Annotated in this window: 57 protein-coding genes (1 of these 57 running past the window's edge); 32 read left to right on the top strand and 25 right to left on the bottom strand. The window is 72.4% G+C overall.

Annotated features, from left to right (window positions below; genetic code table 11):
- Window positions 1–74: 74 nt before the first annotated feature.
- Together ACZ4UB_RS01890 and ACZ4UB_RS01885 are read right to left on the bottom strand one after the other, a co-directional pair.
- A complete protein-coding gene (locus ACZ4UB_RS01890) occupies window positions 75–1,142 on the bottom strand; it encodes a serine hydrolase domain-containing protein (protein ID WP_468067599.1) in 1,068 nt (355 codons plus the stop codon).
- Between the two features lie 61 nt (window positions 1,143–1,203).
- Entirely contained in the window at window positions 1,204–2,430 is a 1,227-nt protein-coding gene (locus tag ACZ4UB_RS01885) for a Shedu anti-phage system protein SduA domain-containing protein (RefSeq protein ID WP_468067598.1), read from the bottom strand.
- A 159-nt stretch (window positions 2,431–2,589) separates the two neighbouring features.
- Between ACZ4UB_RS01885 and ACZ4UB_RS01880 the strand changes: the two genes are divergently transcribed.
- On the top strand, window positions 2,590–4,119 hold the full coding sequence (locus ACZ4UB_RS01880) for an alkaline phosphatase (RefSeq protein ID WP_468067596.1): 1,530 nt from the start codon (window positions 2,590–2,592) through the stop codon (window positions 4,117–4,119).
- 70 nt (window positions 4,120–4,189) lie between these two features.
- A complete protein-coding gene (locus ACZ4UB_RS01875) occupies window positions 4,190–4,735 on the top strand; it encodes a hypothetical protein (protein ID WP_468067594.1) in 546 nt (181 codons plus the stop codon).
- Here ACZ4UB_RS01875 and ACZ4UB_RS01870 read toward each other — a convergent pair.
- The 5 genes from ACZ4UB_RS01870 to ACZ4UB_RS01850 form a co-directional block, all read right to left on the bottom strand.
- On the bottom strand, window positions 4,725–5,720 hold the full coding sequence (locus ACZ4UB_RS01870; protein ID WP_468067592.1) for a hypothetical protein: 996 nt from the start codon (window positions 5,718–5,720) through the stop codon (window positions 4,725–4,727). The genes ACZ4UB_RS01875 and ACZ4UB_RS01870 overlap by 11 nt on opposite strands.
- A gap of 48 nt (window positions 5,721–5,768) precedes the next feature.
- Window positions 5,769–7,310: an alpha/beta hydrolase gene (locus ACZ4UB_RS01865; RefSeq protein ID WP_468067591.1), complete on the bottom strand. Its 1,542-nt coding sequence runs from the start codon at window positions 7,308–7,310 to the stop codon at window positions 5,769–5,771.
- Between the two features lie 108 nt (window positions 7,311–7,418).
- A complete protein-coding gene (locus tag ACZ4UB_RS01860; protein WP_354383459.1) occupies window positions 7,419–7,874 on the bottom strand; it encodes a tellurite resistance TerB family protein in 456 nt (151 codons plus the stop codon).
- A 117-nt stretch (window positions 7,875–7,991) separates the two neighbouring features.
- Complete coding sequence (locus tag ACZ4UB_RS01855) at window positions 7,992–8,759, bottom strand: anti-sigma factor (RefSeq protein ID WP_468067590.1); 768 nt, start codon at window positions 8,757–8,759, stop codon at window positions 7,992–7,994.
- Window positions 8,756–9,358 carry a sigma-70 family RNA polymerase sigma factor gene (locus ACZ4UB_RS01850; RefSeq protein WP_468067589.1) on the bottom strand — a complete coding sequence of 201 codons (603 nt, stop codon included), beginning with the start codon at window positions 9,356–9,358 and terminating at the stop codon, window positions 8,756–8,758. Before ACZ4UB_RS01850 ends, ACZ4UB_RS01855 begins: the two co-directional genes overlap by 4 nt.
- A gap of 128 nt (window positions 9,359–9,486) precedes the next feature.
- On the opposite strand from ACZ4UB_RS01850, the gene ACZ4UB_RS01845 reads away from it, so the two are divergent.
- From ACZ4UB_RS01845 to ACZ4UB_RS01830, 4 genes are all read left to right on the top strand, one after another.
- Window positions 9,487–11,211 (top strand): molybdopterin-dependent oxidoreductase, encoded by a 1,725-nt coding sequence (locus ACZ4UB_RS01845; protein ID WP_468067588.1) that lies wholly within the window; start codon window positions 9,487–9,489, stop codon window positions 11,209–11,211.
- An 85-nt stretch (window positions 11,212–11,296) separates the two neighbouring features.
- Window positions 11,297–11,944, top strand: a complete 648-nt coding sequence (locus ACZ4UB_RS01840) for a fasciclin domain-containing protein (RefSeq protein ID WP_468067587.1) — start codon at window positions 11,297–11,299, stop codon at window positions 11,942–11,944.
- Window positions 11,945–12,083: 139 nt separating this feature from the next.
- Window positions 12,084–14,237 (top strand): restriction endonuclease, encoded by a 2,154-nt coding sequence (locus ACZ4UB_RS01835; RefSeq protein ID WP_468067586.1) that lies wholly within the window; start codon window positions 12,084–12,086, stop codon window positions 14,235–14,237.
- Between the two features lie 139 nt (window positions 14,238–14,376).
- On the top strand, window positions 14,377–14,964 hold the full coding sequence (locus ACZ4UB_RS01830; RefSeq protein WP_354383465.1) for an NADPH-dependent FMN reductase: 588 nt from the start codon (window positions 14,377–14,379) through the stop codon (window positions 14,962–14,964).
- 66 nt (window positions 14,965–15,030) lie between these two features.
- Here ACZ4UB_RS01830 and kdpC read toward each other — a convergent pair whose 3' ends face one another.
- From kdpC to ACZ4UB_RS01800, 6 genes are all read right to left on the bottom strand, one after another.
- Entirely contained in the window at window positions 15,031–15,663 is a 633-nt protein-coding gene (gene kdpC / locus ACZ4UB_RS01825; protein ID WP_354383466.1) for a potassium-transporting ATPase subunit KdpC, read from the bottom strand.
- Between the two features lie 22 nt (window positions 15,664–15,685).
- Window positions 15,686–17,797, bottom strand: coding sequence for a potassium-transporting ATPase subunit KdpB (gene kdpB / locus ACZ4UB_RS01820; RefSeq protein ID WP_468067584.1), 2,112 nt, complete (start codon window positions 17,795–17,797; stop codon window positions 15,686–15,688).
- On the bottom strand, window positions 17,794–19,458 hold the full coding sequence (gene kdpA, locus ACZ4UB_RS01815) for a potassium-transporting ATPase subunit KdpA (RefSeq protein WP_468067583.1): 1,665 nt from the start codon (window positions 19,456–19,458) through the stop codon (window positions 17,794–17,796). Before kdpA ends, kdpB begins: the two co-directional genes overlap by 4 nt.
- Before the next feature lie 4 nt (window positions 19,459–19,462).
- The gene (gene kdpF / locus ACZ4UB_RS01810) at window positions 19,463–19,552 is read right to left on the bottom strand and encodes a K(+)-transporting ATPase subunit F (protein ID WP_354378716.1); all 90 of its coding nucleotides are present in this window, start codon (window positions 19,550–19,552) and stop codon (window positions 19,463–19,465) included.
- Window positions 19,549–19,671: a hypothetical protein gene (locus ACZ4UB_RS01805; protein ID WP_354378717.1), complete on the bottom strand. Its 123-nt coding sequence runs from the start codon at window positions 19,669–19,671 to the stop codon at window positions 19,549–19,551. Before ACZ4UB_RS01805 ends, kdpF begins: the two co-directional genes overlap by 4 nt.
- Window positions 19,672–19,744: 73 nt before the next feature.
- Window positions 19,745–22,027 (bottom strand): SpoIIE family protein phosphatase, encoded by a 2,283-nt coding sequence (locus ACZ4UB_RS01800; protein WP_468067581.1) that lies wholly within the window; start codon window positions 22,025–22,027, stop codon window positions 19,745–19,747.
- Between the two features lie 205 nt (window positions 22,028–22,232).
- On the opposite strand from ACZ4UB_RS01800, the gene ACZ4UB_RS01795 reads away from it, so the two are divergent.
- Window positions 22,233–23,081: a SigB/SigF/SigG family RNA polymerase sigma factor gene (locus tag ACZ4UB_RS01795; protein WP_468067730.1), complete on the top strand. Its 849-nt coding sequence runs from the start codon at window positions 22,233–22,235 to the stop codon at window positions 23,079–23,081.
- On the opposite strand, the gene ACZ4UB_RS01790 is transcribed toward ACZ4UB_RS01795, so the two are convergent.
- The gene (locus tag ACZ4UB_RS01790; protein WP_468067579.1) at window positions 23,078–23,620 is read right to left on the bottom strand and encodes an ATP-binding protein; all 543 of its coding nucleotides are present in this window, start codon (window positions 23,618–23,620) and stop codon (window positions 23,078–23,080) included. The two genes, ACZ4UB_RS01795 and ACZ4UB_RS01790, sit on opposite strands and share 4 nt — an antisense overlap.
- Entirely contained in the window at window positions 23,613–23,978 is a 366-nt protein-coding gene (locus tag ACZ4UB_RS01785) for an STAS domain-containing protein (protein WP_354378721.1), read from the bottom strand. Before ACZ4UB_RS01785 ends, ACZ4UB_RS01790 begins: the two co-directional genes overlap by 8 nt.
- 182 nt (window positions 23,979–24,160) lie before the next feature.
- Here ACZ4UB_RS01785 and ACZ4UB_RS01780 point away from each other — a divergent pair, with 182 nt between their 5' ends.
- From ACZ4UB_RS01780 to pucL, 3 genes are all read left to right on the top strand, one after another.
- Complete coding sequence (locus ACZ4UB_RS01780; RefSeq protein ID WP_468067577.1) at window positions 24,161–24,901, top strand: SDR family NAD(P)-dependent oxidoreductase; 741 nt, start codon at window positions 24,161–24,163, stop codon at window positions 24,899–24,901.
- A 62-nt stretch (window positions 24,902–24,963) separates the two neighbouring features.
- Window positions 24,964–26,316, top strand: a complete 1,353-nt coding sequence (locus tag ACZ4UB_RS01775; RefSeq protein WP_468067575.1) for an aminotransferase class III-fold pyridoxal phosphate-dependent enzyme — start codon at window positions 24,964–24,966, stop codon at window positions 26,314–26,316.
- 285 nt (window positions 26,317–26,601) lie between these two features.
- On the top strand, window positions 26,602–27,519 hold the full coding sequence (pucL, locus tag ACZ4UB_RS01770; protein ID WP_468067574.1) for a factor-independent urate hydroxylase: 918 nt from the start codon (window positions 26,602–26,604) through the stop codon (window positions 27,517–27,519).
- Here the strand turns inward: pucL and ACZ4UB_RS01765 are convergent.
- The gene (locus tag ACZ4UB_RS01765) at window positions 27,516–27,986 is read right to left on the bottom strand and encodes a histidine phosphatase family protein (protein WP_468067572.1); all 471 of its coding nucleotides are present in this window, start codon (window positions 27,984–27,986) and stop codon (window positions 27,516–27,518) included. The two genes, pucL and ACZ4UB_RS01765, sit on opposite strands and share 4 nt — an antisense overlap.
- 235 nt (window positions 27,987–28,221) lie before the next feature.
- Here ACZ4UB_RS01765 and ACZ4UB_RS01760 point away from each other — a divergent pair, with 235 nt between their 5' ends.
- The 6 genes from ACZ4UB_RS01760 (at window position 28,222) to ACZ4UB_RS01735 (ending at window position 31,085) form a co-directional block, all read left to right on the top strand.
- Complete coding sequence (locus tag ACZ4UB_RS01760) at window positions 28,222–28,437, top strand: CbtB domain-containing protein (protein WP_283450817.1); 216 nt, start codon at window positions 28,222–28,224, stop codon at window positions 28,435–28,437.
- A gap of 29 nt (window positions 28,438–28,466) precedes the next feature.
- Window positions 28,467–29,219: a CbtA family protein gene (locus ACZ4UB_RS01755; RefSeq protein ID WP_354378726.1), complete on the top strand. Its 753-nt coding sequence runs from the start codon at window positions 28,467–28,469 to the stop codon at window positions 29,217–29,219.
- Window positions 29,220–29,258: 39 nt separating this feature from the next.
- Window positions 29,259–29,609: a hypothetical protein gene (locus tag ACZ4UB_RS01750; RefSeq protein ID WP_468067571.1), complete on the top strand. Its 351-nt coding sequence runs from the start codon at window positions 29,259–29,261 to the stop codon at window positions 29,607–29,609.
- 206 nt (window positions 29,610–29,815) lie between these two features.
- Window positions 29,816–30,445: a class F sortase gene (locus ACZ4UB_RS01745; protein ID WP_468067569.1), complete on the top strand. Its 630-nt coding sequence runs from the start codon at window positions 29,816–29,818 to the stop codon at window positions 30,443–30,445.
- A gap of 113 nt (window positions 30,446–30,558) precedes the next feature.
- Window positions 30,559–30,876, top strand: coding sequence for a hypothetical protein (locus ACZ4UB_RS01740; RefSeq protein ID WP_468067567.1), 318 nt, complete (start codon window positions 30,559–30,561; stop codon window positions 30,874–30,876).
- A gap of 56 nt (window positions 30,877–30,932) precedes the next feature.
- Entirely contained in the window at window positions 30,933–31,085 is a 153-nt protein-coding gene (locus ACZ4UB_RS01735; RefSeq protein WP_468067566.1) for a hypothetical protein, read from the top strand.
- Between the two features lie 248 nt (window positions 31,086–31,333).
- On the opposite strand, the gene ACZ4UB_RS01730 is transcribed toward ACZ4UB_RS01735, so the two are convergent.
- Window positions 31,334–31,732: a hypothetical protein gene (locus ACZ4UB_RS01730; RefSeq protein ID WP_354378731.1), complete on the bottom strand. Its 399-nt coding sequence runs from the start codon at window positions 31,730–31,732 to the stop codon at window positions 31,334–31,336.
- 223 nt (window positions 31,733–31,955) lie between these two features.
- Here ACZ4UB_RS01730 and ACZ4UB_RS01725 point away from each other — a divergent pair, with 223 nt between their 5' ends.
- The 5 genes from ACZ4UB_RS01725 (at window position 31,956) to ACZ4UB_RS01705 (ending at window position 38,523) form a co-directional block, all read left to right on the top strand.
- Window positions 31,956–32,783 carry a hypothetical protein gene (locus tag ACZ4UB_RS01725; RefSeq protein WP_468067564.1) on the top strand — a complete coding sequence of 276 codons (828 nt, stop codon included), beginning with the start codon at window positions 31,956–31,958 and terminating at the stop codon, window positions 32,781–32,783.
- Between the two features lie 71 nt (window positions 32,784–32,854).
- Window positions 32,855–34,843 carry an FUSC family protein gene (locus ACZ4UB_RS01720; RefSeq protein ID WP_468067563.1) on the top strand — a complete coding sequence of 663 codons (1,989 nt, stop codon included), beginning with the start codon at window positions 32,855–32,857 and terminating at the stop codon, window positions 34,841–34,843.
- Between the two features lie 66 nt (window positions 34,844–34,909).
- Window positions 34,910–35,620 (top strand): hypothetical protein, encoded by a 711-nt coding sequence (locus ACZ4UB_RS01715; protein WP_468067561.1) that lies wholly within the window; start codon window positions 34,910–34,912, stop codon window positions 35,618–35,620.
- Window positions 35,617–36,900 (top strand): ATP-binding protein, encoded by a 1,284-nt coding sequence (locus tag ACZ4UB_RS01710; protein ID WP_468067560.1) that lies wholly within the window; start codon window positions 35,617–35,619, stop codon window positions 36,898–36,900. Before ACZ4UB_RS01715 ends, ACZ4UB_RS01710 begins: the two co-directional genes overlap by 4 nt.
- A gap of 240 nt (window positions 36,901–37,140) precedes the next feature.
- On the top strand, window positions 37,141–38,523 hold the full coding sequence (locus ACZ4UB_RS01705; protein WP_468067558.1) for a VWA domain-containing protein: 1,383 nt from the start codon (window positions 37,141–37,143) through the stop codon (window positions 38,521–38,523).
- Window positions 38,524–38,611: 88 nt separating this feature from the next.
- Here the strand turns inward: ACZ4UB_RS01705 and aspS are convergent, their stop codons facing one another.
- Complete coding sequence (aspS, locus tag ACZ4UB_RS01700) at window positions 38,612–40,423, bottom strand: aspartate--tRNA ligase (RefSeq protein ID WP_468067556.1); 1,812 nt, start codon at window positions 40,421–40,423, stop codon at window positions 38,612–38,614.
- Window positions 40,424–40,548: 125 nt separating this feature from the next.
- Here aspS and ACZ4UB_RS01695 point away from each other — a divergent pair, with 125 nt between their 5' ends.
- Window positions 40,549–42,720 (top strand): SpoIIE family protein phosphatase, encoded by a 2,172-nt coding sequence (locus ACZ4UB_RS01695; protein WP_468067555.1) that lies wholly within the window; start codon window positions 40,549–40,551, stop codon window positions 42,718–42,720.
- 8 nt (window positions 42,721–42,728) lie between these two features.
- On the top strand, window positions 42,729–43,805 hold the full coding sequence (locus tag ACZ4UB_RS01690; RefSeq protein ID WP_468067728.1) for an AI-2E family transporter: 1,077 nt from the start codon (window positions 42,729–42,731) through the stop codon (window positions 43,803–43,805).
- A 19-nt stretch (window positions 43,806–43,824) separates the two neighbouring features.
- Here ACZ4UB_RS01690 and ACZ4UB_RS01685 read toward each other — a convergent pair whose 3' ends face one another.
- A complete protein-coding gene (locus ACZ4UB_RS01685) occupies window positions 43,825–44,820 on the bottom strand; it encodes a pirin family protein (RefSeq protein ID WP_468067554.1) in 996 nt (331 codons plus the stop codon).
- 144 nt (window positions 44,821–44,964) lie between these two features.
- Window positions 44,965–46,425, bottom strand: a complete 1,461-nt coding sequence (locus ACZ4UB_RS01680; RefSeq protein ID WP_468067553.1) for a hypothetical protein — start codon at window positions 46,423–46,425, stop codon at window positions 44,965–44,967.
- A 118-nt stretch (window positions 46,426–46,543) separates the two neighbouring features.
- On the opposite strand from ACZ4UB_RS01680, the gene ACZ4UB_RS01675 reads away from it, so the two are divergent.
- A complete protein-coding gene (locus tag ACZ4UB_RS01675; RefSeq protein WP_468067552.1) occupies window positions 46,544–46,741 on the top strand; it encodes a hypothetical protein in 198 nt (65 codons plus the stop codon).
- Window positions 46,742–46,779: 38 nt separating this feature from the next.
- Here ACZ4UB_RS01675 and ACZ4UB_RS01670 read toward each other — a convergent pair whose 3' ends face one another.
- From ACZ4UB_RS01670 to ACZ4UB_RS01650, 5 genes are all read right to left on the bottom strand, one after another.
- On the bottom strand, window positions 46,780–47,181 hold the full coding sequence (locus ACZ4UB_RS01670) for a hypothetical protein (RefSeq protein ID WP_468067551.1): 402 nt from the start codon (window positions 47,179–47,181) through the stop codon (window positions 46,780–46,782).
- Window positions 47,182–47,291: 110 nt separating this feature from the next.
- A complete protein-coding gene (locus tag ACZ4UB_RS01665) occupies window positions 47,292–48,260 on the bottom strand; it encodes an ArsR/SmtB family transcription factor (RefSeq protein WP_468067549.1) in 969 nt (322 codons plus the stop codon).
- Between the two features lie 21 nt (window positions 48,261–48,281).
- Window positions 48,282–48,743 carry an SseB family protein gene (locus ACZ4UB_RS01660; RefSeq protein WP_354378742.1) on the bottom strand — a complete coding sequence of 154 codons (462 nt, stop codon included), beginning with the start codon at window positions 48,741–48,743 and terminating at the stop codon, window positions 48,282–48,284.
- 48 nt (window positions 48,744–48,791) lie between these two features.
- Window positions 48,792–48,974 carry a DUF397 domain-containing protein gene (locus ACZ4UB_RS01655; RefSeq protein WP_468067548.1) on the bottom strand — a complete coding sequence of 61 codons (183 nt, stop codon included), beginning with the start codon at window positions 48,972–48,974 and terminating at the stop codon, window positions 48,792–48,794.
- A 1-nt stretch (window position 48,975) separates the two neighbouring features.
- Complete coding sequence (locus ACZ4UB_RS01650; RefSeq protein ID WP_468067547.1) at window positions 48,976–49,827, bottom strand: helix-turn-helix domain-containing protein; 852 nt, start codon at window positions 49,825–49,827, stop codon at window positions 48,976–48,978.
- Between the two features lie 116 nt (window positions 49,828–49,943).
- Here ACZ4UB_RS01650 and ACZ4UB_RS01645 point away from each other — a divergent pair, with 116 nt between their 5' ends.
- From ACZ4UB_RS01645 to ACZ4UB_RS01610, 8 genes are all read left to right on the top strand, one after another.
- Window positions 49,944–50,177, top strand: a complete 234-nt coding sequence (locus ACZ4UB_RS01645; RefSeq protein ID WP_468067546.1) for a hypothetical protein — start codon at window positions 49,944–49,946, stop codon at window positions 50,175–50,177.
- Window positions 50,178–50,307: 130 nt separating this feature from the next.
- Complete coding sequence (locus ACZ4UB_RS01640; RefSeq protein ID WP_468067545.1) at window positions 50,308–50,685, top strand: hypothetical protein; 378 nt, start codon at window positions 50,308–50,310, stop codon at window positions 50,683–50,685.
- A gap of 6 nt (window positions 50,686–50,691) precedes the next feature.
- Window positions 50,692–52,464 (top strand): alpha/beta hydrolase, encoded by a 1,773-nt coding sequence (locus tag ACZ4UB_RS01635; protein ID WP_468067544.1) that lies wholly within the window; start codon window positions 50,692–50,694, stop codon window positions 52,462–52,464.
- A 292-nt stretch (window positions 52,465–52,756) separates the two neighbouring features.
- The gene (locus tag ACZ4UB_RS01630) at window positions 52,757–52,960 is read left to right on the top strand and encodes a hypothetical protein (RefSeq protein WP_468067542.1); all 204 of its coding nucleotides are present in this window, start codon (window positions 52,757–52,759) and stop codon (window positions 52,958–52,960) included.
- The gene (locus ACZ4UB_RS01625) at window positions 52,957–53,466 is read left to right on the top strand and encodes a hypothetical protein (protein ID WP_468067540.1); all 510 of its coding nucleotides are present in this window, start codon (window positions 52,957–52,959) and stop codon (window positions 53,464–53,466) included. The genes ACZ4UB_RS01630 and ACZ4UB_RS01625 overlap by 4 nt, the downstream gene beginning before the upstream one ends.
- 30 nt (window positions 53,467–53,496) lie before the next feature.
- The gene (locus tag ACZ4UB_RS01620; protein WP_468067538.1) at window positions 53,497–54,009 is read left to right on the top strand and encodes a hypothetical protein; all 513 of its coding nucleotides are present in this window, start codon (window positions 53,497–53,499) and stop codon (window positions 54,007–54,009) included.
- A gap of 95 nt (window positions 54,010–54,104) precedes the next feature.
- Window positions 54,105–54,548: a hypothetical protein gene (locus ACZ4UB_RS01615; protein ID WP_468067536.1), complete on the top strand. Its 444-nt coding sequence runs from the start codon at window positions 54,105–54,107 to the stop codon at window positions 54,546–54,548.
- Window positions 54,548–54,744 carry the beginning of a hypothetical protein gene (locus ACZ4UB_RS01610; protein ID WP_468067534.1) on the top strand. The gene runs 1,867 nt beyond the window's last position, so only the first 197 of its 2,064 coding nucleotides appear in the window; it begins with the start codon at window positions 54,548–54,550; its stop codon lies beyond the right edge, outside the window. Before ACZ4UB_RS01615 ends, ACZ4UB_RS01610 begins: the two co-directional genes overlap by 1 nt.

Below are 54,744 nucleotides of genomic sequence, written 5' to 3'. Positions count from 1 at the left end.
GAGCCCGTGCACCCCCAGGCCATTGACCTGGGGGTGCACGGTTTTGAGCCGCCCGGCGGCGTGGAGCGCGGCTTTCACACCGTTTCGAGGGCGCGTTCGCGCAGCGGGGTGATTCGGGTGCGGGCGGTGGGGCCGTCGTGGATCGCGTTGGTGGTGATGACGACGTACCGGCCGGTGGTGGGGGCGAGGAACAGGCTGGTGCCGGTGAATCCGTGGTGGTGGGCCACGGCGCCGTCGGCGGTCACGATCCAGCCGAGGCCCCGGTGGCGCCCGGGGTCGATCTCCGCCACGGGCGCCATGCTCTCCCGCAGCCAGCCGCCGAGCACGTCGTCCGGGGCCGCCGACAGCAGGTGTTCGGCGTAGGTCGCCAGGTCCGCGGCCGGGGCGAACACCCCGGCGTGGCCGGCGACATCGCCCATCGCGGCCGCGTTCTCGTCGTGCACCGCGCCCCACAGCCGGTCGTGGGCGTCGCGGCGTTCGGTCGGCGCGACCCGCTCGGACTGCGGCAGCGGCCCGTAGGCGGTGTCCCCCATGCCCAGCTCCGCCCAGAAGGCCGCGGCGAGCCGGTCCAGCGGCTCGCCGTGGACGTGGGCCAGGGCCAGGCCGAGCAGGACGTAGCCCCGGTTGATGTACCGGTGCGTGCCCGGCAGGCTCTCCAAGGGCTCCGCGCAGATCAGCTCGTGCAGCGGGCGCGAGGTCAGGTCGTACAGGTCGAAGCGGGTGGCCGCCCGCAGCCCGGAGGTGTGCGACAGCAGGCGGCGCACGCTCACCGCGGCGCCGGGCAGGTGTCCCTCCATCGGCGGCAGGACGTCCCGTACGGGCGCGTCCAGTTCCATCAGCCCGCTCGCCACGGCGCGGCCGACGAGCGGCCAGGTCGCGGTGACCTTCGTGAGGGACGCGACGTCGTAGACGGTGTGCGCGTCGGGGCACTTCTGGTGCGTGAAGGGGGAGACCATCCCGGCCGACACCACCGCGCGGTCCCCCGCGGCGGTGCCGCAGACGACGACCCCGCCCGGGGTCGCGCCGTCGGCGACGACCTCCTCCAGCGCCTCCCGCAGCCCGTCGACCTCGGCGGTCGTGAAGGGCACGGGCACGGGCACGGGTGCGCGTACGGATGCGGGTACGGGTGCGGCCTCGGTCATCTGCGCCTCCGGTGCGGTGGGTGGCCCAGGTCCCGTCGGCCTGGGCCACCCACCCTGGCCATCATCGGGACCGGGAGCCGGCAGCCGCGCCGAGCGAACGCTCCGCGTTGTCGATCAGTTCCTTGTAGGTGAGCACCTCGACCCGGGTCACGTGCGCGTTGAAGGTCCGCAGGGCTTCGTTGACCTCGCGCTCCGGGACCTCCGGCTGCGCCGCGGGATGGCCGATCAGGACGAGCGCGCTCGCCCGGCGGGTCTCGATGCCGAAGTCGGCGCGCAGCCGCTCGCGGTTCTCGTCCAACCCGACCAGGTAGTTCACCGCCTGCCCCACGGCGTCGTGCACCTCGGCGGCCGGCACCCACGCCCCGCGGTGGCGTTTCACCAGCGGCCCGGCGAGGCTCATCGACCGCTTCAGCTCGACCACGTGGAGCGAGCCGTCGCCGCGGATCAGCGGGATGTCCACCTCGTCCCCGACGACGAGCCGCCGCTGGACGGCCTCCCCCACGTACCGGCCGCCGAAGATCCAGTGCTGGCCCTCCAGCGCCCGCTGGAGGTCGGCCTCGCGCGCGCCGCGGTCCTCGGCCACGACGCGCAGGGCGGCCAGCTGGCGCCCGCGCCGTTGGAGCTCGGCGGCGCGCAGGGCGAGCCGGCCGTCCCGGTCGGAGGCGAGGAGGGAGAGCGCCTCGGGCGAGGCGGCGATCCGGCGGGCCTCGGCCTCGGGGTCCGCCACCTCGATCCGCTCGCGCCGCAGCAGCCGCTCGATCCACAGCGCCATCTCGGCGCGCCCCCGGGGTATGCGGTAGCCCCCGGGCCGGTCCGCCGGAGCCTCGACGAACCGGCCGTCCTCGCCCAGCGACCGCAGGTGCTCCAGCAGCTCCGGCGCCGTGGCGGCGGGACGCTCGTCGAGGAACTCCTTCCCCTTCAACGCCATGACCTGACCGCCCACCCACAGGGTCGTGCCCACGTAGTCCCGCAGGATGTCGCTGCGCTCGGCGCCGTCCTGGAACAGCCGGTAGCGCTCCTCGAACTCCGGTTTCAGGATCCGCCCCTCGGCGTAGTCCACGGAGTCCTGGAGCAGTCGTACGACCTGCCACTCCCCCGCGCCGGCCGCCCGGGCGCGGGCTTCGCCGAGCAGGTCGAGGAGCGCCCGACCGCCCCTGCGCCCCCGGCCGCGCCCGCCGTTCATGTGGCCGGTCACGGTGTCGACGGCCGCGCGCACGCCGTCGTCGACCGCCTCCTTCCGGACGACGTCCAACTGCAGTTCCAAGGCCCAATCAGCGCGGATGTCCATGTCCCGCAGGATGACGCACGGGTCTGACATCGCACACAAGGGCGATGTCGGCCGGGCGCTGTTCGACTCCACGTCACCCGGGGAGAGCGCCTTGTTCATGTCCCGCTCTTAGCGTCGGTCCGCCCGCGCCATTCATTTCCGAGGGGGACCCCCCGCATCATGCGACGCAGACCTGCCAAGACGCTGACCGTACTGGCCCTGACCGGCGCCCTGGCGGCCTCGGCCGCCACCACCGCCAACTCGGCTCCCCAGCACGGCGGTCAGGGAGAGATCCGCAACGTCATCTACCTGCTCGGTGACGGAATGGGCCGCACCCACGTCACGGCCGCCCGCGACCGGTTCTACGGCGCCTCCGGCAAGCTGAACATGGAGACCCTGCCCTTCACCGGCGCGGTCGCCACCTACGCCGTCGAGAAGGGCAGCGACAAGCCCGCGCTCGTCACCGACTCCGCCAGCTCGGCCACCGCCTGGGCGACCGGCGTCAAGACCTACAACGCCGCGCTGAGCGTCGACTCGTACGAGAAGCGCGTCGTCACGCTGATGGAGCAGGCCAAGAAGGCCGGCTTCGCCACGGGCAACGTCTCCACCGCCGAGATCACCGACGCCACCCCGGCCGCCCAGTTCAGCCACGCGCTGCTGCGCGGCTGCCAGGGCCCGACGTACTCGGACGCCGCCTGCCTCCCCAAGAAGGACGACGGCACCTACGAGAGCGCGCCCGCGGACAAGACGCTGGTCACGCCGATCGCCGAGCAGATCGCGCGCAACGGCACCGCCGACGTCATCCTCGGCGGCGGCCTCGCCCGCTTCGAGCCGGAGGACCAGAAGGCCCTCCAGGCGCAGGGCTACCAGGTCCTCGGCAACTTCGGTGACCCCAAGCTCCCGGCCCAGACGGCCGCCAGCCAGAAGGTCGCCACCAAGACCGACCTGAGCCACGCCAACGGCAAGAAGGTCATCGGCCTCTTCAACCGCGGCAACCTCACCGTCGAGCAGGCCAAGGCCGGCCTCCCCGCGGACGCCGTGCAGAAGCAGGAACCGACCCTCGCCGACATGACCCGCAAGTCGATCCAGCTGCTCGGCGAGCGCGGCGGGTACGACAAGAACCGCAAGGGCTTCCTCCTCCAGGTCGAGGGCGCCCAGATCGACAAGCGCTCGCACGCCAACGACGCCGCCCAGGCCCTGGGCGAGATCAAGGCCTTCGACGACGCGGTCAAGGTGGCCACCGACTTCGCGAAGAAGGACGGCCACACCCTGGTCGTCGTCACCGCGGACCACGAGTGCGCCGGCTTCAACATCATCGAGAAGGGCACCTACACCAACGCCGAGGCGGTCGCTCCCCCGGCCAACACGGACGCGGGCAACACCGCCAACAACAGCACCCCCTCGCGCCCCACTTCGGGTGCCAAGGACCCGGTGCGCTCGACCGGCATCGTCAACGGCGCGGGCTCGGGTGACGCGAAGAACTTCGCTCCCGCCACCTTCCGCACGCCGAACGACCCGGCCGGCGTCAAGGACGGCAGCCCGGACGCCAGCCTCTGGCTGACCTACCTGTCCGGCAACCACACCGGCGCCGACGTGCCGATCTTCGCCTACGGCCCGAACGGCAGCGCCTTCGCGGCCAGCCAGAACAACACCGAGCTGTACGGCAAGCTGTACCGCTCGCTGTTCGGCAAGTCGCCCCAGCAGCACTGACCCACCGAGCGAACGGCCGGGGCCGGGAGGACACGTCCTCCCGGCCCCGGGCCGGTTCAGGAGCCTTCCGATGAGACACCTCACCCGCCGCACCGCCGGCGCGCTCGCCGCCGCGGGCGCCGTCCTCGCACTCGCCACGGGCTGCTCCGGCGGCCCGGCCGCCGACGGCGCCGAGTCCGCGGGGGACGCGGCCGGATCCGCCGCCCCCGTCGTCCTGCCCGCGCCGCGCAGCGCGCCGGCGCCGGCCGCCGTACTGGCGCACCCGGCCGCCCAGGGCGAGGTCCGCGTCGAGGAGGGCCCCTTCACCGACCGGGTGAAGCTGACCGCCCTGAAGCTCACCGCCGAGGCGTCCGTCACGGGGCACCTGGCGATCACCTCCGACATCAGCGACGTCCTGGCGCTGGAGGTCGACGCGGCGTACTACGACGCGAGCGGGCACCTCCTGGGGACCGCGAAGTTCCAGTACCAGGAGGAGGGCGAGGACGCGAAGGGCACCGCGCACCACGACGGTCCGCGCGCGGCGGGCGAGGGCATCGACTTCACCGTTCCCGCGGGGCAGTTCGCCCGGCCCCCGGCGAGCGCGGTGCTGTCCCTACCCGTCCTCGTCAACGAGTAGCGGGATCCGCGCCCGGGCCGCCGCGGCGCAGCAGGCCGTAGGCCCAGCGCTCGTTCAGCCCGGCGAGGAAGCCCACGCCGCCCCAGAAGAAGAAGCCCCGGATGAGGGCCCGGTGGTCCGCGGGGGACAACGGACCGCTCCCGCAGACGCCGTCGGGGACGGCGGGCGGGGTGAGCAGGGCCAGGATGCCGCCGGTGACGAGGACGAAGAGGGACACGGCCAGGAACCAGCCGACGACCACCCGGTACCAGCCCTCCTGGCGCATCATCCGGGCCAGTTGGACCGGGTCGCCCGGGACGTCGGCCGCTTCGTGCCCGGCTTCGCCCGCCGCCTCGCCTCCCGCCTCGCCTCCCGCCTCGTCCGCCGCGGGCGTGCGGGTGTCGGTGGGCCGGGTGCCCGGGGCCTCGCGCAGCCGGACGACGACGCTCAGGACCGACCCCAACGCCCCGCCGGAGAAGCAGACCAGGCCCTGCACGAGGGTGAGTCGCTCAGGGCAGCCGAGGGCCACCCCGAACAGCGGCGGCAACACCTCGGCCGCGACGAGGGCCAGCACGAGCGCCACCGGGCTGAACAGCACCCCGACGGAGAGGCCCGTGTTCAGGCCCCGCGCCCCCGCGAGCACCGCGTCCGCCGCGAGCGAGCGCGCCGCGGCGTCGGCCTCCACCCGGAGCACGTCGGTGCGGGCCGGCACCGCCCCGGCTTCCGCCGCCTCCGCCGTCTCGCGCAGGGCCGTACGGACCGCGTGCTCCAGCTCGCGACACACCGCCACCCGGGTGCGCTGCTCGAAGGACCGCTGGGCCGCCCGGTGGAGGCGTTCGAGGCGGGCGTAGCGCGCCGGCGCCGCACGCCGCAGGCGCCGTAGCCCCGGGTCCTCCTCGCCGAGGCCCAACGCGGCGGCCAGCGAGCGGGGTTCGACCTCGGCCGCCCCCAGCAACCACGCCCCGCCGCGCCGCACCCACCCCTGGCGCTCCCGTTGTTGACGCATACCCGTCAGATTACGATCCGCCCGGGCCGCCCCGTCGGCCGACCGCGGTCACTTGCCCGCGGCGCAGTACACGTCGCCGGCCGGGCGGTGGCCGGTGGTCAGGAAGTCGGTCACCGCGCGGTCACCGCAGGCATTGCCGTTGCCCAGGTACACGCCGTGTCCGCCGTGGTCGACGGTGATCAGGCGGGCCCGGTCGCCGAAGGCCGCGCGCATCTTGAGGGCCCCGAAGTAGGGGGTGGCGGGGTCGCGCAGGTTCTGGATCATCAGCACGTTGGAGGGGCCCCGGTCGGTGATCCGGGTGGGCTTCTCGACCGGTGCGTCCTTCCAGAAGGCGCAGGGGGTGATGTTCGCGGGCATTCCGGCGGTCAGCGGATGGGCCGCCCGGTCGGCGGCCGTGGCGCGGGCGTAACCCTCCACGTCGCCGGGCCACTTCACGTCGTTGCAGATCACCGCGACGGCGATCGCCGCGTCCTCGTCGCGCAGCGGCTGGGCCAGTTCGGGCGGGAGGACCGGGGTCGCGGCCGGGTCCTGGGCCTGCCGGACGAGCCGGGCCAGGCCGGGGAAGGCCGCGTCGCCGTAGAGGGCGTTCTGCAGGGCCTGGCGCAGCAGGTTCCCGGTGAGCGGCACGCCCTCGGTGGTCGAGGTCTTGGGCGTGCGGTCGAGCGTGGCCGCCAGGGCGAGGAAGAGCGGGCGCACCTCCTCGGGGCGCTCGGCGACGCGCAGGCCCTCGGCCGCGCGGGCCGGGTCGGCGGCCCAGGCCGCGAAGTCGGGGAACCGGTCGTCGGCCCCCTGCGCCATGTTCGCGAGCCAGCCGCGCTCCACCCGCGCGGGGTCGGGGTCGCCGTTGCTGTCCAGCACCCAACGGTCGGTGCGCTCGGGGTACTGCTGGGCGTAGACCGCGCCGACGTAGCTGCCGTAGGAGGTGGCCCAGCCCGACAGCTTCCGCTCGCCCAGGGCCCGGCGCAGCCGGTCCATGTCCCGGACCTGGTTGGCGGTGGTGAAACTGCGCAGCACCGCGCCGCCGTTGGTCTGGCAGGCCGCGGCCACCCGGCGGGCGCGGGCCACGTTCTCCTCGATGCCGCCGTCCGCGCCGGGCCAGCCCCGCAGGGTGGCGAGCCGGCGGTCCTCGGGAGCCAGTCCGCAGCTCGCGGTGGTACTGGCGCCCACGCCCCGCGGGTCGAGGCCCACCAGGTCGTAGCCGCCCGCCAGCTCCTTGCGCAGCGCCTCGCCCCTCTGCGCCAGCCTCTGGACCCCGGAGCCGCCCGGTCCCCCGGGCAGCACCATCAGCGTGCCGCGGCGGGCGGCGGGCCGGTCGCTGCGGAGCCGGGAGACCGCCAGCGAGAGCTGCCGCCCGCTCGGGTCGCGGTAGTCGAGCGGGACGGGCAGCTCGGCGCACTCCAGCCCGGCGGGCCCATCGGGGCGCTCGCAGGGGTGCCACGCCAGCGCGGGGACCCCGGCGCTCTCCGCCGCGGCCGGCGCACCCGACCCGACCGCCGCGTCGGCCCGCGGGGCGAAGGCCACGGTCAGAGCGGCTGCGGCGGTCACGGCGGAGAGGGCGAGAGCGGCGCTGGTGCGGGTGTATGTCGTCATGCGCACAGCCTGGTCCGCCGGTGCCCGCCGTCCCATCCGGCAGGCGTGACGCCCGGGGTGGGGCTAGCCCCCGGGGGAACCCTTCGGGGTCGCCCCGGCCAGGGTCCGTCAGAGGTCGAACTCGTGCGGGGGCAGGCCCAGTGCGAAGCACGCCTCACGGACGACGGCCTGCTCGGTCTTGTCGAAGTCGCCGTCGGCGCCGCCGATGACGATGCCGATCTGGATGACCGCGCGCGCCTCGGCGGGCTTCTTCTTCGCCTTGGCTATCTCCTGCATGACGCTGACCTTGCCGAAGTCGAAGTCGGCGGTCAGCTTGTCCAGGTTCTCGTCGAAGCGCCGCCGCAGGTCGTCCGCCGGGAAGTTCTGGAGCACCTCGTTCGTCCCGATCAGCTGGGCCACGCGCTGGCGTTCGGAGGCGTCGATCGTGCCGTCGGCCGCGGCCACGAGCGCGCACATCGCCATGCTGGAGTCCCTGAACGCCCCGCTCTTGAGGTCGTTCCGCTTCGCCACCAGCTGCGTCTGCATCGTCGCGGCGGAGTCCTTGACGCGGTCCCACAGGGCCATTTCTGTCTCCTTATGTCATAGATCGGCACCCGGACAACGGACGGGAGCCCCCGTCCGTGCCCGACCCGCCGATCTCGTCCACATCGGCCGAATCCTTCCGCTTCGGCCGGTGGCGCACTACGCCGGCAGCGCCATGACCAGGACCGGAGCCGTGGTGGGGCGCGCGGAGCCGCCCGCCGGTTCGACGGTGAGTCCGATGGCCGTGGCGTCCCGCACCGCCCCGTCCAGCAGCAGCGCGTGCCCACCGCCCAGCAGCCCGGCCGGGCGCATGGAGCCGTGCTCCGAGAACCACAGCTGGTACGTCGTCCCCGCCGGCGTCGCGGGCAACTGAGGGGCCAGCACCACCGCTTGGTCGCGGGCGGCCGAGGTCACCACGGTGACCCGGGCCCCGGTCGCGGTCCGCCCGGTGGCGGTACGGGCGTCCGGCGCGGCCAGCACCGCGGCGAGCGCCTCGCTGCGCGCCCCGGCCCGGTCGGCGTCCTGCTGCGCGGACTGCCGTACGCGCTCCGCGCGTTGGGCCCGCTCGTGCTGGTCCAGGGCGAGCGCCCCGAAGGTGACGGCCGCGGCCACGCTGGCGGCGATCACGAAGGCCCCGCCGCGCCGCCGGATCCGCGCGGCGAGCACGGCGTACCGTCCCGGCGCCGGGACGCGCGGCGGGAGTTGGCGGATCGTGTCGATGCGGTCCAACACCCGTGCCTTCATTTCGGGAGGCGGGGCCACGGCGACCGCCGACGCCAGCCGGGCGGCGGTCGCGGCGAACTCCCGCACCTCCTGGGCGCAGGAGGTGCAGTGGTCGAGGTGCCGGGTGAAGGCGTGGCGCTCGTCGGGCCCGAGGGCGTCGAGCGCGTACGCACCGGTGAGGGCGTGCGGGTCTTCGGTCTTCACGTGGTCACCCCCATGCAGTCGCGCAGCCGGATCAGTCCGTCGCGCATACGGGTCTTGATGGTCGGGAGCGGGGTCTGCAGGGTCTGCGCCACCTCCCGGTAGGTCAGGCCCTGGTAGTAGGCCAGCGTGACGGTCTCGCGCTGGAGCTCGGTCAGGCGGCGCAGGCAGCGGCGCACCTGTTCGCTCTCCAGCCGGGTCTCCACCTGCTCGCTGACCTCGTCGAAGGGGGGTGTCAGCGAGCCGAGGGCGTCCTTGTGGTCGCGGTTCGCGGCCGCCTGCGCGGAGCGCACCCGGTCCACGGCGCGCCGGTGCGCGAGGGTGGCCACCCACGTCATGACGGAGCCCTGCGCGCTCTGGTAGCGGGCCGCCCCGCGCCAGATCTCGATCATCACTTCCTGGGTCACCTCCTCGGACTGCGCGCGGTCCCGCAGGACCTTGAGGACGATGCCGAAGACGGGTCCGGCGATCACGTCGTAGAGGGCGGCGAAGGCGTCCTGGTCGCCGAGCGCGACCCGGGCCATCAGTTCCGCCGGGTCGGGCCGGGCGGACCGCTCGTGACGGTCTCCCTCGCCGCTGCCGAGGCGCACCGGTTGGCTCACCGCTCCGCCCTCCTTCGGTGGATCGCTTGCATGGGCAGTCCTTCGCGCCGCACGGCATGGGTGGTGGCACCCCGGGTCACCCGTTCTTCGGAGCCGGAGCCCGAACGGATTGGCCCACCGCCCCACGGATGGGCCCACCACCCCCGGATCGGCCCACCGCCCCACGTGTCGGGCCCGCGCGCCGGGCGTCAACGCCCGGTCCTTCGCTCGCTCCACCGGGTGATCCCGCGAGCCCGACCAATCCGGGGGGCCCGGGGCGCCGAATCCCCCACGTGACCATCAACCGAGCAGCCGTCAAGCGCAGGGTCCTCGCCGCGCTGAGCGGCCTGCTGTCCGGATACACGGCGCTGGCCGTCGCGGAACTGGTCGCTGCGTTCGTCCGGCCCCAGGCGGGGCCGGTCACCGCCGTCGGCGGTGCGGCCATCGACCGCACCCCCGCCCCGGTCAAGGACTTCGCGATCCGCCACTTCGGCAGCGACGACAAGCTCGTCCTCCAGCTCGGCATCCTCGCGACGCTCGGCCTCCTGGCCCTGCTGTTCGGCCTGTTCGCCCTGCGCCACCGGCGCACCGGCGCGGCCGGGGTGTTGGTCTTCGGCGTGCTCGGCGCGGCGGCCGCACTCACCCGCCCCGACGCGTCCGGTCCGCTCGACGCGCTGCCCTCGCTGGTGGGCGCGGCCGCCGGGGCCGCGGTCCTGTACGTGCTCGTCGGGCGGCTGCCGCGGCCCGCGACCGGGCCCGGTGGGGCCGGGGCCGGTGGCCGGCTCGACCGGCGCGGGTTCCTGCTCGTCGCCGGCGCCACCGCCGTGGTGGCGACCGGCGCGGGCGCGCTCGGGCGGACCCTGGGCGCGCGGCGCGGGGAGGGTGCGGTGGCCTCCCGGGCCGCCGTCCGGCTGCCCGCTCCGGCGTCACCGGCGGCCCCGGTACCGGCCCGGGCCGCCCTGCGGATCCCGGGGATCAGCCCCTTCACCACCCCCAACGCCGACTTCTACCGGGTCGACACCGCCCTGGTCGTGCCGAAGGTCGACGCCGACACCTGGCGGCTGCGGGTGCACGGCAAGGGCGTGGCCCGCCCCCGCACGTACTCCTACCGAGAACTCCTCGGCCGGGACCTGATCGAGCGGGACGTCACGCTCACCTGCGTGTCCAACGAGGTGGGCGGACCGTACGTCGGCACCGCGCGCTGGCTCGGCGTCCGGCTGGCCGACCTGCTCCGCGAGGCGGGCGTACGGCCCCCCTCGCGCGGCGGCCCGGCCGACCAGCTGGTGGCCCGCTCGGTCGACGGCATGACCCTGGGCAGCCCGGTCGAGGACGTCATGGACGGCCGTGACGCGATGCTCGCGGTCGGCATGAACGGGGAACCGCTCCCCTTCGACCACGGCTTCCCGGTCCGCATGCTCGTCCCCGGCCTCTACGGGTACGTGTCCGCCTGCAAGTGGATCCAGGACATCGAGCTGACCACCTTCGACGCCTACGACCCCTACTGGGTCCGCCGCTCGTGGGCCCGGCGCGCGCCGATCAAGACCCAGGCGCGGATCGACACCCCCAAGCCGTTCGCCCGGCCGCCGGCGGGGACGACGGTGATGGTCGGCGGGGTCGCCTGGGCCCAGCACCGCGGCATCCGCCGCGTGGAGCTGCGGATCGACGACGGCCCGTGGCAGGACGCCGACCTCGCGGACCAGGACACCGTCGACACCTGGCGGCAGTGGTCCTTCCCCTGGCGGACCACGCCGGGCGGCCACACCCTCACCGTCCGCGCCACCGACGGCGCCGGTCACGTGCAGGGCGAGCGGCGCACCCCGACCATCCCCGACGGAGCGGACGGCTGGCACAGCGTCTTCGTCACCCCCGGCTGACCCCGGGCCACCGACCACCCCCGATTCACCCCGATCCATCCCGCACCACCTCATGAGTGACCGCGACACCACCTTGGAGAACGCAATGAGCACGCTTCGCTTCCGCCGTACCGCTCTCGCCGTCGCCACCGCGGCCGTCCTGCCCTTCGCCCTGGCCGCCTGCTCCTCGGATTCGAGCAAGGACAGCGCATCGGGTCCGGCCGCCGACTCGCAGAGCGCGGCCGCCAGTTCGCCCGCCATGAACGACTCGATGGACACGGACAAGCCGTTCGGCCCGGCCTGTGCGGGCGTTCCCGCCACCGGTGCCGGCAGCTTCGACGGCATGGCCAAGGACCCGGTCGCCACGGCCGCCTCCCACAACCCGGCGCTGTCCACGCTGGTCGCCGCCGTCAAGCAGGCCGGACTGGTCGACACCCTCAACAACGCGAAGGACATCACCGTCTTCGCCCCGACCAACGACGCCTTCGCCAAGATTCCGAAGGCCGACCTGGACAAGGTCCTCGCGGACAAGGCCCAGCTGACGAAGATCCTCACCTACCACGTGGTGGGCGAGAAGCTCACGCCGAAGCAGCTGGAGAACGGCTCCTTCGACACCCTGGAGAAGGGCAAGGTCACCACCACCGGCTCGGGCACCTCCTACAAGGTGAACGACACCTCCACCGTCGTCTGCGGCAACGTCCCGACCGCCAACGCGACCGTCTACATCGTCGACACCGTCCTGATGCCCAAGTAGCGGCCGGGGGACGGACCCCGCAGGGAACCGAGCGCACCCTCGGGGCCGGTCGCCATCCGTGGCGACCGGCCCTGAGGCGTGCCCGCCACCCGCTAGGGTTTGCGTGGGTATCGCACGGGGTCGGGGAGGGCCGGGGCGGATGAGTCGTCGTTCCAGTGGACTGGTCGGGATCTGGGCCGAGGCCCAGCGCCAACAGCAACGCTCGCAGGCCATGCAGCAGCGGGAGCGAGATCGCCAACGGCGGGCCCAGGAACGCGATACGGCCCGCGGGCTGCGCGAACAGAAGGCGGCCTACCGCCAGTACCGGGACGCCGAGGCACGCCGACTCACCGAGGGGCTGGAAGCCCAGGTCGCCTCCCTCCAGGGGCTCCTCGGCCAGGGCTGCGCCGCACCCCCCTTCCGGATCGCCACGCTGCGCCGCCCCGAGCAGGTCGAAGCCTTCAATCCGGGGGAGCTGGCGCGCCCCGTGCCGATGCCGGAGCCGCACCAGTTCCCCGTGCAGACCGGCTGGGGGATCGGAGCGGGCCGCCGGGCGCAGGCCGAGGCCGACGCGCACGCCCGGTACACCCAGGCCTGGCACGCGGCCCAGGCCGCCGAGGCACAGCGCCAGCAGCAGCTCACCGCGTACCGCGCCCAGTACGACCGGTGGGCGGGCGGGCAGCTCGGGGAGATCCGCGCGCACAACACCGGGATCGCCGAGCTCGCGGCCGCGCTGCGCGCCGGGGAGCCCGAATCCGCCGTCGAATACTTCTCGGCCGCGCTGTACGCGTCCTCGGGCTGGCCGGAGGAACTGCCGCGCGCGCTGAGCGCCGCCTATGACCCCGGGGCCCGCCAACTGGTCCTGGACTGGGAGCTCCCGGGCTTCGACGTGGTGCCGACCGCGAAGTCGGTGCGCTACATGCCGAGCACGGACCAGGACAAGGAATCACCGCTCCCGGTGGGCCAGCGCCGGGCCCTGTACCGCGATCTGCTGGCGCAGTGCACCCTGTTGGTCCTGCGGGACCTGTTCGAGGCGGACGAGTTCGGCGCCCTGGAGTCGGTGGCCCTCAACGGCTACGTGGACGACCACGACCCGGCGACGGGCCGCCCGGCCCAGATCTTCCTGGCCACGGTGATGGCGACCCGCGCCTCCTTCGCCGCCCTCCACCTGGCCCAGGTCAACCCGGTCGACTGCCTGACCGGAGCGCTGCGCGGTCAGCTGTCGGCCCGGCCCGACGCGCTGAGCGCCGTACGTCCGGCCCGCACGCCGCAGGACGTCGGCTCGGGCGTGGTCACGCACGGCAGCGGTCAGGGCGGTGGGGACGGACCCGGGGACGGGGAGCCCGATCTGTTCGCCATGGATCCCATCGAGTTCGAGGCCCTGGTCGCCGAGCTGTTCCGGGCCATGGGGATGCGGGCCGTGATGACCACGCGGTCCAACGACGGTGGCGTGGACGTGGAGGCGACCGACCCGACTCCGATCCGCGGCGGCTCGATCGTGGTGCAGGTCAAGCGGTACCGCAACACCGTGCCGCCGACGGCCGTGCGCGACCTGTACGGCACGGTCCAGGGCGCCGGAGCCAACAAGGGCGTGCTCGTGACCACTTCGGGCTTCGGGCCCGGGTCGCACAACTTCGCCCAGGGCAAGCCGCTGGAACTGGTCTCCGGGCCGGAGCTGGTGGACCTGCTGCACCGCCACGGCCTGCGCGGCCGCCTCGGGGAGGGTGGCCGTCCGACCGCGTCCGTGCCCGCCCAGCGCGACGCCACCCAGCTCGACGTCGCCCCCGCGCCCGCGCCCTCGCCCACGGCCGCCTCCGCCTCCGCCTCCGCCGAGTACAACGTCCTCGGCATGTCCTGGTCCGGCCCGGTCATGCTCGACGTGTGCGCGCTCGTCTGCCAGGGGACCCGCGTGCTCAGCGACGAGCACTTCGTCTTCTTCAACAACCACAGCACGCCCGACGGTTCGGTACGCAGCCGCTCCCACACCCCGCCGGACCGGGCCGCGATCGAGGTGGCCTTCGACTCCCTGCCCGACCGCGCCGACCGGCTGGTCCTGGTCGCGGCCGTGGACACCGAGGCCCATCCGCACGCCGACCTGTCCGGCTTCGCCGCCGCCCGGATCCGACTGCTCGACGGCGACGGATCGGAGATCGACCAGCTGGAGGTGTCCGACGGACGCCCCGGCGAGACCGCTCTGGTGCTGGGATCCTTCCGCCGACGAGCCGGCGGCGACTGGTCCTTCGTAGCGGGCGGCAAGGGGTACCCGGGCGGCCTGGCCGCCCTCGTGCACGACTTCGGGATCGCCACGGAGTGACGGCCCGGCCCGCCCCAACAGGGGCTGTTCAGACGGGTGTTTCACGTGAAACACCCGCGTTTCACGTGAAACAGTCATTCGTTTCACGTGAAACCCCCGGCCGGAAGACCAAGATCGACTCGCACGTACCCTCCCTGCCATGGACAACAACGCACCTGTGAACAAGCTCGCCGTCATCGTCGGCTCCACCCGCGAAGGCCGCTTCGCCCCGAACGTCGCCGCATGGTTCACCGCGCTCGCCACCGAGCACGCGGGCTTCGAGGTCGACGTCATCGACGTGGCCGCGCTGGAGCTTCCCGCCGCCCACCCGAACTGGGGCACCCCGCGCACCCCCGCGCTGGAGGAGCTGTCCGAGCGCCTCATCGCGGCGGACGCGTTCGTCGTCATCACCCCCGAGTACAACCACAGCTACCCGGCCCACCTGAAGCACTTCCTCGACCTGCACACCACCCAGTGGCACGCCAAGCCGGTCGCCTTCGTCTCCTACGGGGGCGTCTCCGGCGGTCTGCGGGCCGTCGAGCACCTGCGCCAGGTCTTCGCCGAGCTGCACTGCGTCACCATCCGGGACTCGGTCAGCTTCCACGGAGCCTGGGACCACTTCGTCGAGGGTGGCAAGGCCCACGACCCGCAGGGCGCGGCCGGCGCCGCGAAGACCCTGCTGGACCGGCTGACCTGGTGGGCCACCACCCTGCGCGAGGGCCGCACGACCCGCCCGTACAACTCCTGATCCGCCACCGCAGGCCGACGGGTCCGGACCGCGCCGCGGTCCGGACCCGTTCGTGCACCGCCCGGTTCAGCCGGCCAGGGACTTCAGGGCGGTGTTCAGCTCCAGGACGTTGACCCGGGGCTCTCCCATGAAGCCCAGGGTGCGGCCTTCGGTGTGCGCGGCGACGAGCTGCTCGACCTTGGCCACCGGAAGGTGGTTCTTCGCCGCGATCCGGGGGACCTGGAGGGCGGCGTAGGCCGGGGAGATCGCCGGGTCCAGGCCGGAGCCCGAGGAGGTCACGGCGTCGGCGGGGACCTGCGCGAGCGTGGGGGTGAACCCGGGGACCGTGTTGTCCTCGATGACCTTCCGCTGGGCCTCGCGGACCGCCTTGACCAGGTCGGGGTTGTCGGCCGCCTTGTTGGAGGCACCGGAGACCAGCAGCGCGTACTGGGTGTTGATGGTGTTCTGGCCCAGCCCGGCCGCGGGCCGGGACTGGAACCAGCGGAGGTCGTCCCCGTAGCCCTGCCCGATGAGGGAGGAGCCGACGACGGTGCCGGTGCGGTCCTTGACCTCGGAGCCGTTGGCCTGGTCGTGGAAGGCGGCTTGGGCGATGCCGGTGACGGCGAGGGGGTAGAGGACCCCGCAGATCACGGTCAGAACGAGGAGGGCACGGAGACCCGCGCCGATCAGGCGCGCGGTGTTGCCAACTGCGTTGTTCATGGCGGATCAGCACGTTCCTAAATCAGGCGAGGCCGGGGATGAGGGTGATGAGCATGTCGATGAGCTTGATGCCGATGAAGGGGGCGATGAGGCCGCCCACTCCGTAGAGGCCGAGGTTGCGGCGGAGCATCTTGTCGGCGCTGGTGGGTCGGTAGCGGACGCCCTTGAGGGCGAGCGGGACCAGGGCGATGATGATCAGCGCGTTGAAGATGACCGCGGAGAGGATCGCGGACTCGGGGGAGGCCAGGCCCATGACGTTGAGCTTGTCCAGGCCGGGGTAGACCACCGCGAACATGGCCGGGATGATCGCGAAGTACTTCGCGACGTCATTGGCGATCGAGAAGGTGGTCAGTGCTCCTCGGGTGATGAGGAGCTGCTTGCCGATCTCGACGATCTCGATGAGCTTGGTGGGGTTGGAGTCCAGGTCCACCATGTTCCCGGCCTCCTTGGCGGCCGAGGTTCCGGTGTTCATGGCCACGCCGACGTCCGCCTGGGCGAGCGCGGGGGCGTCGTTGGTGCCGTCGCCGGTCATCGCGACGAGCTTGCCGCCCGCCTGTTCGCGCTTGATGAGGGCCATCTTGTCCTCGGGCGTCGCTTCCGCGAGGAAGTCGTCGACACCGGCCTCTTCGGCGATGGCCTTGGCGGTGAGCGGGTTGTCACCGGTGATCATGACGGTCTTGATGCCCATGCGCCGCAGCTCGTCGAAGCGTTCGCGCATGCCCTCCTTGACCACGTCCTTGAGGTGGATGACACCCAGGATCCGGGCGCCGCGCGCGTCCTCGACCGCGACGAGGAGCGGCGTGCCGCCGGCCTCGGAGATGCGGTTGGCCAGCAGGTCGGCGTCGTCCGCGACGTGTCCGCCCTGCTCCTTGACCCAGGCGATCACGGATCCGGCCGCGCCCTTGCGGGTCTTCTTGCCGTCCACGTCGACACCGGACATCCGGGTCTGGGCGGTGAAGGCGATCCATTCGGCGTGGGCCAGTTCGCCCTGGTGGCGTTCGCGCAGGCCGTACTTCTCCTTCGCCAGGACCACGATCGAGCGGCCCTCGGGGGTCTCGTCGGCGAGGGAGGACAGCTGGGCGGCGTCGGCGAGTTCGGCCTCGGTGGTGCCCTTGACCGGCACGAACTCGCTGGCCTGACGGTTGCCGAGGGTGATGGTGCCCGTCTTGTCCAGCAGCAGCGTCGACACGTCACCAGCCGCTTCGACCGCACGCCCGGACATGGCCAGGACGTTGCGCTGCACGAGCCGGTCCATGCCCGCGATGCCGATCGCGGAGAGCAGCGCCCCGATGGTGGTGGGGATCAGGCAGACCAGCAGCGCGGTGAGCACGATCATCGACTGCTCGGCGCCCGCGTAGATCGCGAAGGGCTGGAGGGTGACGACCGCGAGCAGGAAGACGATGGTGAGCGAGGCCAGCAGGATGTTGAGGGCGATCTCGTTCGGGGTCTTCTGCCGGGCCGCGCCTTCGACGAGGGCGATCATGCGGTCGATGAAGGTCTCGCCGGGCTTCGTGGTGATCTTGATGACCACGCGGTCGGAGAGGACCTTGGTGCCGCCGGTGACCGCGCTGCGGTCACCGCCCGACTCCCGGATGACGGGGGCCGATTCACCGGTGATGGCGGACTCGTCGACGGAGGCGACGCCTTCGACGACGTCACCGTCGCCGGGGATGATGTCACCGGCCTCGCAGACCACGAGGTCACCGATCCGCAGCTCGGTGCCGGGGACCTGCTCCTCGACGGCGCCGTCGAGGCGGCGGGCGACGGTGTCGGTCTTGGCCTTGCGCAGGGTGTCGGCCTGGGCCTTGCCCCGGCCCTCGGCGACGGCCTCGGCGAGGTTGGCGAAGATCGTGGTCAGCCACAGCCAGGCCGTGATGGCCCAGCCGAACCAGTCGGTCGGGTTCCCCAGGGCCAGCACGGTGGTGACGACCGAGCCGATCAGCACCACGAACATGACCGGGGACTTGACCATCACCCGCGGATCGAGCTTGCGGACGGCGTCCGGGAAGGACTTCACCAGCTGAGCCGGGTCGAAGAGGCCGGCGCCGACCCGCCCTTGCTCCGGCGCGTGTCCGGTGGGGGCGTCCTGGTGCGGTGCCCGCGTGGGCGTGGGGGTGGGGGTGACGGTGCTCATGAGGCGAGCCCTTCGGCGAGCGGGCCCAGCGCCAGGGCCGGGAAGTAGGTCAGTCCGGTGATGATGACGATCGTGGCGACCAACAGGCCCGCGTAGAGCGGCTTGTCGGTGCGCAGGGTGCCGGCCGTCTCCGGCACCGGCCGCTGCTCGCCCAGCGAGCCCGCCAGTGCGAGGACGAACACCATCGGGAGGAAGCGGCCCAGCAGCATGGCGAGGCCGATGGTCGTGTTGAACCACGGGGTGTCGGCGCTGAGCCCGGCGAAGGCGGACCCGTTGTTGTTGGCGCCCGAGGTGTAGGCGTAGAGGACCTCGGAGAAGCCGTGCGCCCCGGCATTGGCCATCGACGCGCGCGGCCCGCTCAGGGCCATCGCCACGGCGGTGAATCCGAGGACCAGCACGGGGGTGATGAGGATGTAGCAGGCGGCGAGCTTGATCTCGCGGGTGCCGATCTTCTTGCCCAGGTACTCGGGGGTGCGGCCGACCATGAGGCCGGCGATGAACACCGCGATGATCGCCATGACCAGCATGCCGTAGAGGCCGGAACCGACACCGCCGGGCGCGATCTCGCCGAGCTGCATGCCCAGCAGCTGGATGCCGCCGCCGAGCCCGGTGTAGGAGGAGTGGAAGGAGTTGACCGCACCGGTCGAGGTCAGGGTGGTGGCGACCGAGAAGATCGCCGAACCACCGATGCCGAACCGGGTCTCCTTGCCCTCCATCGCACCGCCCGCGGCCTGCAACGCCGGTCCGTGGTGCGCGAACTCGGTCCACATCATCAGCGCGGAGAAACCGAGCCAGATCACGGCCATCGTCGCCAGGATCGCGTAGCCCTGGCGCAGGCTGCCGACCATCCGCCCGAAGGTCCGCGGCATCGCGGAGGGGATGAGGAGGATCAGGAAGATCTCGAAGAGGTTGGAGAAGGGGGTCGGGTTCTCGAAGGGGTGGGCGGAGTTGGCGTTGAAGTAGCCGCCGCCGTTCGTCCCGAGCTCCTTGATGACCTCCTGCGAGGCCACCGCGCCGCCGTTCCACTGCTGCGTGCCGCCCATGAACTGGCCGACCTGGTGGATGCCGGAGAAGTTCTGGATGACCCCGCAGGCGACGAGGACGAGCGCACCGATCACCGAGATCGGCACCAGGATGCGGACGGTGCCGCGGACCAGGTCGGCCCAGAAGTTGCCGAGGTCACCGGTGCGGGAGCGCGCGAAGCCCCGTACGAGGGCCACCGCGACGGCCATGCCGACCGCAGCCGAGACGAAGTTCTGGACCGCGAGCCCGCCGGTCTGCACGACGTGGCCCATGGCCTGCTCGCCGGAGTACGACTGCCAGTTCGTGTTCGCCACGAAGGAGACGGCCGTGTTGAAGGCCTGGTCCGGCTTGATCGAGGCGAAGCCGAGCGAGCCGGGGAGCACGCCCTGCAACCGCAGCAGACCGTAGAGGAACAGCACGCTCACGCCGGAGAAGGCGAGGACGGAGCGCAGGTAGGCCGGCCAGCGCATCTGCGCGGACGGGTTCGCACCGATGGCCCGGTAGATCCACTTCTCCGGCTTGTAGTGCTTCTCGGAGGAGTAGACGCGGGCCATGTAGTCGCCCAGCGGCCGGTGGGCGAGGGCCAGCGCGGCGACGAGCGCGAGGAGCTGGAGCACCCCGGAAAGAACGGGACTCATCGGGCTAGAACCTCTCCGGGAACACGAGGGCTATGACCAGATAGCCCAGCAGCGCGACGGCGACCAGCAGGCCGACGATGTTTTCGACGGTCACAGCTTGGCCACCCCCTTGGCGACGAAGGCCACCAGCGCGAAGAGCGCGACCGTGGTGACGACGAAGGCCAGATCGGCCATCGTGAGCTCCTGAGGGTTCCGGGGACGACTTTCGGACACCTCCGAGTGGAACCCCTGGAACACCCTCCCGCGCACGTCCTTGACGGGCCCCATACGCCCCCGTAGGCGGCTTTTACGCCTCTCTAACGCCTGACCCCCATGCCCGGCCCGCCCCGTGGCCCGCCCCGTGGCCCGACCCGTGGCCCGACGCCCGTCCCGGACCCGTCCGGGGCACCCGCACCACCACCAGGCTCGTGTCGTCGTCGGTGTCCCCGGTGACCCGCGCCAACAGCTCGTCCGCCATCGTCTCCACGGGCCCGGCCCCCACCCGCTCGGCCGCCCGCCGCAGCGCGGCCAGGCTCCGCTCCATGGCGACGTGCCGCCGCTCCACGAAACCGTCCGTGTACAGCAGCAGGGTGTCCCCGGGGCGCAGGTACAGCTCCGCCTCCTCGTAGCCGACCGCCGCCACGGCCCCGAGGAGGATGTTGAGCGGTGCCTCCAGGATCGCCGCCCGCCCGTCGCGCAACAGCAGCAGGGGCGGGTGGCCCGCGCCGGCCCAGCGCAGCGAGCCCGTCCGCGGGTCGTACACCGCGCACACCGCGGTGGCCGTGGGCCCGCCGCGGGTGCCCAGGGTGACCTCGTTGAGCCAGGCCATCAGGGCGCCCGGACCCGCGCCGGTCACCGCGAGCCCGCGCAGCGCGTTGCGCAGCACGACCATGCTGGTCGCCGCGTCGATGCCGTGCCCCGCGATGTCCCCGACCGCGAGCATCACCCGGCCGTCCGGCAGCGCCAGTACGTCGTACCAGTCCCCGCCGACCAGGTAGTCCTGGGCGGCGGGCCGGTAGCGCGCCGCGATGTCCAGGCCGCCGGCCGGTTCCGTGACCGAGGGCGCCTCCGGGACGATCGCCCGCTGGAGCCGGAGCACGAACAGGGCCCGCGCCGTCGCGTCCTCGTGGGCCGCCGACAGCGCGAGCTCGTTGTGGTGCTGCGCGGACACGTCCTGGTAGACCCCGGTGAGCCCGACCAGCGCCGCCCCCGACAGCAGCGGCTCGGCGGCGATCCGCACGTGCCGCACGCCCCCGTCCGCCCGGATCACCCGGACCAGCGCCCGGTCCCCCCGGCGCCCCTCCACCAGGGAGGCCAGCAGCCCCTCCAGCAGGGGGACGTCCTCGGGGTGCAGCCGGGCACCGAGCCGGGCCAGCGGCACCGGCGGCGCGTCCGGGTCCATCCCGAAGAGCGTGTACGTCTCCCGGCTCCAGTCCGTGGCGCCCGTCAGCAGGTCCTCCGCGAAGTACCCGACCCGGTCCAGCCGCCCCAGGGCCCGGGCCAGGGCCTCGCTGCGCAGGGCCGCCGCCTCCCACAGCACCGCGGCCCGCCCCCGCCCCAGCGGCAGCACCCGGACGTCGTCCAGCCCGCCCACCCGCCCCAGCCGCAGCGGCTCCGGCCCGGAGACCGCGGGCCCCAGCACGCCCCAGGCGTACGGGAAGACCTCGGCGCCGGACCGCCCCACCGGGCTGCGCACCGCGCCCAGCGCCCTGCGCGCGGCCGGGTTCACGTACTCCAGCCGGCCGTCCGTCCCCAGGAGCGCCGCCGGGCCGGAGGCCAGCTCCAGCAGCGCCGCCTCCCCGGCCCGGGTCCCGGGCGGATCGGGGTCGCCCAGCAGCGCCCCGCAGGGCTCGCACAGCAGCTCGGCGGTGCGCCGCACCCGGTCGTCGGGGCCCTCGGCGGTGTCCCAGACGCACAGGGCCACCCCGACGATGTGCCCGTGCCGGCGCAGCGGCAGCACCGCGCGCGTCCCGGTCCCGCCCGGCAGCCAGTCGTCCACGCCCCACCAGGCGGCGCCCTCCCACAGCACCCGGTGCAGCGGGGTGTCCGGCGGCACCCACTGCCAGTGCAGCGCCTCCTGCGGCCCCGCTCCGGCCTGCCCGGCCAGCGCCAGGCAGTCGGTTCCGGTCCGGCGCCAGAGGTAGAGCGTGCGCACCCCGATCCGGCGCAGCCCCTCGTCCAGCAGGGTGACGGCGGCCTCCCCCGCGCTGTCGGTGGCGAGGACGGCCGCCGTGGCCCGGCGGATCCGCCGGGCTTCGGCCGGGGCCTCGACCACCAGGGACTTCGCGGCGGCGTTCAGGATGTCGGCGGCCAGGTCGCCGGCGCTGAGCCCGGTGCTGACGGCCAGCTCCAGCAGGTGGTCCGCCGCCTCGGCCGGGGTCACCCGGAGCTGGTCGACGAGCACCCCGGTGGCCAGGTCGAGCAGCCGCCGGCGCGCCCGGTCGTCGTACAGCTCGGCGACCTCGGCGGTCAGCGCGGAGACGGCCGCGGCCAGGGCCTCGGCGGGGGCGCCGCGCAGGCCCCGGACCACCTCCTGCCCGATGCCCCGGTCGGTCTGCGCACCGGTGTCCCGGCTGATGTCCCGGCTCATGTTCCGGCTCCAGGTCCTCAAGGATCTCCAGTGTGCTCCCTGAGCCGCCCCGCGGGTGTGCCTCCGGTCACTCGAACGGGTAAGCGCAAGGGCCACCGGGTATACCGGAAGGGTCAGCTCGCACGACGGCCGTGCCGCGATCAGGCAGTGCGACCACCCGTCGGAGGAGCACCACATGCTGCGAACAGATGACCGACACCAGCTCATGGAGGGCATACCGGAGGAACCGCTCAAGGTGAGCACCGCCGACGCCAGAACCCTTTCGGTGACCCTGTTCGAGCGGCTGCGGGCCCTGGAAGAGGGCACCGCCGAGTACTCGTACGTGCGCAACACGCTCGTCGAGCTCAACCTCAGCCTGGTCAAGTACGCCGCCCGCCGGTTCCGCGGGCGCAGCGAACCGATCGAGGACATCATCCAGGTCGGCACGGTCGGACTGATCAAGGCGATCAACCGCTTCGACCCGGGGCGCGGGGCGGAATTCACCACCTTCGCCATGCCCACGATCACCGGTGAGATCAAGCGGTTCTTCCGTGACACCAGCTGGGCCGTGAAGGTCCCGCGCCGGCTCCAGGAGCTGCGGCTGGACACGGCCAAGGCCCAGGACGCCATGGAGCAGGACCTCGGGCGCGCCCCCACCGAGGAGGAGCTGGCCGAGAAGCTGGACGTCACCCCGCAGGAGCTGGCCGAGGGCCGCAAGGCCGCCGTCGCCTATTCCGCGCGCTCGCTGGACGCTCCGGTGCCGGGCGAGGGTGACGGGGACTCCTTCGACAGCCAGCCGGTGCTCGGCGAGGACGAGGACGCCTACGACCGGATCGAATGCCTGGAGTCCCTCAAGCCGCTGCTGTCGGTGCTGCCCGAGCGCGAGCGCACCCTGCTGTCGCTGCGCTTCGGCGACGAGCTGACGCAGTCCGAGATCGGCGACCGGCTCGGCCTGTCCCAGATGCACGTGTCCCGGCTGCTGACCCGCACCCTGGCCCGGCTCCGCGCCGGCCTGCTGGAGGACGCCCCCGAGAACGAAGGCGCCGACGGCGGCTCGGCTCCCTCGACGACCTAGTGCTGTGAGCGGCCCCGGCGGGGCCGGGTGGGCGGCGGGAGCGGTGCGGCCACCTCGGCCCACACGGTCTTGCCGCCCACCACCTCGTCGCGCTCCCAGCCCCAGTCGCGGGAGAGCCTTTCGAGGACCACCAGCCCGTGTCCCCCGGGGACGGACGGATCGTCGGGCGAGCGGCGGCGGGGGTGCTCGGGGCTCCCGTCGCTGACTTCCATCCGCAAGCCGCCGCCGGTGTGCCGCAGCACCAGCGCGCCCGGGCCGCCCGCGTGCAGGCAGGCGTTGGTGACCATCTCGGACACCAGCAGCAGGACGTCCTCCGCCACCTCCGCGGCCTCCGCCGCCACCGGGTCGTCGCCGCGGTCGGCCTCGGCCCCCGGGTCGGCCGGGAGCCAGTCCCACTCGGTGAGGGCGCGCCGGGTGAAGTCGCGGGACCGGGTGACCACCCCCGTCACCGGCCCGCCCAGCACCAAGCGCCGCGTCTCCTCGGCCGGCGCGGCCACGGGTCGCGCCGGCCCCGGTCGTGCCCGCTCGGGTTCAGGCACCGGTCCCGCCACCGTCGCTCGCCAGGGCCGCGGCGAGGTCGTCGTGGACGCGGAACACGCCGTCGGCCCCGGTCGTCCGGAACATCCTGGCCACCGGCTGGCGCAGCCCGGCGAGCTCCAGGCGTCCGCCGGTCGCCCGCGCGGCCATCCTGGCCCGCAGCAGCGCGTTGAGCCCGGTGGAATCGCAGAAGCCCAGCCCCGCGCAGTCGATGAGCAGCCGGGACGCGCCGTCCCCGGCCAGTGCCGCCGCCAGGGCCGCCCGTAGGGGGCCCGCCGTGTCGTGGTCGAGTTCGCCGGAGAGCGTCAGGACGACCGCGCCCTCCACGTGGGTCGCCTCGACCGAGAACCGCTCCGCCATCACCCGACCCACCTCCCGTCGCCCCGCGCCTACCCCGCTCCCCCGGGCTCAACCACGTGGCGTTCGGTTGCCGATGCCTTCACCCACCCTCACCTATATTCCGAATTACGGAAACTTGATTCCAGCATGCGATAAGTTAAGATCCATTTCCTCACCACCCGGCACCCCGAGCAGGAGGACACATGACCGAGAGCCGCGTAGCCCTGATCACCGGTTCGTCATCCGGAATCGGCGCCGCCATCGCCCGCCGGCTGACCGCCGAGGGCATCCGGGTCGTGATCAACTCGGCCCACAGCGAGCAGGCCGGCCGGGAACTCGCCGCCGAGCTGCCGGGGGCGCTCTACGTGCGGGGGGACGTGTCCGACCTCGCCGACGCACGCCGCATCGTGGCGACCGCGGTCGAGGCCCACGGGCGCCTCGACATCCTCGTCAACAACGCCGGTCGGACCCGCTTCATCCCCCTCGACGACCTCGACGCCGCCGATGCGGACGCCTGGCGCGACATCTTCGAGGTGAACGTGCTCGGCACCTGGCAGATGGTCACCGCCGCCGCCCCCCACCTGCGGGAATCCGGGGCCGCCTCGATCGTGAACATCTCCTCGGTCTCCGCGACGCGGGCCCTGGGCAGCTCCGTTCCCTACGCCGTCAGCAAGGCCGCGGTCAACCACATGACCCGGCTGCTCGCCGCACAGCTCGGGCCCGCCATCCGGGTGAACGCGGTGGCCCCCGGGCTGATCGAGACCCCCTGGTACGACGGGGCCGAGGAGGTCTGGGAGAGCTCGCGCGAGTGGATCACGGCCAACACCCCGCTGCGCCGGGTCGGCACCCCGGAGGACGTCGCGGAGGCCGCCCTCTACCTGGTGAACGCCGCTTACACGACGGGCGACGTGCTGACCGTCGACGGCGGCCGCCACGTCGTGTGAGCCCGCCGCCCCGGGGCCTCAACCGCCCGCCCATCCACATCGTGGACAACTACGCTCGACCCATGAACGCAGAAGCCGCCCGCACCCGTGACGCCGTGAAAGAAGCTGACCGGAAGCACGTCTTCCACTCGTGGTCGGCCCAGGAGCTGATCGACCCGCTCGCCGTCGCCGGGGCGGAGGGTTCGTACTTCTGGGACTACGAGGGGAACCGCTTCCTCGACTTCTCCAGTTCGCTCGTCTACACCAACATCGGCTACCAGCACCCCAAGGTCGTCGCCGCGATCCAGGAGCAGGCCGCCCGGCTGTGCACCCTGGCCCCCGGCTTCGCCGTGGACGTCCGCTCCGAGGCCGCCCGCCTGATCGCCGAGCGCACCCCCGGCGACCTGGACAAGATCTTCTTCACCAACGGCGGCGCCGAAGCCGTCGAGAACGCCGTCCGGATAGCCCGGGTGCACACCGGGCGCGCCAAGGTGCTGAGCACCTACCGCTCGTACCACGGGGCCACCTCCACGGCGATCAACCTGACCGGTGACGCCCGCCGCTTCGGCAACGACACGGCGACCGCCGGGGTCGTGCACTTCTGGGGGCCCTACCCCTACCGCTCGCCCTTCTACTCCGAGACCCCGGAGCAGGAGGGCGCGCGGGCGCTGCGGCACCTGGAGGACACGATCGTCTTCGAGGGCCCGCAGTCGATCGCCGCGATCATCCTGGAGAGCGTCGGCGGCGCCCCGGGCGTGCTCGTACCGCCGCCCGGCTACCTCGCGGGCGTGCGCGAGCTGTGCGACCGCTACGGCATCGTCTTCATCCTGGACGAGGTCATGGTCGGCTTCGGCCGCACCGGCCGGTGGTTCGCCGCCGACCACTGGGACGTCACCCCCGACCTCCTCTGCTTCGCCAAGGGCGTCAACAGCGGCTACGTACCGCTCGGCGGCGTCGCGATCTCCGGCGCCATCGCCGAGACCTTCGCCCGCCGCCCCTACCCCGGTGGCCTGACCTACTCCGGGCATGTCCTGGCCTGCGCCGCGGCGGTGGCGACCCTCACCACCATGGCGGAGGAGGGCGTCGTCGAGCAGTCGGCGCGCACCGGTGCGCAGCTGCTGGGTCCGGGGCTGCGGGAGCTGGCCGAGCGCCACCCCTCGGTCGGTGAGGTCCGGGGACTGGGCACCTTCTGGGCGCTGGAGCTCGTACGGGACCCGCGGACGCGCGAGCCGCTGGTTCCGTACGCCGCCTCGGGCGCGGCGGCCGCTCCCATGGGCGCCTTCGCGGAGGCCTGCAAGAAGGGCGGGCTGTGGCCGCTGGTCGCGGGCAACCGGCTGCACGTCGCCCCGCCCTGCAACATCGCCGCGGCGGACGTGGCCAAGGGCCTGGCCGTCCTCGACGAGGCCCTCGCGGTGGCGGACGCGCACATGGCGTGAGCCGTGCGCCCGGGCCCGCCGAAGGCCCGGGCGGGCGGTCCTGTGCGGTCGCCCAGGCAGGGGGGCCGGTTCTCGGACGATCCGTACCGGGGAGAACCGGCCGCCCGCGTGCTGCAATCCCCTTCAAGCACCTACGGACCGGGATGCACGTCAGTCCCGGGGCGGCCCCCGCGGGCCGAACGGCGGGGAGCGGCGCGTCCAGGGCACCGGGCGGGCGCTGGACGCCGGGCGTACGGGATCCAGAACACCGGACTCCGTGTTCCCGAGTACCCGAAGGAAGACAGCATGAGCAAGCACGTCCTGGGCCACAACCAGTACGGCAAGGCCGAGAACCGCATCGTCAAGGTCACCCGCAAGGGAAACGACGGTTCGTGGCACGAGATCCGCGACCTCAACGTCTCGGTCGCGCTCCGCGGTGATTTCCGCGACGTCCACCTCACCGGCGACAACGCCCACTGCCTGCCGACCGACACCACCAAGAACACGGTGTACGCCTTCGGCAAGGAGCACGGCATCGACTCCCCGGAGGCCTTCGGCATCCGGCTCGCAAAGCACTTCGTCTCCTCGCAGGCCCCGATCCGCGAGGCGCAGATCCGCATCGAGGAGTTCGCCTGGGAGCGGATCCCCGTCCCGACCCGCAAGGAGCAGCACTCCTTCGTCCTCAAGGGCCAGGAAGTGCGCACCGCGCAGGTCACCTACAGCGAGACGACCGGTCTCCAGGTCATCTCGGGCCTGAAGGACCTGACGGTGATGAACTCGACCAACTCCGAGTTCCACGGCTACATCAAGGACAAGTACACGACCCTCCAGGAGGCGTACGACCGCATCCTGGCCACCAAGGTCACCGCGCGCTGGGCGCACTCGGCGCTGGCCGCCGACGACCCGGAGCACGACTGGGACCGCTCGTACAAGAAGGTCCGCACGCACATGCTGGACGCCTTCGCCGAGACGTACTCCTACTCGCTCCAGCAGACCCTGAACCAGATGGCCGAGCGGGTGCTCGACCACTGCCCGCGGGTCAACGAGGTCCGGCTGAACCTGCCCAACAAGCACCACTTCCTCGTCGACCTGGAGCCCTTCGGCCTCAAGAACGACAACGAGGTCTACTTCGCCGCGGACCGGCCGTACGGTCTGATCGAGGGCACCATCCACCGCGAGGGCGTGCAGCCGGTGATCGCGACCAGCGACTGGATCGTCGCTTAGGCCGTCTCTTTCGGATCTTGCCGGGCCCGCCCCAGCAGCAGGTTCCAGCGGCCGGCCCGGCCGGTCAGCTCGGTGACGGTCTCCGGGCGCACGTCGAGCCGCCAGAAGGCGGCGTGCGGCAGCTCCAGCGCGTGCACGACGGCCGCGCGGACGACGGCCTGCTCGACCGGCACGTGGTGACGGCCCCCGGCCAGCTCGGCCAGGGCCGCCCCCACGCGCGCGGTCAGCGCGGCCACCGACTCGCCCCCGGGCGGCGCGTAGTGCGGGTCCGTGAGCCACCCGCGGACCCCGGCCGGGTCCTCGGCGGCCACCTCGTCCAGGGTCCGGCCGGCCCAGGCACCGGTGTCCAGGCCGTTCAGACCAGGATGTTCCGGGCAGGGCGCGCCGGACCCGAAGCGGCCCTGGCGGGCGGCGAGGTCCAGCGCGGGGGTGACGAGGAGCAGGCGCACGGGCGCGGCGGAGGACATGGGCCGAGGGTAGAGCGCACGCCCGGGGCGTGAGACGGCGGCCACACGCCGTGGTGTTCACGCCACTTGCGCGGTACGGTCTCGGACGACATGACGACGGTATGACGGAAGTACCGGTGAGAATCCGGCACGGTCGCGCCACTGTGAATCCTCCCGCGAGGGAGGGAAGTCAGACCCGCCACCTTCGTCAAGAGCACCACTGACCGGGACGCGTGTTCCCCCTGGAGGTTCTGCCATGGCCCACTCCGCCGTGCCCACGACGGCTCCCGCCGCCGTTTCGCCCATCTCGCTCAAGGAACTGGCCCCCTGGGCCCTGTTCGTCGGCATCCTGATGCTGGTCCTGCTCTACTTCGTCGGCGCCGAACAGGGCGCCACGGCCGTCTTCCAGGGCGACACCATCCACGAGTGGATGCACGACGGCCGCCACCTCCTCGGCTTCCCCTGCCACTGATCTCCGCCACGGCAAGAGGAACCCAACCGATGAACTCCATTTCCGTGCGTGCCCTGTTGATCCGGGGCATGCTCGCCGGCCTGGTGGCCGGCGTGGCGGCCTTCCTCGTCGCGTACCTCCTCGGTGAATCCAAGGTGGACGCGGCGATCGCCATCGAAGAGGCCGCCAACGCCGGTCACGACCATGCCGAGATGGCTCCGGTCAGCCGCGCCCTGCAGTCCACCGCGGGGCTCGGCACCGGCGTGCTCCTCTACTCGGTCGCGCTCGGCGGCATCGCCGCGCTCGTCTTCTGCTTCGCCCTGGGACGCATCGGCCGCTTCACGCCGCGGGTCACCTCGCTGCTCGTCGCGGGGGGCCTGTTCGTCACGGTCACCCTGGTGCCGTTCCTGAAGTACCCGGCCAATCCGCCCGCGGTCGGTGACCCCGACACCGTCGTGAAGCGGACCACCCTCTACGTACTGATGATCGCGCTCAGCGTGCTGCTCGCCGCGGCGGCCACCGTGCTGGGACGGCGGTTGGCTCCCTCGCGGGGGAACTGGAACGCCAGCGTCATCGCCGTCGCCGCCTTCGTCGTGGCGGTCGGTGTCGCCTACGCGTTCCTGCCGTCGATCTACGAGGTTCCCGCCGATTTCCCGGCGGGGCTCATCTGGCAGTTCCGGCTGACCTCGCTCGCCATCCAGGCGACGCTGTGGGCGGTTTTCGGCCTCGGCTTCGGAGTTCTTGCCGAACGCCTCCTTGTTCCTTCCGCCACGCACAAGGAAGCTGTTCAGCCTACGAGCTGATCAGTTGATCGCCTCGGTCACCACGACGGAGGGCCCGGCATGCGAACGGCGACACGGCGTTGGCAGACCGGGCCCGGCCAGACCGGGCTCGGGCAGACCCGGCCCGGCCAGACCCGGCCGGAGCAGGCCGGCCCCCGGCAGGGCTGGCACCCGCGGGGCTGGCGCTGGCAGGGCTGGACGGGCGCGGCGCCCTTCTGGGTCAATCTGCTGCTGCTCGTCGTGGTCCAGTTCTCCGACGTGACCCTGCTGGCCCAGATCGGCATCATCACGGCGCTGGCCGCGATCGGCGGTCTGGTCCGGCACCTCTGGTACGGCGACTACGGCCACCCGGCCGTCCACATGGCCGCCGCGCTCTTCGGCGCGGCGGCCGTCGCGTTCGTCCTCACCTGATCACCCGTTCGGCGGCATGCCCGCCATCGGCTCGAAGCCGCCCTCGTACCCGGCGCGAGCTGCGAAGACGTACTCCTGACGACCCGACACGCCTCGGACACCTCAGCAAGGGCCGGTCGTTCTCACGGTAGTGACAGTCCGACGGGGGTCCCCTGCTCACAGGAATCCGGCCGCCCCCGCCCCGGCCGGACTCAGGAGGGACTGCCATGCACCGCCCGAAGTGGATTGCCGGCGGACTGACGGTGGCTCTGCTGTGCACCGGACTCGTGCTCTTGCGCCAGACCGACGGCGCGGCCGGCGACCCGGGTGGCACCGATGCCGCCGGCGCCTTCGCCAAGGCCCCCGCGGAGGGCTTCCCCTCCCGGGCCCTGGGCCTGTCCGGACACCGTCGACTCGTCGAGCAGTTGGAGGACGGGCGCGAGGAGCACGCGGGGCACGGCGCGGGCCGCGGTCCCCACCGGGGCGCGGGCCGGTCGGCGGCCGCGCCGCTGTCGGCGGCCCGCCCACTGCGGCTGCGCATCCCCGACCTCGGGGTCGACCTCCCGCTGAGCGCGGGGTCGGCGGGCAACGCGGTCGGCTGGGACGTGGACAGCCCGACTCCGGGCGCCGCCGGGACGGCCGTGGTCTCCGGAGAGAGCGCGACCCTGCGGCTGGCCACGCTGCGCAAGGGGCGGACGATCGAGATCCCGCGCGCGGACGGACGTACCGCCGTGTTCACGATCGACCACATCGGCACCCCCCGGGCCACGGACTCCGGCAAGCGCCCCGCACTGCGCGTGGTCACCGGCGAGACCACGGTCCACGCCCATCTGTCGGGGACCCGGCGCGGCAGGTAGCCCGTGGGGGGTGTGTTCCTCACCCGATCGGGGGCTTCTGAGGTGCCGCGGGGGCACTCCCGGGCGCGTCGGGGCACATCCCGGGAATGAGCGGGACGCGGTGTGCGCGGACGATGCGGACGGCACTGGCGAGGGCCCTGGCAGTGGCCTGCGTCGTGCTGCTCTGCGCGTTCGGCGCCGGGGCCGCCGCGGCGGGTACGGAACCCGCTCCCCGGCCCGCGTCCGCGGCCGAGCCCGCCGAATCCGATCCGGGCGTCGATCCCGAGGTACGGGCCGCCCCGCGGCCCTGCGCGCGCGGCATCGCGCCGCGCCACGCCCCGTCGCCGGGACTCACGGTGCTCGCGGCGCCCGCGGCGCGCGCGTTCCCGTACGCGTGCGGGGAGAGCGTCGAGGGGCCCCGCACGGTGCGGAGTGTGGTCCTGCGCTGCTGAGCGGGCCGAGCAGCAGAGCACCCCCACACCCCTGTCACCCCCTGTGAGGTTCCGCCATGCCCATCGACCCCTACGCGGCCCTGAATGCCATGCTCCGCGCGGAAGCCGCCCGTTTCACGGTGGCGCCCCCTGCCCCGAGCCCCACACCGCTCCCGGCCGACGCCAGGCCGGGCGCCGACGCCCCGGTGGACACCACGCCGGGCGAGTGAGCGGCCGGGCGGGTGAAGGTCCGGTGTTTCACGTGAAACACCGGCGCGCCTGACGCACCGGGCGGGCGCATGAGGAACGCCGCTTCCCGGGCCCTCGGCAACGGAGAGTGGACGGTGAGGTTCGACCACCGGGCCCGGGAAGCGGCGCCTCTGTCAGTCTGCGACAGGGGCGCCGGCTCCCGCCTCGGGCAAAAGTCCAGGGTTCGTCGGCCGGAAGACCCATCCGGGTCGGACCGCCGGGAGATCGCTCAGGGCTCGCGCGTGTAGTAGCGGTAGAACGCGCCCACCGCCACGCCCGCGGCCGCCGCGAGGGCGATGCCGCTCGACAGCAGCACGCTCTGGCCGGTGAGGCTGTACAGGTAGCCCAGCGCGATGCCGGTGAAGATGCCGTACGCCGCCGCACGGGCCTCCCGCGGCAGCTGCGGGCCGACGCGCGCGAGCACGATCAGGCAGGCGGCGAAGAGCACGCCGCACAGGATCCCGTAGAAGACGTTGCCCGCGTCGACCGGTCCCATCTGCCGTTTCATGAAGGCCGCGTAGACGCCGTAGATCAGCCCGAGGGCCAGCGGGCGGGCCAGGGCGGCCCGGCCGGAGTTCTTGAGGTCCGCCGCGTACCGCGCGCGGGCGGTGGGTGCCGCATGTGCCATGACCGGGCTCCCTCTCTGGATCGGAGCGTGTCCGTCGGGAGCGTGTCCCGCTTCCTCACCCTCAAGGGCACACCCGCCGTCCGCACCGGGCAAGTGGATCAAGCGCGGCGAGGGGCGGGGGCCGACCGGCGCCCGTGGCGCACGGGTGACGTTGCCCCGGCGGAACCACCCGTACGCAGCAACCACGCTCGCCCTCCGCAGCCGCCTGGCATTGGCTGGTGGCGTGCGCAGCTTCCTCTCGGCCGTCCTCGTCGTGCTCGTGGCACTCCTGGTGCCCCTGAGCGCCGTCGCGTACTGGGCCGACCGCGAACTGGGCGACGCCGACCGCTACACCGCCGCCATGTCCCCGCTGGCCGGGAACCACGACGTGCAGCGGGTGGTCGTCACCCAGGCCTCCCGCGCGCTCGTCGGCCAGATCGACGCGGGCCCCTTCCAGGGCGGGGTCGAGAGCCTCCTCGGCGAAGCCCTGCGCTCCTTCACCGGCACCCCCGCCTACCGGACCGCCTGGGACGCGGCCAACCGCGCCGCGCACGCCGCGTTCCTCCAGGCGCTGACCACCGGTGAGGGCGACGCGCTGACCATCGACCTCGCGCCCATCGTCGAGCAGGTGAAGGGGGAACTCGTCGGCGACGGCGTGCCGCTGGCCGACCGGATCCCGGTCTCCCACCTCACGGTCAAGGTCATGGAGTACGACAACCTCGGCGCCCTCCGGAGGAGTTTCCACATGCTCCAGATCGCGGGCATCTGGCTCCCGGTCCTCACCCTGGTCCTCGCCGTCGCCGCGGTGGCCGTCGCCGCCCGCCGCCGCCGTGCCCTGATCGCCGTCGGCGCGGGTCTGGCGATCGGGGGCGGGCTGCTGTGGCTGGCCGTGCGGATCTGCCGCGGGCTCACCCTGGACGACCTGCCGCCCGACGTCGACCGGCCCGCCGCCGCCGCGGTCTACGACGCGCTCACGGCCTTCCTGCGCACGACCACCTGGGCCGTCCTCGCCCTCGGACTCGCCGTCGCCCTGGCCGCCTGGCTGACCGGTCGACTGCGCCGGACCCCATAAGCTCGGAACGTACACAACGTCCCAGGAAAGCCCCAGAAGAACCGATTCGCGAGGGGCGGTACGGAAGCGGCATGAGCAGCGAACAGATACCGTCCGGACGGACCCGGTCCCATCCGCTCGCCCCGCCCGACTGGCTGCTCAAGGGACTGCGCCCGAGCACCGCTCCGGTCCCCTGGGCCGCCGCGGCGCGCGCCGGCATCGCGCTCGCCGTGCCGCTCGCGGCCGGATTCGCCCTCGGTGAGCCGGAGTACGGCGCCCTCGTCTCGATGGGAGCCCTGTCCGGGGTGATCGGGGACACCGCCGACGCCTACCGGATGCGGGTGCTCAACATCGCCGTCCCGCAGCTCTTCGGCGGGGTCGGCGTGGCCCTGGGCACCCTGGTCTTCGGCCACGGCTGGCTCGCCGTCGGGGTGCTCACGCTCATCGCGCTGGTCTCCGGGATGATCTCCTCGATCGGCACGGTCGCCTCCGTCTCCGGTCTCTTGTTGCTGCTCAACGCGGTGGTCGGGGCCGGGCTGCCGATGCCCGAACCCTGGTGGACCGCACCGCTGCTGCTCAGCGCGGGCGGGCTGTTCGTCCTCGCGCTCACCCTGCTCGGCTGGCCGCTGCGCGGGCGCCGCCCGGAGCGGGCCGCCGTCGCGGCCACCTACCGCTCGCTCGCCGAACTGCTGGAGGACGCGGGCGCTCCCGGCTACGAGGAGCGCCGCCAGAAGGTCACCCTGGCCCTCAACCAGGCGTACGACCTGGTGTTGGCGCGGCGGGCGCGGGTGCACGGGCGCAGCAGCTCCCTGGTGCGGATGCTGGCCCAGCTCAATGTGGTCATCCCGCTGGTCGAGGCCGCCCCCGCGGCCCACCTGCGCGGCCGGCCGCTGCCCCCGGAGATCCCCGCGGCGGTGCGGCAGTTGGCCACCGCCGTCGAAGAGGGCCGCACGGGGGTCGTCGTACTGGACCTCCCCGCGCCGCACGGCCAGTCCGAGCGGGCCATCGACGCGGCCCTGCGGCACGCCGCCACGATCGTGCACCTGGCCGAGCCGGACATGCACAACGTGGACGACCGGCTCGGGCGGCCCGCGGCGCTGGGCGTGCGGGCCCGGCGCGCGGTGCGCGACATGGCGTTGTCCGCGGCCTCCTGGCGGTACGGGCTGCGGCTCGCGCTGTGCATCGGGCTGGCCCAGGCGCTCGTGTCGGTGGTGGAGATCGAGCGCTCGTACTGGGTGGCCCTGACCGTCACCTTCGTCCTCAAGCCCGACTTCGGCTCGGTCTTCTCCCGGGCCGTGCTGCGCGCCCTGGGCACCGCGGGCGGGCTGGTCGTGGCCGCCGCCGTGCTCTCCGAGGTGCCGCGGGGCTGGTGGGACGTCCCGGTGATGGTGGCCCTCGGCGCGCTGATCCCGATCTTCTCCGCCAAGGGGTACGCCTTCCAGACCGCCGCGATCACCCCGGTGATCCTGCTGCTGTCGGACCTGCTCAACCACCAGGGCTTCGACCTGATCCGGCCCCGGCTGCTGGACAGCCTGATCGGCTGCGCCATCACGCTCGTCGCGGGCTACCTGCTGTGGCCGGAGAGCTGGCGCACCCGGATCGGCGACCGGCTCGCCGACACGGTGGACGACGCCGCGCGCTACGTCGAGCGGGCCTTCGGGCCGCACGAGGACACCGAGGCGGGACTGAGGGCGGCGCGGACCGCCCGGCTCCAGGCCCGCCGCCGGATCTACCGGGACCTGTCGGGGGTGCGCAGCGAGTTCCAGCGGGCGCTGACCGAGCCGCCGCCCGTCGGGGCCCGGGCCGCCGCCTGGTGGCCGCTGGTCGTCGCCGTGGAACGCATCGTGGACGCCACCACCGCCGCCCGGGTCCGGGTCAACCACGGGGCCGAGCGCCCGCCGGCCGCGGAGGTCGCCGCCGTCACCGACGGGCTGCGCGCCCTGGCCGGGGCCGTCCGCGCTCCCGGCGCCCCGCCCCGGGAGCGCGCGGCCGCCTCCGACGCCGTCGCGGAGGACTCCGTCCTCTTCCCCGTGCAGCAGGAACTGGCGGCGGCCCGCGCGATCGCGGACCCGGCGCCGTAGTTCCCGCCGTCACCCGGATGGGTCCGCGTCCGGGCCCCCTCGGGCGGGGCGGGAGAGCATCGGAGCATGCGGAGCACGCACGCGCGCGTCCTGCCGGTCCTGGTCGCCCTGCTGGCGGCCACGGCGGGCTGCGCCGACACCGAGGGCCTGCGCAGCGCGGGCGACCTGGGCGTCGTCCACGCGCCGCAGACCCTGTGGAAGGACGTCCGCCCCGCCCCGCCCGGTGCCGGGCAGGCCCCCGGGCGGGCCGCGGTCGTGCCCGGGCTGGCCGTGGTCCCGGGCGGCGACATGCGGGGCGTGGACGTGCTGGACGTCGTACGGGCCGACATCACCTCCGACACCCGGCAGGACGGCGGGACCGGGCGGCTGGTCGACCCGCGGGCCGCGCAGCGGCTCGCGCCGTGCACCGACGAGCCGGGCGGTGGGCCGGACTGCCCGCTGCGGCCGGGCGTCCTGCACGACCTCACGGGCAACGGCAAGGACGAGCTGATCGCCGCCCTGGACATCGACGACCGGGTCAGCGAGCTGCGCGTCTACACCGTCCAGGACGACGGCAGGATCGCCCGGATCCTGGCCCGCCGCGGGGTCCTGGAAGGGGTGGAGGTCGCCGCCGAGCACCTGGCGGTGCGCGAGCCCACCTCGAATCCGAAGTACATCTCGGTCTCCGACTACGTGTGGGACCCGGACGCCGGGCTGATGAACCTCTCCCAGCTGACCCTCGACGACTGCCCCACCTCGGGGAACCCGGCCGTCCCCTGCCCGGCGGGCGGCCCGTGACCGGCCGCCGGTGGCGGCCCCTGCGCCGGCTGACGGGCAGCCTGCGCTGGAAGATCGCGCTGACCACCACCGCCGTGTGCTGCGCGGTGGCCGCCGTCCTCGGGGTCCTGGTGCACAACGTCGTGGCCCGGCAGATCAGCGGCGAGGTCCGCAAGGACGTGGACCGCGACCTGGAGAACGCCCTCGCCGCCTACCAGTACGGCACGACGATCGGCGCGGCGAACTCCGCCCTGGACCCGCCCGCCCTCCCCGCCCCGCTCCGCGCGCTCGTCGCACGCGGCGAGACGGGCAGCATGGTCGGCACCCTCGCCGGCAAGCCCGTCATGTGGGCCGCCGGGCCCGCCGACCGCAGCGCGCTCGCGGTCTGGCAGCCGTACGGGGACACCCGCGACCGGCTGCGGGACATCGACGCCGCGATCCTCGCCTCCAGCGCGCTCGCCGCCGGGCTCGTGGCACTGGCCGGCCTGTTCCTCGCCAACCGGATCAGCAAGCGGCTCACCACCACGGCCGCCGTCGCCCGCCGGATCAGCGCCGGTGACCTGGACGCCCGGGTGGGCCTGGCGAAGGGCCCGGGCCGGGACGAGGTCGAGGAACAGGACGAAGTCCGGGACGTGGCCGTCGCGCTGGACTCGATGGCCGCCTCGCTCCAGGGGCGGTTGGAGGCGGAGAAGCGGTTCACCGCGGACGTCGCGCACGAGTTGCGCACGCCGCTGACCGGCTCGCTCGCGGCGGCCGCCCTGCTGCCCGAGGGACGCCCCAAGGAAATGATCAACGACCGGTTGCAGGCGCTCCATCTGTTGACCGAGGACCTGCTGGAGATCTCCCGACTGGACTCGGGCGTCGAACGGGCCGAGCTCGCCCACGTCGAACTCGGCCGGGCCGTCGAGCGGATCGTCGCCGGGAGCCGGTCGGCGGCCTCGGTCGTCGTGGTGCGCGACGCCGTCGTGCTCACGGATCGGCGACGGCTGGACCGGATCATGGCCAACTTGTTGGCCAACGCCGAGAAGCACGGCCGGCCGCCGGTGCAGATCACCGTGGAGGGGCCGGTGGTCGCCGTGCGCGACCACGGGCCGGGGTATCCGGCCGACCTGATCGAGCACGGCCCGCAGCGCTTCCGCACCGGCGACCCGGGGCGCGGGCGCGGTCATGGCCTGGGGCTGACCATCGTGCTGGGGCAGGCCGCCGTGCTGGAGATCGCGCTGGACTTCGCCAACGCGGCGGACGGGGGCGCGGTGACGACGCTGCGGCTGCCCATCGGGAAGCTGACGCCGGGGAGTTGACCCGCGGGCCGGTGGCCGGTGGGCCGGCCCTGTGACCGCGGGATGAACAGAGGGTGAACCAGGGCCCCGCCAAGGGGAGTTCACGCTGGTCGGCGGCGTGCGGAGGCGGCGAACGACGCGAAGGGTGCCCCTGCCGAGGTTCCAGCCAAGGGGCCGATAACCTTACGTGTCCACTCTGGGCAGGGATCTTCCCCACAGCACGGACAAATGACGCACGCACTCATGTGAAAGGCCTCGCCCATGGGTATTCGGAGCTTGTTCCGCAAGGTGTTCGGCCGTTCCTCGGAGCCCGTCCAGGAGGCCTCGGCGGACACCACCGCCGTCGCCCCGCAGGCCGCCGTGCCCTCCCAGGGGGCCGAACGCACCCCCCTGGACGCGGCGGCGGAACTGGTGGCGGCGTCCTTCGACAGCCCTACGGTCCCCCCGCAGTCCACCCCGCGCGACGGGGGCGGCACGGTCATGACCGCCCCGTCCCCGACCCCCACTCCCACCCCGGACCCCACGGTCCCCGAAGCCCGCCGCCCCTCCGCCACCGCGGTGGAACCGGAGCCGGCGGCCGAGGCCGAGCCGGAGCCGGTGGCTGCCGCCGAGCCCACGCCGGAGCCGGCCCTCGAAGCCGAACCCGTCGTGGCGGAGCCGGAGCCGGCGGCCGCCGCCGAGCCCGAGCCCGTCGTCGAAGCCGAACCCGTCGCAGCGGAGGCCGAGCCCGTCGGCGAGCCCGAGCCCGTCCTGGCCGAGGTGGAAGCCGAGCCCGTAGCGGCCGAGCCGGAGCCCGAGGCCGAGGTCGAGGTCGCGCCCGAGCCCGTAGCCGCCGAGGCCGAACCGGAGCCCGAGGTCGCGCCCGAGCCCGTAACGGCCGAGGCCGAACCGGAGCCCGAGGTCGCGCCCGAGCCCGAGCCCGTCCTGGCCGAAGCCGAGCCCGAGGTCGAAGCCGAGCCCGAGCCCGAGCCCGAGCCCCTCGCAGCCGAAGCCGGGGCGCTGGTCGGGGCCGCTGCCGTGCGGCGTCGGGCTCCCGCGCTCGGGGGCGCGTACAAGGCGGCCGCCCAGGTGCTCCGCACCAAGGGGCAGACCGACGCCCGCGCCACCGTCTACCTGGTCCTGGACCGCTCCGGTTCGATGCGCCCGTTCTACAAGGACGGCAGCGCCCAGCACCTGGCCGACCACGTCCTCGCGCTCGCCGCGCACCTCGACCCGAACGCCACCGTGCACACGGTCTTCTTCTCCACCGACATCGACGGCGCCGCCGACCTCACCCTCGACGAGCACGCCGGCTGGGTCGACGCCCAGCACGCCGCGCTCGGGCGCATGGGGCGGACCAGCTACCACCGGGCCGTCGAGGAGGTCGTCGAGCACTACCAGAAGAACGGCGGCGAGGGCCGCGCCCTGGTCGTCTTCCAGACGGACGGCGCCCCCGACAACCGCGTCCCGGCCCGCCAGGCGCTCGCCGAGGCCGCCGCGCACGACATCCACTGGCAGTTCGTGGCCTTCGGTGACCACGACGCGAAGGCCTTCGACTTCCTGCGCAAGCTGGACGCCGAGAACGCCGGCTTCTTCCACGCCGGGCCCGCTCCGCAGGAGCTGACCTCGCCCGCCCTCCTCAAGGGCCTGCTGGGCCACCTCTGAGCACCGAGGCACACGTACGCGAACGCCCCCGCCGGATCGGATCCGGCGGGGGCGTTCGCGCAGCTACTGGCGGGCTGGCGCCCGGCTACTACTCGGCGGCGGAAGGCGCGACCGCCTCGGCCACCGGGGCGGCCGCCTTCGTCTCCACCGGCTTGCGCAGCGCGATGTTCAGCTCGCGCAGGCGGGACTCCTCCAGCACCGTCGGCGCGCCCATCATCAGGTCCTGGGCGTTGCCGTTGAGCGGGAAGGCGATCGTCTCGCGGATGTTCGGCTCGTCGGCCAGCAGCATCACGATGCGGTCGACGCCCGGGGCGATGCCACCGTGCGGCGGGGCGCCGAGGCGGAACGCCCGCAGCATGCCCGCGAACTCGCGCTCGACGGTCTCGGCCTCGTAGCCCGCGATCGCGAAGGCCTTCAGCATGACCTCGGGCTCGTGGTTGCGGATGGCGCCGGAGGACAGCTCGATGCCGTTGCAGACGATGTCGTACTGCCAGGCCAGGATGTCGAGCGGGTCCTTCTCCTCCAGGTCCTTCATGCCGCCCTGCGGCATGGAGAACGGGTTGTGAGAGAAGTCGATCTTGCCCGTCTCCTCGTCCTTCTCGTACATCGGGAAGTCGACGATCCAGCAGAAGCGGAAGACGTCCTCTTCGAACTGGCCCGCGCGCTTGGCGGCCTCGACGCGGACGCCCGACATGATCTTGGAGACCTCGTCGAACTCGCCGGCACCGAAGAACACCGCGTGGCCGGCCGCGAGGCCGAGCCTCTGGTTAAGGACCTTCACGTTCTCCTCGGTGAGGAACTTGGCGATCGGGCCGGTCAGGCCGCCGTCCTCGCCCACGCGGACCCAGGCCAGGCCCTTGGCGCCCAGCGAGATCGCGTACTCGCCCAGGCCGTCGAAGAACTTGCGCGGCTGCGCGGCGGTGTCCGGGACGGCCAGCGCGCGCACGTGCTTGCCCGCGAACGCCTTGAACTCGGAGCCCTCGAAGACGTCGGTGATGTCGACCAGTTCGAGCGTGGTGCGCAGGTCGGGCTTGTCGTTGCCGTACTTGACCATCGACTCGCGGAAGGGGATCCGCGGGAACGGCGAGGTGACCGGGCGGCCCTTGCCGAACTCGGTGAAGATCTCCGTCATCAGCTTCTCGATGGGCTGGAAGACGTCTTCCTGCTCCACGAACGACATCTCGACGTCGAGCTGGTAGAACTCGCCCGGCGAACGGTCGGCGCGGGCGTCCTCGTCCCGGAAGCAGGGCGCGATCTGGAAGTACCGGTCGAAGCCGGAGATCATCAGCAGCTGCTTGAACTGCTGCGGCGCCTGCGGCAGGGCGTAGAACTTGCCCGGGTTCAGGCGGGACGGCACCACGAAGTCACGGGCGCCCTCGGGGGAGGTCGCGGTGAGGATCGGGGTCGCCATCTCGTTGAAGCCGAGGTTCACCATCTTGGAGCGGATGGAGGCGATGACGGCGGAGCGCAGCATGATGTTGCGGTGCATGCGCTCGCGGCGCAGGTCGAGGAAGCGGTACTCCAGGCGCCGCTCCTCGTTCACGCCGTCGTCGGTGTTGATCGTGAAGGGCAGCGGGGCCGCGCCGCCGAGCAGCTCGACGTCGGTGACCTCGATCTCGATGTCACCGGTGCCCAGCTCGGGGTTGCGGTTGTCCTCGCCGCGGGAGACGACCTTGCCGTCGACGCGGACGACGGACTCCTTGGAGATGCTGGAGAGCACCTCGTTCGCCGCGGTGCCCGGGCGCACGACGAGCTGGACCAGACCGTAGTGGTCCCGCAGGTCGATGAAGAGGATGCCGCCCAGGTCACGACGATTGTGCACCCAGCCGCTCAGTCGGACGTCGGAGCCGACGTCAGAGTTGCGCAGCTCGCCGCAGCTGTGGGACCGGTACCGATGCATCGTTCATCCAGTTCTTCGCGATAGCGGGGTGGAAATCAACCCTGCCCAGGTTACCGTCCGGCCGGGCGCGCCCGTGGGCCCACGTGAACGGGCACCTCGACGGGATGACCTGTAAAGATGGCTGAATGCGCACCGAGGACGTCCTGGCGGCGATCGCCACCGGTCTGTGGCGCTGGGACAACGCCTCCGGAACGGTCACCCTCGACGGTGAGGCCGCCCGGCTGCTCGGCCTGCCCGCCGAGCCCATCACCCTGCCCGAAGTGTCCGTACGGTCCCGGTTCCACCCGGTCGACTGGAACGAGATCAACGGCATCGTGAACCTGGCCGTCGCCGAGGGCACCCTCGCCGAGGCCCGGCTGCGGATCATGGACGTGGACGGGCGCGTGCTGCGGACCGTGCGCAGCCGCTCCAAACCCGTGCCGAACACGGCCCCGGACGGCCACATCGACTACGAGCTGATCGGCACGATCCAGGAGATCGCCGAGCCCCAGCCGGGCACCACGGCCGTCCACACCCCCATCACCGGCGACTGGCGGCGCTCCCGCGAGGCGTTCCTGCTGGACGCGGGCCGGGCGCTGGCCGAGGCCCGCTCCACGGCGGAGGTGCTGCGGGTGGCGGCCTCGCTGTCGATGCCCGGCTTCAGCCCGGACGGGCTGGCCGTCTTCGGGATGGACGGGGACCGGCTGTCGATCATCGGGCACCACGGGCACGACGCCGGGGACGAGTCCCCCTTCGCCGACATGCGCATGGACACCGACTATCCGGCCGCGGAGGTCGTCCGCAGCGGCCGGGCGATCTACCTCCCCACCCCGGAGGACTACAAACGGCGCTTCCCGGCCACCTGGCCGCTCGCCCAGAGCTTCGGCCGGACCTCCTGGGCCTTCCTCCCGCTGATCGTCGCCGGGCGCACCATGGGCGCCTGGATGGCCGCCTTCAAGCACCAGGTGTCCTTCTCCCCCGACGAGCGCTCGGTGCTCACCACGGTGGCGCGGATGCTCGCGCAGGCGCTCCAGCGCGCCGTGGTGGCCGAATCCGAGCGGGAACTCACCACGGGCCTCCAGCGGTCGATGATGCCGCAGTTGGGCCCCGAGATCCCGGGCATGACCCTCGCCGCGCGCTACGTCCCGACCGGTGGCGGCCTCCAGGTGGGCGGCGACTGGTACGACATGATCCCGCTGCCGTCGGGCCGGTTCGCCCTGGTCATCGGGGACGTCCAGGGGCACGACGTGCGCGCGGCGGGCCTGATGGGCCAGCTGCGGATCGCCGTACGGGCCTACGCGTCCGAGGGGCACCGACCGGACGCCGTGCTCTCCCGGGCCTCCCGCTTCCTCGCGGGCATCACCGACTCCTCCGAGGACGGGGACCACCTCGGCCCGCGCTTCGCGACCTGCCTGTACGTCGAGTGCGACCCGCGGACGGGCCTGCTGGAGGTGGCCCGGGCCGGCCACCCGGACCCGGCGGTCCGGATGACCGACGGCACGGTGCTGATGCGCCCGACCGCGGGCGGGCTGCCGCTGGGCATCGTCGCCGACACCGACTACCCGACGACCCGGTTCACCCTGGAACCCGGCGAGACGATGATGCTGTGCACGGACGGCCTGATCGAGACCGGCGGGCACGACCTGGACACCGGCTGGGCCCGGCTGCGCGCGATCCTGGAGTCCGAGACGCACTCCGAGACGCACGAGGGCGGGAGCCTGGAGAAGCTCGCCGACCTGCTGGTCTCCGCCGTCCACGGGCCCTCCTCGCACCACACCACCGGCCCGCTCGCCGACCGGCGCGAGGACGACATAGCCGTGGTGCTGCTGTGCCGCGACGACCCCGGCTGCGGCTGCGGCACCCCGCTCACGCACCCGGCCCGCCCGGTCCGGCGCACGCTGCTGACCGTGGCGCAGGCCGAGCCGGAGCGCATCGCGGGCGCCCGGCAGCAGATCCGCGAGCTGCTGCACGACTGGGCGGACGAGGACCAGCGGGACTCGGCGGTCCTGATGGTCTCCGAGATGGTCACCAACGTCCTGATGCACACGGACGGCGACGCGCTGCTCACGGCCGAGGCCGTCGGTGAGCTGGGCGAGCGGCGGCTGCGGGTCGAGGTGGCCGACTCCAGCGACGAACCGCCGCACAAGCGGCAGCCCGGCGAGATGGCGTCCAGCGGGCGCGGCGTGCTGCTGATGGAGATGCTGGCGGACCGTTGGGGCGTGGACCCGCGGGGCGACGGCAAGTCGATCTGGTTCGAGCTGGACGAGCAGTCCAAACCGGATCCGCCCCCGCACGACCGGGACCCGGCCCTACGCTGAGCCCGGTGATCAGTTCCCTGCTCCCCGCGCCCGTGCGGCGCCTCGCCGCCTGGTGCGTCGTCGCCCTCCTCGTGTCCGGCGTGGTCGGCGTCTTCCTCTGGCTGTGCGACGTCTTCCAGACCGCGGTGACGCCCGTCCTGCTGGCCCTGCTGGGCACCGCCCTGCTGCGCCCGATGTACCGGCGCCTGGTGCGGATGAAGGTGAACCGGTCGCTGGCCGCCGCCCTGACCTGCCTGGCCATCATCGGGGTGGTCGGCGGGGCCTCGTACGTCGTGGTGGCCGCGGTACTCGACACCGGCGACCAGATCCTCTCGGCCCTGCGGCACGCGGTGGAGCGGCTGTCCCTGCACTACGGGGGCGACGGGAAGACCGTGCCCTTCCTCGCGAAGAACGCCAAGGAGCTGCTGACGCGCTTCGGCGCCACCGCGGCCTCCGGCGTCCTCGCCGGGATCAGCGTGGTCGGCGAGGTGCTCGCCACCGCGCTCCTCGCGCTGCTGCTGGTCTTCTTCTTCCTGCGCGACTCCCACCGGGCCGCCGACGCGCTGCGCTCGGTCGTGCCGCGCGCCGCCGGGGACACGGCCGTGGCGATGGCCCGCCGCGCCTTCCAGGCGGTCGAGGGCTTCATGCGCGGGACCACCTTCATCGCCCTGATAGACGCCCTCTGCATCACCATCGGCCTGCTGGTGCTGGGCGTGCCGGGGGCGGTGGGGCTGGGCTCGCTGGTCTTCGTCGGCGCGTACGTCCCGTACCTCGGCGCGTTCTTCTCCGGCGCGGTGGCGGTCCTGGTCGCCTTCGCGGACCGGGGGTGGGTCACGGGGCTGTGGACGCTGGGCGTGGTGCTGGCCGTGCAGGTGCTGGAGGGCAACGTGCTCCAGCCGATGATCCAGAGCCGTACGGTCCAGATGCATCCGGCGGTGGTGCTGCTGGCGATCACGGCCGGGGCCAGCGTGGCCGGGATCCTGGGCATGCTGCTGGCCGTACCGCTGGCGGCGGCGGGCTTCGGGGTGCTGTCGGAGCTGCGCGCCCGGTACACGGCCGAGCAGCCGCCGCACGCGCCGGAGGCCGGGGCAGCTGCCCCGGCCTGAGCGTCGTTCGACCCTCGGGTCAGTCGTTCGCCGCGCCGGCGCCGCGGTGGCCCAGGCCCGTCCGCGCGGTGGTGGGGATGCGCCCCAGCCGCCCGGCCTGGAAGTCGTCGAACGCCTGCTGGAGCTCGTGCTTGTTGTTCATCACGAACGGCCCGTAGTGCGCCATGGGCTCCCGGATCGGCTGCCCGCCGAGGAGTACGACCTCCAGGTCGGGGGTGTGGGAGTCCTGGGCCTCGTCCGCCCGGACCGTGAGCGAGCCGCCCTCGCCGAAGACGACGGTCTGCCCGGTGTGCACGGGCCGCCGGTCGGTGCCGACGCTGCCGCGCCCGGCCATGACGTACGCGAGGGCGTTGAAGTCCGCGCGCCACGGGAGGGTGATCTGCGCGCCGGGGGTGATCGTCGCGTGGATCATCGTGATGGGGGTGTGGGTGATGCCCGGGCCCTGGTGACCGTCCAGCTCACCGGCGATGACGCGCAGCAGCGCGCCGCCGTCGGGGGTGGAGAGCAGCTGGACCTGGCCGCCGCCGATGTCCTGGTAGCGCGGGGGCATCATCTTGTCGGAGGCCGGCAGGTTGACCCACAGCTGGAGGCCGTGGAAGAGGCCGCCGGACACGACGAGGGACTCCGGCGGGGCCTCGATGTGCAGCAGGCCCGAGCCGGCGGTCATCCACTGGGTGTCGCCGCCGTTGATGACTCCGCCGCCGCCGTTGCTGTCCTGGTGGACGAAGGTTCCGTCGATCAGGTAGGTGACGGTCTCGAAGCCGCGGTGGGGGTGCCAGGGGGTGCCCTTGGGCTCGCCCGGCGCGTACTCCACCTCGCCCATCTGGTCCATCATGATGAACGGGTCGAGGTACTGGTAGTTGATCCCGGCGAACGCGCGGCGCACCGGGAATCCCTCGCCCTCGAAACCACCGGGAGCGGTCGTGACGGCCAGCACCTTGCGGGCGGTCGTCTCCTGGTCGGGCTCGGCGACGCGGGGGAGCGTCAACGGGTTCTCCACAGTCACTGCAGGCATGGTCGGGACCTCCTTCTGGCGTCGAGTTTAGTTGAAACTCGAACTTTCCGCCATGCCTGACAGAACAGGAGGGGCCCCGGGGGAATTCCCCCGGGGCCCGCGACCCTCCGACCGGGCCGCGCCGGGCCGACCGCACACCTCACGTCACGGGCCCGACCGGCCCGAGCTCTGGCCCGAGCTCTGGCCCGGGCTCTGGCCCGGGGTCTGCTGCGAGGTCGAGGTGCCCTTCGTGGAGCGGGCCTTCTCCAGGAGCCCCTTGAAGGGGGTCCAGTCCGTGGAGCCGCGCACCTCCGAGAAGCCGTACCGGTCGAGGATCCGCTTACTGAAATCAAGGCGCTGCGGATCGAAGACGATCGTGTCACCCGGCGGCGTTATGGCCACATCCACCCGCGCCAAATTGCCTGGTATCCGCCACGACGTTATGCGCTGGCGACCTCGGGTGATGTTGAGGATCTCACTGCTGTTCGAGATGCGGGAGTCGTTCACATATTCCGCACCGTCCGGCACCGCGGCAGCCCGCTTGCCCTCCTTCTTGAACTCCTTGACCTCCACACGGTGCTTCCCGTACTCAGGAGGCAGTGTCATCCTGTCCCTCCTGATCACATACACCTCGGTCTGAGCCCCGATCACCTCATAATTCGCCTTTTCCGGGTCCTTGATCTCGACGACCACGTCCTGCGAGATCTCTTCCCCCGGGTTCAGCTCGCGGCCCGCCGGTATGACGAACTCGCCGTCATAAATCGATGTGTACGAGAACACGCTCTTGGAGAGGTTGTTCGCGGGCCCGCCCCGGATCCAGTAGATACTGCCGAGCACGTACACCGGAATGTTGCCGTCATTCTTCACGTACACATGGAGCGTCGCCTCCATGGCCGCCCGCGCGCTGTCCATGCTCGCCTCTTTGAACTCGGCCCCGCTCACGATCAGCGGGGTCGTCACGTAGGGAACGTAGACCTGCGAGTACGCCAGGTTGACGCCGGCGAGAAGGGTGGGAATGATCGCCCCGATCGCGACGCTCCGGGGATTGGGGAAGCCCTTCCACACCCGCGACCTGATGAGTTCGACCCCGGCCGCCACGGACCCGGCGAGGAAGCAGATCCCGATCGTGGACCAGCCGCTGAAACCCTCGCCGATCTGCAGGAGGAGGAGCGAGGAACTGGCGATGAAGACGATCGCGACTCCGGCCAGAACGGCCACTCCCGAATAGTGCCTTCTGCGCTTGTGCCAATAATCGACAGTGGCCGCCGCGGCAATCAATTCCACCAGGCCAGCGGTCAGCACGGTGTATCCCGCGAGCCGCTCACCGAAGGTCAGGGCGTTACCGCCGTCCGTCCAGCCGACCCTGATGAGCAGGCATGCGGTCAAGAGGAAGCCGATGAACATGAGGCTGCCGACCGTCCGCCGCTGCACTGCCCGATCCGGCCAGACCGTACTGTCTCCGCCGATCCAATGGACGGGCTGCCCGAATTCCAGCCCGGCATGTCGCAGGAATCTCTGGAGCTCTCCGGGGGACCGCACCTTGCCGGCGGGCTTGTGATCGATCGTGACCTTCCGCCAGCCAAGGTCATCAGGCGGCCCTACGGTTACCTCGGGCGTGTTCGCCATACCACCAGCCTGCCCCTTGCTCGCGGGAGGCGCCCCCGGAACGGGGTGCGCTCGACGCGGCGCGGGGCGAAGCTGGTGTCATGACGAGTTGGTGTCGCTGACACTCACGGGAGTTCCCATGCGTACACGACTTCTCGGCTTCGTCGCCGCCGTGGTCCTGGCCGTTCTCGGCACCCTGGGGCCCCCCGCACAGGCTGCCGCACCCGGCGTCACCGGGCCGCAATGCGTGGCCGGCGGAGGCACGCTCCAGTACGACTCCGTCGCCGCCGGCTGGGTCTGCGTGGGCGGCAGCCAGGACACCGAACCCATTACCTGAGAACGGCGTGAGGGCTCGGCGCCCGGCAGCGCCGCGGGTTACGGCCAGTCGAGCCGGATCGAGTTGAACGGCGAGAGGTTCACCAGGTAGGTCACGCGCGGCGGGACCTTGTAGCCCTCGCAGTTCGTGCCCCACGTGTCCCAGCAGACCTGCGCCGTCCAGCCGTCGGTCTGGTTGTTGACGACGTAGTGCCACTGCTCCATGTTGGAGATCGGGTGGCCGCCCCGGCGGGTCTCGCGCTGGATGGGACGGTCGTTGTTCCAGGTCGCGTTGCCCCACGCGTCCGTGGGGTAGATGCAGACCTCGCCGGAGTTGCAGCCGTGGATCGGCGGATTCCACGCGGCCTGCGCCGGCGATGCCGCCAGGACCCCCGTACCCAGCGCCATCACCGCCGTCGCCGCCAGTGCCGCGAGCTTGGTGCGGGTCGACGTACGCGTCATACCGGCCTCCTCGGTCGTGGCGGGGGGTCCCCCGTGGATCCCCCGCTGCGCCGATACTCCGCCGGGGCGGGGCCCGGTCGCGATCCTTTCGGGCAGCGCCGAAGCGTCGCTCAGCCGCCGCTGCGCAGCAGGTCCACGCCGAGGCCCGTGGCCGCGTGCAGGACCGCCTTGCCGTCGCGGCGGGTGGTGATCAGGCCGGCCGCGCGCAGGGTGCGGGTGTGCTCCGAGACGGAGGGGAGGCTGATGTGCAGGTCCCGGGCCAGCTCGCTGGTGGTCCGCTGCTGGATCAGCAGGGACAGTACGGCGGCCCGCGTGCGGCCCAGCAGGGCGTCCAGCGAGCCCTCCGACCGCCCCGGCGGCACCAGCGGCATCGGGGTCATCGCCGGGTAGACCAGCAGGTTCGAGCCGTCGGGGTGTCCCGCGAGCAGCGGCCGGCCCGTCCAGAAGGGCGAGGGCATCAGGGTCAGCCCGCGCCCCTCCAGCCGGATCTCGAAGTCGGGCGGCCGGCCGACCTCGAAGACCGTGCCCGACCAGGCGGCGGCCGGGTGCGTACTGGCCAGGGCGGCCTTGATCCCGTGCGTGGCCATCAGGTGGGCGCGCCAGGCGACGTCCGCCCGGAAGGACTGGCCGATCGCGGCCCAGTGCGGGGCGATCACCACCTCGTGGGCGGCCCGCAGCGCGTCCTCCAGCAGCCCCCAGGACTCCCGGTCCCCGTCCCGCAGCCCGCGCAGCCAGGGCGCGACGGCGGCCCGACCGCGGCTGCGCGCCAGGATCCGGCTCAGCTCCGCGTCGTCGACGAGGGGGACGGCCAGGCGTACGGCGTCCAGCGCCTCCTCGAAGTCCCGCACCAGGGGTTCCACGAAGGCCGGGTTGTCGCCGTCCGGACGCAGCACTTCGAGCAGCGGCAGCGCGGCCCGGGGCAGCTCGCGGCCCAGCCGCTGGCGCCAGCGGCCGAAGACCTCGGGCGCGTCGGTGCGCTGCGCGGCCACCACGGCCAGCGCCAGCTCGACGAGCGGCAGCGGCTCGGGGGCGAAACGGACGCCCAGGAGATCCTCGGCGGTGAAGTGGACCCTGAGCACGCGCCCCCCTGAGCGTTCGCCCTATCCGTACATGCGGCGCATGGCGTAGTCGACCATCTGCTCCACGGCCTTCGCGTCGAAGACCATCCGGTGGTCGCCCTCCATGTCGAGGACGAAGCCGTAACCGGTGGGCAGCAGGTCGATCACCTCGGCGCCGGTGATGATGAAGTACTTGGACTCCTTGCCGGCGTAGCGGCGCAGTTCCTTGAGCGTGGTGAACATCGGGATCACCGGCTGCTGCGTGTTGTGCAGCGCCAGGAACCCGGGGGTGTCCCCGCGCGGGCAGTAGACCTTCGAGGTCGCGAAGATCTGCTGGAAGTCCTCGGCGGACAGCGACCCGGTCGTGAAGGCCCGCACCGCGTCCGCGAGGGTCGGCGGCGAGGGCTCGGGGTACAGCGGCTGCTGCGGCGGCTGCGCGTACCCCTGCTGGGGCTGCCCGTACTGCTGCTGCCCCGCGCTCACGTTCTGGTCGTAGCCGTACATGGGCCGAAGCCTACCGAGGCCCGGGGCCGCCGGGGCATCGAGTTCCGGTCAGTGACCCTTCAGCCCGCGCACGAAGGGCCCCCACGCGGCGACCGAAACGACGATGACGGGGCCGTCCTCGACCTTGGAGTCCCGGACGGGGACGATCCCGATGGCCCCGTCGGCGACCTCGACGCACTCGCCGCCCGTTCCATTGCTGAAGCTGCTCTTGCGCCAGCGGGCGGCGCTCAAGTCAAGACCGGTGCGTGGCATTTCGGTAGTCCTCTGCCGCAGCGTCGAGAAGGGCCAGGGACGCCTCCGGCGGCATAGCGGCGGCCCTCAGAAGATCGTAGGACCTGCGATACGCCTTCACGAGGGGCGGAAAGTCGATCAGTTGCCCGCTGTGCAGGCTCTCCACGTAGACCAAGGGAGGCGCGTCCGAAAACGTCATCACTCTGGCCATTCCCATCATGAGGGAGTGAGTGGGAGCCGTTTGCGGGACCACTTGCAGAATGGACCGTGTCCCACGGATCACCGTCGCGATGTGCTCCAAGAGCTCGGCCATCTGCTCCGGGGGCAGAACCGGACGGAGGAGCACCGACTCGTCCAGTACCGCCCAGAAGTCCGGCGGGCACGCCTTGTCGAAGAGCTTGGCTCGTCCCATCCGAGCGGACACCAGCCTCTCGATCGCCGCGTCGGGCGCGCGGGGCATCGCGGCCCGGCTGATGGCCCACGCGTACTCGGGCGTCTGGAGCAGACCGGGTACGAGCATCGGCGCCCAATCCTCGATCGACTCGGCATACGGCTCCATCTCCGCGACGTCCACGAAGTACTCCGCGTGGCCGGACTGCTTCGCCTTGCGCGCATCTTCACAGCGGCGCTCGAAAAAGCCGTCCGTTCCCAGCTTCCCGTCCACGTGCCGAGCCAGATCCGCAGGCATACGGCGCTCGCCACGCTCGATCTGGCTCAGGAACGGGACTCCCCGGAAGCTGCCCTCCGCCAGCTGCTCCAGCGTGAGCCCCGCGGCTTCCCGCTTGAAGCGCAGTTCGGCGCCGTAGAAGGACGGCACGTTCGCGGACGCGTCCGGATCCTTGCGAGCTGGCACAACCCACCACCGCCATTTGCCACTTGCCCAGCGCAACCAGAAACCCTTCCAACGCTACGCCGGCACGCATCAGTCTGTGAATGGTTCATCACAGTCCGTACACCACAGGAGTCCCCATGAGCGACCACGACAGCGACGACACCGCCCGCGCCAGCATGATCCGGTTGCGGGAGGCACTCACCGCGCACGGGATCACGCTGCCCTCCCTCGGGCTCGACCTGCCGACCTTCGCCAGCGTCTACCTGACCCCGCCGCTGATCAGCCTCGGCAACTGCAACGTCGCCACCGCGGACCGGCTGGCCGACGTACTGCGCACGGCGGCGGTGGGGCCGTTCGTCCCCCGGAAGTGAGTACCCGTACTCACGTGTGACCCCTGGTGCCGTTGTTAGCTTCGGACGGAGGGGTCAACGGTGTGCAGCGGGGGGACGGATGACGCTCAGTTCGACGTGGCGGGCAGTGCTCGGCGAGGACGGTACGGGGATGCGCCTCGCATCCGCCGGAACCCCCTCGCCCGGTGCCAGCGCCAGCGCCACCGGCCCCGACCTCAAGGCCGACGAGGGGCCGTGGACCAGCGCCGGAAACACCGCGGGCGAGCTGCGCACCTCCACCGCGACGGCCGTCACCGACCTGGAGACCGCGAGTCAGGGCGTCACCGGCGCCACGCAGGGCTTCGCCTCGACCGCCGCCCTGACCGGGATCCTCGGCACGTGGACGGCCCGCCTCGGAGCCGTCCGCGACGAGTGCGGACGGCTGGACGGCGCGCTCAAGAGCACCGGCCGGGACTTCGGCGAGCGCGAGGACGCCACGAAGCGGGCGTTCTCCCGCGCCGTCATCGCACAGCCCGCGAACCGGGGTTGATGCGTCGTGCCCAGCTGGCAGCAACTGCGTGACGTGAACCTTTCGGAGTACGAGGACGCCGCGGACGGCTGGGGCAAGGTCAGCTCCCGCGCCAACGCCGACAAGGACCGGGTCGACCACCAGATCCTCGCCAAGATCCGCGGCACCCAGGCCGGAATGGCCGCCAGCGGCGCCATCGTGAACCTGGAGGGCCTCAGCCGCAACTACCAGTACCTGCACAGCGAATGCGGGCTCGTCCGCACGGCACTGAACGGACTCGCGGCCGAACTCGCCGCTCCGCAGCGCAACCTCAAGCAGGCCCTGGAGGACGCGGCGGGCCTGGGGTTCACCGTCCACCCCGACGGCTCGGTGGAGTACCCCGCCACCCCGTCCTTCGTCCATGTGCCGTCGTCGGGCGCCGGCCGGGCGACGCCCGGCGCTCCGGTGCCGCTGCGGCCCGGCGCGGGCGAAGGCGGCACGGACCCCAACAAGGGCAAGGCCGAGGAGATAGCCGAGAAGATCGCGGCGGCCGTGTGCGAGGCCGCCGAGATCGACGGCCGCTACGCCTCGGCGCTCGGCAAGCTCAAGGCGAAGCCGGGCCTGACGGTCGACGCGTCGGACCTCCTCGACGCCGCCCAGGACACCCGTGACGTCCAGCGGGCGGCCGGGAAGTACGCGGGCGCCGACAAGATCCCCACCGACAAGAGCCCGGAACAGAACGCCGCGTGGTGGAAGGGCCTGACCCAGGAACAGCGCGACGAGTACGCCACGTTGTACCCGGCCGCCATCGGCGGACTCGACGGCATCCCCGCCACCGTCCGCGACGACGCGAACCGCATGGTCCTCGCCGAGACGAAGGCCCGCTACGAAACCGACCTGAAGGCCATACCCGCCGAGCCCTCACCCCGGTTCACGGTCAACCGCTCGGGCGACTACACGGTCAACCCGGCGTGGCAGGCGTGGTCCGACAAGGGTTACGGGGAACAGCGCGCGAGGCTGGAGGGCCGACTCGCCGGCATGCAGGCCATCGAGCGACGCTTCAACCGCCCGGCCGACAGCTCCCTCCCCGAGGCGTACCTGCTGAAATTCAACGCCGACCTCGACGACGGCCGCGTCATCCTCGCCAACGGAAACCCGGACACGGCGGACCACACCTCGGTCTACGTTCCCGGAACGAAGTCGAAGCTGCCGAACATCGACAAGGACCTGCACCGGAGCGAGGTCCTTTGGGACGCGGCCAGCCGTGAGGTGCCCGGCTCAAAGGTATCCACCATCACGTGGTTCGACTACAACGCCCCGGACGACATCCCCCACGCAACGGACGGAGGGTATGCGCACGACGGCGGCCCCACGTTGCAGCAGTTCATGCAAGGGCAGCGAGCCGCCCATCAGGAATCGACCGGCGCGGCATCCCACACCACCGTCATGGGGCACAGCTACGGCAGCACGGTGGTCGGCGTCGCGACGCAGTCCGGCACCTGGCGGGACGGCCCGCTGGCCGACGACATCATCGCCGTCGGGAGCCCCGGCATGCAGGTGGACCGCGCCACCGACCTCGGCCTGAAGCCGGGCCACGCGTGGGCCATGGGGGGTGGCAGCGACGACACCGTCGTCCGCGAGGGCGGCAGGGCGTTCGGCTTGGGCGACCACTGGACGATTCCCACCGACGAAGGTTTCGGAGGAAACGTCATGCACAGTGACTCGCCGGACCACGGCGGGTATTGGGACCCCGGATCGGACAGCCTGAAGAACCAGGCCGTGGTCATTTCCGGAAAATACCACAAGGTGACTCTTGAATAAGCGACTCATTTTGGCCGGGTCCGTCATATTGGCGGGCACATTCCTCACAGGATGTTCCAGCATGAATCAATCTGACGTAGAAGTGCGCAACGAGAAGGAAGTGCGAGAGGCGACCGAGCGGGCCTCAAGTCAGATTCTCGACATGATGGACACCAAGGGGAAAGCCACGAAGGGGCGTGCACATCTGCTGGAGTGCTCGGGATACGGCTCTGACGGCAACGTGAATCGGGCCTACCACCCATGGAGCATTTACGACGTCCCCGTCGAGGACATGGAACAGACGATGGTCCGCATGCGGGCAGCACTCCCACAGAACGGTTGGACGATCACCGAGGACGGCCCGGACACGAGTCCCGCGAAGACCCCGACCCTGGTCGCCGACGACGGGAAGTTCTCCGTCGAGCTCCAACTGGACGACGAACGTGCCAGGGGCAAGACCTCCGTCCTCACCGTCACCGTCGTCTCCACCTGCTTCCGCAGCAAGGGCGAGAATTGAATCAACGCATCACGCTGAGCTGGCGCCTCCTCGTGGGGTGCGCGCTCCTGGCCGGATGTTCGACCACCAGCTACACCAGTGCCGAGGTCCGCGACGAAAAGGAAATGAAGGCGGCCACCGAGCGGGCCTCCAGTCAGATCCTGGACCTCATGGACGTAAAGGGGAAAGTGACACAGGGGAGTTCCCATCTCCTCGAATGCGAAGGCTACGAACCCGCGGGGAAGGTCAATCGGGCGTACCACCCGTGGAGCGTGTACGACGTTCCCGTGGAAGACATGGAAGGGACCATGGCCCGGATGCGGACCACGCTCCCCCGGAACAACTGGAAGGTCACCGAGGACGGCCCGGACACCAGTCCCGCGAAGGCCCCGACCCTGGTCGCCGACTCCGCTGACGGACGGTTCTCCGTCAAGCTCCGACTGATGGACCACCGCGCCGACGGCAAGACCTCGGTCCTCACCGTCACCGTCGTCTCCACCTGCTTCCGCAGCGAGCCCGCGGTCTAGAGCGCCGCAGAAGACACAAGGGGGTGACTCTTGCACAAGGGACTGGCCCTCGCCGGGCGCGTACTCCTGACCTGCGCGCTCCTCACGGGCTGCGCGGGTACGGCGACCGGGCCCGAAGCGAAGACGCTCGACGCCAAGGTCGTGCAGGCGGATGCCGAGCGGGCCTCCAGCAAGATCCTGGATCTGCTGGCCGTTCAGGGGAAGACGACCCGGGCCAGAGCCACCCTGTTGGAATGCTCCCGGTACGACCCCGAAGAGAACGTCCATCAGGCCCATCAGCCTTGGAGCGTGTTCGACCTCCCGGTGGAGGAACTGCAACGGGCCATGGACCGGGCGCGGAAGGCGTTGCCGGCGAACGGCTGGACCGTCGTCGAGGACGGGCCGGACAGTAGCCCGGCGAAGACACCGACGCTCAGGGCGAATTCCGACGACGGAAAGCTCTCGGCGCGCATCCAACTGCTCGACGAACGAGCCAGGGGCGAGACCTCCGTCCTCACCGTCACCGTCGTCTCCACCTGCTTCCGCAGCGCCCCCGGGACGTAGCAGTACTGGAACGAAAGCCCCCTGGGACCCCACAGCGGCGCGTACTAGCCTGGCCGGGATCGATCCGGTGGCGTCACGTTCTACGGGGGAATCCGATGTCGTTCGACCAGGAGTGGGCGCAGGTGCGCGCCTCGGTAGCCGACAAGCAGGCGGGGATGCGCCTCAACCACGTGCCCGATGACGGGGGCGGCGGGCCGGCGCCCCAAGGGGACCTCGTCGTCACGCAGCAGGACCTCGCGGCCGTCGGGGACGCGGCCTTCAAGCTGCGCCAGCGGTTGGACACCGACGGGGACCACGCCAAGGCCAGCACCTACGAGGCGGCCGGCGCCATGAAGAAGGACTTCGCGCTCGGCGGCGCCCTGTCCACCGTCGGCGACAAGTGGGACGCCCAGGTCAACACCCTGTTGGAGGCGTGCGCGCACATCTCCAACCACCTCGACTACACGCAGAACGCGCACGCCGAGGGCGAGTACTGGATCGCCACGCAGCTCAAGTACGAACAGCTCGACAAGGGCTTCGAGGAAAGGGCGCACCACTGATGGACCTCGACGCACTCCGCTTCGCGGACTTCGGCAAGCTCGCCACCGCCGTGAGCGACTGGTCCGCGATGGTCACCAAGCTCCAGCGGCTGTCCGAGGACGCGCGCACCGACATGGGCGGGAAGGCCGCCAAGGCGAACTGGGCCGGGGTGAACGCCACCGTGACCCGGGAGTTCATCGGCAAGACCGCCAAGGA

This window comes from Streptomyces sp. NPDC028419, from assembly GCF_055565515.1.
The sequence above is the reverse complement of the archived record's forward strand: the minus strand, read 5'-3'. Positions and strand labels throughout refer to the sequence as shown.

Bases quoted from the DNA above. Each gene is read 5' to 3' on its own strand.
- ACZ4UB_RS01875 (WP_468067594.1), top strand. From the start codon at position 4,190: ATGAGACACCTCACCCGCCGCACCGCCGGCGCGCTCGCCGCCGCGGGC.
- ACZ4UB_RS01840 (WP_468067587.1), top strand. From the start codon at position 11,297: ATGAGCACGCTTCGCTTCCGCCGTACCGCTCTCGCCGTCGCCACCGCG.
- ACZ4UB_RS01890 (WP_468067599.1), bottom strand. From the start codon at position 1,142: ATGACCGAGGCCGCACCCGTACCCGCATCCGTACGCGCACCCGTGCCC.
- ACZ4UB_RS01715 (WP_468067561.1), top strand. From the start codon at position 34,910: ATGCGGAGCACGCACGCGCGCGTCCTGCCGGTCCTGGTCGCCCTGCTG.
- ACZ4UB_RS01735 (WP_468067566.1), top strand. From the start codon at position 30,933: ATGCCCATCGACCCCTACGCGGCCCTGAATGCCATGCTCCGCGCGGAA.
- ACZ4UB_RS01740 (WP_468067567.1), top strand. From the start codon at position 30,559: ATGCGGACGGCACTGGCGAGGGCCCTGGCAGTGGCCTGCGTCGTGCTG.
- ACZ4UB_RS01670 (WP_468067551.1), bottom strand. From the start codon at position 47,181: ATGACGCGTACGTCGACCCGCACCAAGCTCGCGGCACTGGCGGCGACG.
- ACZ4UB_RS01775 (WP_468067575.1), top strand. From the start codon at position 24,964: ATGAACGCAGAAGCCGCCCGCACCCGTGACGCCGTGAAAGAAGCTGAC.
- ACZ4UB_RS01880 (WP_468067596.1), top strand. From the start codon at position 2,590: ATGCGACGCAGACCTGCCAAGACGCTGACCGTACTGGCCCTGACCGGC.
- ACZ4UB_RS01615 (WP_468067536.1), top strand. From the start codon at position 54,105: ATGTCGTTCGACCAGGAGTGGGCGCAGGTGCGCGCCTCGGTAGCCGAC.
- ACZ4UB_RS01860 (WP_354383459.1), bottom strand. From the start codon at position 7,874: ATGGCCCTGTGGGACCGCGTCAAGGACTCCGCCGCGACGATGCAGACG.
- ACZ4UB_RS01835 (WP_468067586.1), top strand. From the start codon at position 12,084: ATGAGTCGTCGTTCCAGTGGACTGGTCGGGATCTGGGCCGAGGCCCAG.
- ACZ4UB_RS01870 (WP_468067592.1), bottom strand. From the start codon at position 5,720: ATGCGTCAACAACGGGAGCGCCAGGGGTGGGTGCGGCGCGGCGGGGCG.
- ACZ4UB_RS01730 (WP_354378731.1), bottom strand. From the start codon at position 31,732: ATGGCACATGCGGCACCCACCGCCCGCGCGCGGTACGCGGCGGACCTC.
- ACZ4UB_RS01680 (WP_468067553.1), bottom strand. From the start codon at position 46,425: ATGGCGAACACGCCCGAGGTAACCGTAGGGCCGCCTGATGACCTTGGC.
- ACZ4UB_RS01675 (WP_468067552.1), top strand. From the start codon at position 46,544: ATGCGTACACGACTTCTCGGCTTCGTCGCCGCCGTGGTCCTGGCCGTT.
- ACZ4UB_RS01800 (WP_468067581.1), bottom strand. From the start codon at position 22,027: ATGAGCCGGGACATCAGCCGGGACACCGGTGCGCAGACCGACCGGGGC.
- ACZ4UB_RS01760 (WP_283450817.1), top strand. From the start codon at position 28,222: ATGGCCCACTCCGCCGTGCCCACGACGGCTCCCGCCGCCGTTTCGCCC.
- kdpC (WP_354383466.1), bottom strand. From the start codon at position 15,663: ATGAACAACGCAGTTGGCAACACCGCGCGCCTGATCGGCGCGGGTCTC.
- pucL (WP_468067574.1), top strand. From the start codon at position 26,602: ATGAGCAAGCACGTCCTGGGCCACAACCAGTACGGCAAGGCCGAGAAC.
- ACZ4UB_RS01765 (WP_468067572.1), bottom strand. From the start codon at position 27,986: ATGTCCTCCGCCGCGCCCGTGCGCCTGCTCCTCGTCACCCCCGCGCTG.
- ACZ4UB_RS01745 (WP_468067569.1), top strand. From the start codon at position 29,816: ATGCACCGCCCGAAGTGGATTGCCGGCGGACTGACGGTGGCTCTGCTG.
- ACZ4UB_RS01630 (WP_468067542.1), top strand. From the start codon at position 52,757: ATGCGGGCAGCACTCCCACAGAACGGTTGGACGATCACCGAGGACGGC.
- ACZ4UB_RS01720 (WP_468067563.1), top strand. From the start codon at position 32,855: ATGAGCAGCGAACAGATACCGTCCGGACGGACCCGGTCCCATCCGCTC.
- kdpA (WP_468067583.1), bottom strand. From the start codon at position 19,458: ATGAGTCCCGTTCTTTCCGGGGTGCTCCAGCTCCTCGCGCTCGTCGCC.
- ACZ4UB_RS01780 (WP_468067577.1), top strand. From the start codon at position 24,161: ATGACCGAGAGCCGCGTAGCCCTGATCACCGGTTCGTCATCCGGAATC.
- aspS (WP_468067556.1), bottom strand. From the start codon at position 40,423: ATGCATCGGTACCGGTCCCACAGCTGCGGCGAGCTGCGCAACTCTGAC.
- ACZ4UB_RS01830 (WP_354383465.1), top strand. From the start codon at position 14,377: ATGGACAACAACGCACCTGTGAACAAGCTCGCCGTCATCGTCGGCTCC.
- ACZ4UB_RS01845 (WP_468067588.1), top strand. From the start codon at position 9,487: ATGGGCCCACCACCCCCGGATCGGCCCACCGCCCCACGTGTCGGGCCC.
- ACZ4UB_RS01785 (WP_354378721.1), bottom strand. From the start codon at position 23,978: ATGGCGGAGCGGTTCTCGGTCGAGGCGACCCACGTGGAGGGCGCGGTC.
- ACZ4UB_RS01660 (WP_354378742.1), bottom strand. From the start codon at position 48,743: ATGTACGGCTACGACCAGAACGTGAGCGCGGGGCAGCAGCAGTACGGG.
- ACZ4UB_RS01695 (WP_468067555.1), top strand. From the start codon at position 40,549: ATGCGCACCGAGGACGTCCTGGCGGCGATCGCCACCGGTCTGTGGCGC.
- ACZ4UB_RS01640 (WP_468067545.1), top strand. From the start codon at position 50,308: ATGCGCCTCGCATCCGCCGGAACCCCCTCGCCCGGTGCCAGCGCCAGC.
- ACZ4UB_RS01645 (WP_468067546.1), top strand. From the start codon at position 49,944: ATGAGCGACCACGACAGCGACGACACCGCCCGCGCCAGCATGATCCGG.
- ACZ4UB_RS01795 (WP_468067730.1), top strand. From the start codon at position 22,233: ATGGAGGGCATACCGGAGGAACCGCTCAAGGTGAGCACCGCCGACGCC.
- ACZ4UB_RS01750 (WP_468067571.1), top strand. From the start codon at position 29,259: ATGCGAACGGCGACACGGCGTTGGCAGACCGGGCCCGGCCAGACCGGG.
- ACZ4UB_RS01755 (WP_354378726.1), top strand. From the start codon at position 28,467: ATGAACTCCATTTCCGTGCGTGCCCTGTTGATCCGGGGCATGCTCGCC.
- ACZ4UB_RS01865 (WP_468067591.1), bottom strand. From the start codon at position 7,310: ATGACGACATACACCCGCACCAGCGCCGCTCTCGCCCTCTCCGCCGTG.
- kdpB (WP_468067584.1), bottom strand. From the start codon at position 17,797: ATGAGCACCGTCACCCCCACCCCCACGCCCACGCGGGCACCGCACCAG.
- ACZ4UB_RS01885 (WP_468067598.1), bottom strand. From the start codon at position 2,430: ATGGACATCCGCGCTGATTGGGCCTTGGAACTGCAGTTGGACGTCGTC.
- ACZ4UB_RS01685 (WP_468067554.1), bottom strand. From the start codon at position 44,820: ATGCCTGCAGTGACTGTGGAGAACCCGTTGACGCTCCCCCGCGTCGCC.
- ACZ4UB_RS01705 (WP_468067558.1), top strand. From the start codon at position 37,141: ATGGGTATTCGGAGCTTGTTCCGCAAGGTGTTCGGCCGTTCCTCGGAG.